Annotated in this window: 60 protein-coding genes and 3 riboswitches (2 of these 63 cut by a window edge); of the genes, 48 read left to right on the top strand and 12 right to left on the bottom strand. The window is 36.8% G+C overall.

Features of this window, described 5'->3' with window-relative positions; translation table 11 throughout:
• The 5 genes from ACOI1C_RS09835 to ACOI1C_RS09815 form a co-directional block, all read left to right on the top strand.
• Positions 1–197, top strand: the end of a protein-coding gene (locus tag ACOI1C_RS09835; RefSeq protein WP_422510359.1) for a pyridoxal phosphate-dependent aminotransferase. Its footprint begins 976 nt before the window's first position; only the last 197 of its 1173 coding nucleotides appear in the window; its start codon lies beyond the left edge, outside the window; it ends in the stop codon at positions 195–197.
• Positions 198–267: 70 nt separating this feature from the next.
• Positions 268–384, top strand: a riboswitch (SAM riboswitch).
• A gap of 84 nt (positions 385–468) precedes the next feature.
• Positions 469–1695, top strand: a complete 1227-nt coding sequence (gene mtnW, locus ACOI1C_RS09830) for a 2,3-diketo-5-methylthiopentyl-1-phosphate enolase (protein WP_422510358.1) — start codon at positions 469–471, stop codon at positions 1693–1695.
• A 5-nt stretch (positions 1696–1700) separates the two neighbouring features.
• Positions 1701–2366 carry a 2-hydroxy-3-keto-5-methylthiopentenyl-1-phosphate phosphatase gene (locus tag ACOI1C_RS09825; protein ID WP_422510357.1) on the top strand — a complete coding sequence of 222 codons (666 nt, stop codon included), beginning with the start codon at positions 1701–1703 and terminating at the stop codon, positions 2364–2366.
• Complete coding sequence (locus ACOI1C_RS09820; RefSeq protein ID WP_422510356.1) at positions 2363–2992, top strand: methylthioribulose 1-phosphate dehydratase; 630 nt, start codon at positions 2363–2365, stop codon at positions 2990–2992. The genes ACOI1C_RS09825 and ACOI1C_RS09820 overlap by 4 nt, the downstream gene beginning before the upstream one ends.
• 61 nt (positions 2993–3053) lie before the next feature.
• Positions 3054–3572 carry a 1,2-dihydroxy-3-keto-5-methylthiopentene dioxygenase gene (locus tag ACOI1C_RS09815; protein ID WP_422510355.1) on the top strand — a complete coding sequence of 173 codons (519 nt, stop codon included), beginning with the start codon at positions 3054–3056 and terminating at the stop codon, positions 3570–3572.
• Positions 3573–3764: 192 nt separating this feature from the next.
• Here the strand turns inward: ACOI1C_RS09815 and ACOI1C_RS09810 are convergent, their stop codons facing one another.
• Positions 3765–4199 carry a YkvA family protein gene (locus tag ACOI1C_RS09810; RefSeq protein WP_422510354.1) on the bottom strand — a complete coding sequence of 145 codons (435 nt, stop codon included), beginning with the start codon at positions 4197–4199 and terminating at the stop codon, positions 3765–3767.
• A 299-nt stretch (positions 4200–4498) separates the two neighbouring features.
• Here ACOI1C_RS09810 and ACOI1C_RS09805 point away from each other — a divergent pair, with 299 nt between their 5' ends.
• The gene (locus ACOI1C_RS09805; RefSeq protein WP_422510353.1) at positions 4499–4759 is read left to right on the top strand and encodes an aspartyl-phosphate phosphatase Spo0E family protein; all 261 of its coding nucleotides are present in this window, start codon (positions 4499–4501) and stop codon (positions 4757–4759) included.
• Positions 4760–4847: 88 nt separating this feature from the next.
• Here ACOI1C_RS09805 and ACOI1C_RS09800 read toward each other — a convergent pair whose 3' ends face one another.
• A complete protein-coding gene (locus ACOI1C_RS09800; RefSeq protein WP_422510352.1) occupies positions 4848–5579 on the bottom strand; it encodes a ZIP family metal transporter in 732 nt (243 codons plus the stop codon).
• A 710-nt stretch (positions 5580–6289) separates the two neighbouring features.
• Between ACOI1C_RS09800 and ACOI1C_RS09795 the strand changes: the two genes are divergently transcribed.
• On the top strand, positions 6290–6946 hold the full coding sequence (locus tag ACOI1C_RS09795) for a GGDEF domain-containing protein (RefSeq protein ID WP_422510351.1): 657 nt from the start codon (positions 6290–6292) through the stop codon (positions 6944–6946).
• A 111-nt stretch (positions 6947–7057) separates the two neighbouring features.
• Here ACOI1C_RS09795 and ACOI1C_RS09790 read toward each other — a convergent pair whose 3' ends face one another.
• Complete coding sequence (locus ACOI1C_RS09790; RefSeq protein WP_422510350.1) at positions 7058–8545, bottom strand: ATP-binding protein; 1488 nt, start codon at positions 8543–8545, stop codon at positions 7058–7060.
• A gap of 253 nt (positions 8546–8798) precedes the next feature.
• Here ACOI1C_RS09790 and ACOI1C_RS09785 point away from each other — a divergent pair, with 253 nt between their 5' ends.
• Complete coding sequence (locus tag ACOI1C_RS09785) at positions 8799–9239, top strand: MarR family winged helix-turn-helix transcriptional regulator (RefSeq protein ID WP_422510349.1); 441 nt, start codon at positions 8799–8801, stop codon at positions 9237–9239.
• A 100-nt stretch (positions 9240–9339) separates the two neighbouring features.
• On the opposite strand, the gene motB is transcribed toward ACOI1C_RS09785, so the two are convergent.
• Both motB and motA read right to left on the bottom strand, forming a co-directional pair.
• Entirely contained in the window at positions 9340–10104 is a 765-nt protein-coding gene (gene motB, locus ACOI1C_RS09780; RefSeq protein WP_422510348.1) for a flagellar motor protein MotB, read from the bottom strand.
• Positions 10097–10891 (bottom strand): flagellar motor stator protein MotA, encoded by a 795-nt coding sequence (gene motA, locus ACOI1C_RS09775; protein WP_422510347.1) that lies wholly within the window; start codon positions 10889–10891, stop codon positions 10097–10099. The genes motB and motA overlap by 8 nt, the downstream gene beginning before the upstream one ends.
• Before the next feature lie 274 nt (positions 10892–11165).
• On the opposite strand from motA, the gene ACOI1C_RS09770 reads away from it, so the two are divergent.
• Entirely contained in the window at positions 11166–12860 is a 1695-nt protein-coding gene (locus ACOI1C_RS09770) for a M3 family oligoendopeptidase (protein WP_422510346.1), read from the top strand.
• Between the two features lie 69 nt (positions 12861–12929).
• On the opposite strand, the gene ACOI1C_RS09765 is transcribed toward ACOI1C_RS09770, so the two are convergent.
• The gene (locus ACOI1C_RS09765) at positions 12930–13775 is read right to left on the bottom strand and encodes a hypothetical protein (protein WP_422510345.1); all 846 of its coding nucleotides are present in this window, start codon (positions 13773–13775) and stop codon (positions 12930–12932) included.
• Between the two features lie 129 nt (positions 13776–13904).
• Here ACOI1C_RS09765 and ACOI1C_RS09760 point away from each other — a divergent pair, with 129 nt between their 5' ends.
• The 6 genes from ACOI1C_RS09760 to ACOI1C_RS09735 all read left to right on the top strand — a co-directional run bounded on the left by ACOI1C_RS09760 (position 13905) and on the right by ACOI1C_RS09735 (position 19289).
• A complete protein-coding gene (locus tag ACOI1C_RS09760) occupies positions 13905–14036 on the top strand; it encodes a hypothetical protein (protein WP_422510344.1) in 132 nt (43 codons plus the stop codon).
• A 127-nt stretch (positions 14037–14163) separates the two neighbouring features.
• Complete coding sequence (locus tag ACOI1C_RS09755) at positions 14164–15249, top strand: GGDEF domain-containing protein (protein ID WP_422510343.1); 1086 nt, start codon at positions 14164–14166, stop codon at positions 15247–15249.
• 100 nt (positions 15250–15349) lie between these two features.
• Positions 15350–16477 carry an HD-GYP domain-containing protein gene (locus tag ACOI1C_RS09750; protein ID WP_422510342.1) on the top strand — a complete coding sequence of 376 codons (1128 nt, stop codon included), beginning with the start codon at positions 15350–15352 and terminating at the stop codon, positions 16475–16477.
• A 93-nt stretch (positions 16478–16570) separates the two neighbouring features.
• Entirely contained in the window at positions 16571–17077 is a 507-nt protein-coding gene (locus ACOI1C_RS09745; protein WP_422510341.1) for a LiaI-LiaF-like domain-containing protein, read from the top strand.
• Between the two features lie 318 nt (positions 17078–17395).
• Entirely contained in the window at positions 17396–17527 is a 132-nt protein-coding gene (locus tag ACOI1C_RS09740; RefSeq protein WP_422510340.1) for a DUF6254 family protein, read from the top strand.
• 139 nt (positions 17528–17666) lie between these two features.
• Positions 17667–19289 carry an ABC-F family ATP-binding cassette domain-containing protein gene (locus tag ACOI1C_RS09735; RefSeq protein WP_422510339.1) on the top strand — a complete coding sequence of 541 codons (1623 nt, stop codon included), beginning with the start codon at positions 17667–17669 and terminating at the stop codon, positions 19287–19289.
• A gap of 813 nt (positions 19290–20102) precedes the next feature.
• Here ACOI1C_RS09735 and phoU read toward each other — a convergent pair.
• A complete protein-coding gene (gene phoU / locus ACOI1C_RS09730) occupies positions 20103–20762 on the bottom strand; it encodes a phosphate signaling complex protein PhoU (protein ID WP_422510338.1) in 660 nt (219 codons plus the stop codon).
• Between the two features lie 457 nt (positions 20763–21219).
• A riboswitch (PreQ1 riboswitch) is annotated at positions 21220–21263 on the top strand.
• A gap of 100 nt (positions 21264–21363) precedes the next feature.
• On the opposite strand from phoU, the gene queC reads away from it, so the two are divergent.
• Genes queC through queF form a run of 4 tightly spaced genes read left to right on the top strand, consistent with a single transcriptional unit; the run spans position 21364 to position 23716 of the window.
• Positions 21364–22026 (top strand): 7-cyano-7-deazaguanine synthase QueC, encoded by a 663-nt coding sequence (gene queC / locus ACOI1C_RS09725; RefSeq protein ID WP_422510337.1) that lies wholly within the window; start codon positions 21364–21366, stop codon positions 22024–22026.
• Between the two features lies 1 nt (position 22027).
• Positions 22028–22468, top strand: coding sequence for a 6-carboxytetrahydropterin synthase QueD (gene queD / locus ACOI1C_RS09720; protein ID WP_422510336.1), 441 nt, complete (start codon positions 22028–22030; stop codon positions 22466–22468).
• The gene (queE, locus tag ACOI1C_RS09715) at positions 22465–23193 is read left to right on the top strand and encodes a 7-carboxy-7-deazaguanine synthase QueE (protein ID WP_422510335.1); all 729 of its coding nucleotides are present in this window, start codon (positions 22465–22467) and stop codon (positions 23191–23193) included. The genes queD and queE overlap by 4 nt, the downstream gene beginning before the upstream one ends.
• Positions 23194–23218: 25 nt before the next feature.
• Positions 23219–23716, top strand: a complete 498-nt coding sequence (gene queF, locus ACOI1C_RS09710; protein ID WP_422510334.1) for a preQ(1) synthase — start codon at positions 23219–23221, stop codon at positions 23714–23716.
• Positions 23717–23782: 66 nt separating this feature from the next.
• On the opposite strand, the gene ACOI1C_RS09705 is transcribed toward queF, so the two are convergent.
• On the bottom strand, positions 23783–23971 hold the full coding sequence (locus ACOI1C_RS09705; protein WP_422510394.1) for a YkvS family protein: 189 nt from the start codon (positions 23969–23971) through the stop codon (positions 23783–23785).
• A gap of 189 nt (positions 23972–24160) precedes the next feature.
• Between ACOI1C_RS09705 and ACOI1C_RS09700 the strand changes: the two genes are divergently transcribed.
• From ACOI1C_RS09700 to ACOI1C_RS09685, 4 genes are all read left to right on the top strand, one after another.
• Positions 24161–25039 (top strand): patatin-like phospholipase family protein, encoded by an 879-nt coding sequence (locus ACOI1C_RS09700; RefSeq protein ID WP_422510333.1) that lies wholly within the window; start codon positions 24161–24163, stop codon positions 25037–25039.
• Between the two features lie 64 nt (positions 25040–25103).
• Complete coding sequence (locus tag ACOI1C_RS09695; RefSeq protein WP_422510332.1) at positions 25104–25298, top strand: abortive phage infection protein; 195 nt, start codon at positions 25104–25106, stop codon at positions 25296–25298.
• A gap of 357 nt (positions 25299–25655) precedes the next feature.
• Complete coding sequence (locus ACOI1C_RS09690) at positions 25656–26903, top strand: S8 family peptidase (RefSeq protein ID WP_422510331.1); 1248 nt, start codon at positions 25656–25658, stop codon at positions 26901–26903.
• A 315-nt stretch (positions 26904–27218) separates the two neighbouring features.
• On the top strand, positions 27219–27818 hold the full coding sequence (locus ACOI1C_RS09685; RefSeq protein ID WP_422510329.1) for a cell wall hydrolase: 600 nt from the start codon (positions 27219–27221) through the stop codon (positions 27816–27818).
• Positions 27819–27867: 49 nt separating this feature from the next.
• Here ACOI1C_RS09685 and mgtE read toward each other — a convergent pair whose 3' ends face one another.
• A complete protein-coding gene (gene mgtE, locus ACOI1C_RS09680) occupies positions 27868–29229 on the bottom strand; it encodes a magnesium transporter (RefSeq protein ID WP_422510393.1) in 1362 nt (453 codons plus the stop codon).
• A gap of 36 nt (positions 29230–29265) precedes the next feature.
• The gene (locus ACOI1C_RS09675; RefSeq protein WP_422510327.1) at positions 29266–29850 is read right to left on the bottom strand and encodes a TetR/AcrR family transcriptional regulator; all 585 of its coding nucleotides are present in this window, start codon (positions 29848–29850) and stop codon (positions 29266–29268) included.
• 156 nt (positions 29851–30006) lie between these two features.
• Between ACOI1C_RS09675 and ACOI1C_RS09670 the strand changes: the two genes are divergently transcribed.
• The 3 genes from ACOI1C_RS09670 (at position 30007) to ACOI1C_RS09660 (ending at position 33247) form a co-directional block, all read left to right on the top strand.
• Positions 30007–30912, top strand: coding sequence for an ABC transporter ATP-binding protein (locus tag ACOI1C_RS09670; RefSeq protein WP_422510392.1), 906 nt, complete (start codon positions 30007–30009; stop codon positions 30910–30912).
• Positions 30893–31699 (top strand): ABC transporter permease subunit, encoded by an 807-nt coding sequence (locus ACOI1C_RS09665; protein ID WP_422510325.1) that lies wholly within the window; start codon positions 30893–30895, stop codon positions 31697–31699. Before ACOI1C_RS09670 ends, ACOI1C_RS09665 begins: the two co-directional genes overlap by 20 nt.
• A 102-nt stretch (positions 31700–31801) precedes the next feature.
• Positions 31802–33247 carry a glycoside hydrolase family 32 protein gene (locus tag ACOI1C_RS09660; RefSeq protein WP_422510323.1) on the top strand — a complete coding sequence of 482 codons (1446 nt, stop codon included), beginning with the start codon at positions 31802–31804 and terminating at the stop codon, positions 33245–33247.
• A 678-nt stretch (positions 33248–33925) separates the two neighbouring features.
• Here ACOI1C_RS09660 and ACOI1C_RS09655 read toward each other — a convergent pair.
• On the bottom strand, positions 33926–36961 hold the full coding sequence (locus ACOI1C_RS09655) for an efflux RND transporter permease subunit (RefSeq protein ID WP_422510321.1): 3036 nt from the start codon (positions 36959–36961) through the stop codon (positions 33926–33928).
• Positions 36962–37044: 83 nt separating this feature from the next.
• A complete protein-coding gene (locus tag ACOI1C_RS09650; RefSeq protein ID WP_422510319.1) occupies positions 37045–37620 on the bottom strand; it encodes a TetR/AcrR family transcriptional regulator in 576 nt (191 codons plus the stop codon).
• 282 nt (positions 37621–37902) lie between these two features.
• Between ACOI1C_RS09650 and ACOI1C_RS09645 the strand changes: the two genes are divergently transcribed.
• The 22 genes from ACOI1C_RS09645 to ACOI1C_RS09540 all read left to right on the top strand — a co-directional run.
• Entirely contained in the window at positions 37903–38259 is a 357-nt protein-coding gene (locus ACOI1C_RS09645) for a hypothetical protein (protein WP_422510317.1), read from the top strand.
• A 59-nt stretch (positions 38260–38318) separates the two neighbouring features.
• Positions 38319–39101 (top strand): hypothetical protein, encoded by a 783-nt coding sequence (locus ACOI1C_RS09640; RefSeq protein ID WP_422510315.1) that lies wholly within the window; start codon positions 38319–38321, stop codon positions 39099–39101.
• 128 nt (positions 39102–39229) lie between these two features.
• On the top strand, positions 39230–39970 hold the full coding sequence (locus ACOI1C_RS09635) for a FixH family protein (protein ID WP_422510313.1): 741 nt from the start codon (positions 39230–39232) through the stop codon (positions 39968–39970).
• 169 nt (positions 39971–40139) lie between these two features.
• Positions 40140–41207 (top strand): EAL domain-containing protein, encoded by a 1068-nt coding sequence (locus ACOI1C_RS09630; protein ID WP_422510311.1) that lies wholly within the window; start codon positions 40140–40142, stop codon positions 41205–41207.
• Between the two features lie 168 nt (positions 41208–41375).
• The gene (locus ACOI1C_RS09625) at positions 41376–41606 is read left to right on the top strand and encodes a hypothetical protein (RefSeq protein WP_422510309.1); all 231 of its coding nucleotides are present in this window, start codon (positions 41376–41378) and stop codon (positions 41604–41606) included.
• Positions 41607–41649: 43 nt separating this feature from the next.
• Entirely contained in the window at positions 41650–42624 is a 975-nt protein-coding gene (locus tag ACOI1C_RS09620) for a YbgA family protein (RefSeq protein ID WP_422510307.1), read from the top strand.
• Between the two features lie 99 nt (positions 42625–42723).
• Positions 42724–43626, top strand: a complete 903-nt coding sequence (locus ACOI1C_RS09615; protein ID WP_422510305.1) for an alpha/beta fold hydrolase — start codon at positions 42724–42726, stop codon at positions 43624–43626.
• A 165-nt stretch (positions 43627–43791) separates the two neighbouring features.
• Positions 43792–44232 carry a hypothetical protein gene (locus ACOI1C_RS09610; RefSeq protein WP_422510303.1) on the top strand — a complete coding sequence of 147 codons (441 nt, stop codon included), beginning with the start codon at positions 43792–43794 and terminating at the stop codon, positions 44230–44232.
• Between the two features lie 114 nt (positions 44233–44346).
• Positions 44347–45225: an NAD(P)-dependent oxidoreductase gene (locus ACOI1C_RS09605; protein WP_422510301.1), complete on the top strand. Its 879-nt coding sequence runs from the start codon at positions 44347–44349 to the stop codon at positions 45223–45225.
• Positions 45222–45785 (top strand): HAD-IA family hydrolase, encoded by a 564-nt coding sequence (locus ACOI1C_RS09600; protein ID WP_422510299.1) that lies wholly within the window; start codon positions 45222–45224, stop codon positions 45783–45785. Before ACOI1C_RS09605 ends, ACOI1C_RS09600 begins: the two co-directional genes overlap by 4 nt.
• A 381-nt stretch (positions 45786–46166) precedes the next feature.
• A riboswitch (cyclic di-GMP riboswitch) is annotated at positions 46167–46249 on the top strand.
• A 58-nt stretch (positions 46250–46307) separates the two neighbouring features.
• Complete coding sequence (locus ACOI1C_RS09595; protein WP_422510297.1) at positions 46308–47555, top strand: diguanylate cyclase domain-containing protein; 1248 nt, start codon at positions 46308–46310, stop codon at positions 47553–47555.
• Between the two features lie 71 nt (positions 47556–47626).
• The gene (locus ACOI1C_RS09590) at positions 47627–48025 is read left to right on the top strand and encodes a nucleoside 2-deoxyribosyltransferase (protein WP_422510295.1); all 399 of its coding nucleotides are present in this window, start codon (positions 47627–47629) and stop codon (positions 48023–48025) included.
• The gene (locus ACOI1C_RS09585) at positions 48022–48441 is read left to right on the top strand and encodes a VOC family protein (protein ID WP_422510293.1); all 420 of its coding nucleotides are present in this window, start codon (positions 48022–48024) and stop codon (positions 48439–48441) included. Before ACOI1C_RS09590 ends, ACOI1C_RS09585 begins: the two co-directional genes overlap by 4 nt.
• A 297-nt stretch (positions 48442–48738) precedes the next feature.
• Positions 48739–49941: an acyl-CoA dehydrogenase family protein gene (locus tag ACOI1C_RS09580; protein WP_422510291.1), complete on the top strand. Its 1203-nt coding sequence runs from the start codon at positions 48739–48741 to the stop codon at positions 49939–49941.
• A 37-nt stretch (positions 49942–49978) separates the two neighbouring features.
• A complete protein-coding gene (locus ACOI1C_RS09575; protein WP_422510289.1) occupies positions 49979–50752 on the top strand; it encodes an SDR family oxidoreductase in 774 nt (257 codons plus the stop codon).
• Positions 50753–50907: 155 nt separating this feature from the next.
• On the top strand, positions 50908–51210 hold the full coding sequence (locus ACOI1C_RS09570; RefSeq protein ID WP_422510287.1) for an SDR family NAD(P)-dependent oxidoreductase: 303 nt from the start codon (positions 50908–50910) through the stop codon (positions 51208–51210).
• A gap of 1 nt (position 51211) precedes the next feature.
• On the top strand, positions 51212–51661 hold the full coding sequence (locus tag ACOI1C_RS09565; protein ID WP_422510285.1) for an SDR family NAD(P)-dependent oxidoreductase: 450 nt from the start codon (positions 51212–51214) through the stop codon (positions 51659–51661).
• An 87-nt stretch (positions 51662–51748) separates the two neighbouring features.
• A complete protein-coding gene (locus tag ACOI1C_RS09560; protein WP_422510283.1) occupies positions 51749–53368 on the top strand; it encodes a long-chain-fatty-acid--CoA ligase in 1620 nt (539 codons plus the stop codon).
• Positions 53369–53463: 95 nt separating this feature from the next.
• Positions 53464–54024, top strand: coding sequence for a TetR/AcrR family transcriptional regulator (locus tag ACOI1C_RS09555; protein ID WP_422510281.1), 561 nt, complete (start codon positions 53464–53466; stop codon positions 54022–54024).
• A 266-nt stretch (positions 54025–54290) separates the two neighbouring features.
• Entirely contained in the window at positions 54291–55175 is an 885-nt protein-coding gene (locus tag ACOI1C_RS09550) for a 3-hydroxyacyl-CoA dehydrogenase family protein (protein ID WP_422510279.1), read from the top strand.
• A 205-nt stretch (positions 55176–55380) separates the two neighbouring features.
• Positions 55381–56451 (top strand): phosphotransferase family protein, encoded by a 1071-nt coding sequence (locus ACOI1C_RS09545; protein WP_422510277.1) that lies wholly within the window; start codon positions 55381–55383, stop codon positions 56449–56451.
• Between the two features lie 49 nt (positions 56452–56500).
• Positions 56501–57671, top strand: the 5' portion of a protein-coding gene (locus tag ACOI1C_RS09540; protein WP_422510391.1) for an acyl-CoA dehydrogenase family protein. 602 nt of this gene lie beyond the right edge of the window; the window shows 1171 of its 1773 coding nt (coding positions 1–1171); it begins with the start codon at positions 56501–56503; its stop codon lies beyond the right edge, outside the window.

Here is a 57671-nt window from a genome sequence, read left to right as displayed (position 1 = left end):
TTGCTTGGCTTCCGGTTCCAAAAGGATTTACATCTGTGAGTTTCTCAGATTACTTACTTGAGGAAGCTCATGTTGTAGTAGCTCCAGGAATTGGATTTGGTCCATACGGAGAAGGCTTTGTCAGGGTTGGACTTTTGTCTGATGAAGATAGGTTGCTTGAGGCAGTGAATCGGATAAAAGCCTTGAACATATTTTAGGATTGACAAAAATCCCTCAAGCTGTCATAATCCAAATTAATTTGATTAAGATTTAATAATTAAATAGTATTTCTTATTAAGAGTAGGCGGAGGGACTAGCCCGATGAAGCCCGGCAACCGATTTATCTATACACAGTCTAGATAAGCACGGTGCTAATTCTTGCAGCTATGCGCTGAGAGATAAGGAGACGGTGAATTTAAACGATACCCTCTTCTTATTGAAGAGGTTTTTTTCATTTAAAATGTTTTTTTATAAATTGAGGTGTTGAAATTGACAAGAATAAAAGCTACTTATCTCATACATGACGCAAAAAACGATTTATCCAAAAAAGCAGAAGGTATTGCCCTTGGTTTGACGATTGGATCGTGGACCGACCTTCCAAAACTCCAGCAGGAACAGTTGAAAAGGCATAAAGGAGAAGTTCTTTCCATACAAGAGCTCGAGGATAGTCAAAAGGCTAACCAATATTTTGGAAAGAAACTAAAACGTGGAATAGTTACAATCTCCTATCCGATAGAAAATTTTTCACTCGATATCCCAGCTATTTTGACAACTGTGTTTGGGAAGCTATCTCTCGATGGAGAAGTTAAATTAGTAGATTTGGATTTTTCTGCTGAAGTAAAGAGTGCTATGCCTGGTCCAAAATTTGGAATCGAGGGTATTCGTTCAAAGCTCGGTGTCTTTAACAGACCATTAGTGATGAGTATTTTTAAAGGTGTACTTGGTAGAGATATTCACTACCTAAAAGATCAACTTAAGGAACAAGTTTTAGGTGGCGTGGATCTAGTGAAGGATGATGAGATCCTTTTTGATAACCCACTCACTCCTTTTGAGAATAGAATTGAAATCGGTAAAAATGTGCTAAACGAAGTTTTTGAGACAACTGGCCATCGAGCCCTTTATGCTGTGAATTTATCGGGGCGTACGTTTGAATTAAGAGAGAAAGCAAGAAGAGCTAGAGAACTTGGTGCTGATTGTTTATTGTTTAATGTATTTGCTTATGGAATGGATGTTTTACAAGCATTGGTTGAGGATCCAGAAATCGATTTACCCATCATGGCTCATCCAGCAGTAAGTGGAGCCATCACACCATCAGAGTTTTATGGTATACAAAATCCGTTGTTGCTAGGAAAGCTATTGAGATATGCGGGTGCTGATTTTTCACTGTTTCCTTCTCCTTACGGAAGTGTAGCGCTAAAGCGAGAAGAAGCACTTGGAATTGCGGCTGAACTGACTATAAACGAATTGTTCAAGAAGACTTTTCCAGTGCCTTCTGCTGGTATTCATCCTGGTTTGGTTCCATTTTTGGTCAAAGATTTTGGAATTGATTCTGTCATTAATGCTGGTGGCGGAGTACATGGTCATCCAGACGGAGCGATAGGCGGGGGGAAAGCTTTCCGAGAAGCAGTCGATGCAGTAGTTGAAGGTCGTTCTTTAGAGGATGCGGCACAAGAGCATGAGTCTTTGAAAAAGGCGCTTCATTTATGGGGGATGTAAGAAGCATGAAGCAACCAATCATCTTTTGTGATTTTGATGGAACGATTACCGAAACCGATAATATTATTTCTTTAATGAAAAAGTTCGCACCGTCTGAATGGCTGGAAGTTAAGGATCAAATTCTTTCTCAAGACATTTCAATTCAAGAAGGGGTTGGGAGATTATTCGGTTTACTTTCATCAAATCTTAAAGAAGATCTTATTGGGTTTTTAAAAGAAACGGTGATGATCAGAGAGGGCTTTTCTAAGTTTGTTCAGTATACAAGGGATGAAGAAATTCCACTTTACATAGTGAGCGGTGGGATAGATTTTTTTGTTTATCCATTATTGGAAGGGCTGATTGAACGGGAATATATTTATTGCAATGGTTCAAATTTTTCTCTTGAGACCATTCAAATTCTTTGGCCAAATGAATGCGATGAAAACTGCTCAAATGGTTGTGGATGCTGTAAGCCATCTATTATGAATAAATTAGCAGGACCCGATGAACATATTATCGTAATTGGCGATTCGATCACAGATTTTCAAGCCGCTAAAATGGCCCATACAGTGTTTGCTCGTGACTTCCTAATTGAAAAAATGGATGAATTGGAAAAACCGTATCATTCGTTTGAGACGTTTTATGATGTCATTGAAACGCTAAAGCAAAAAAAATCAGAGGTGGATGTGTGAGTAATTTTAATGATAGATGGAATGTACTTGCTGATATTAAGGACGAACTAGCATGGCGGGATTGGTTTCCTGCAACCAGTGGGAATTTGTCCATTAAAGTGTCCAACGATCCCCTAACTTTCTTAGTAACGGCAAGTGGCAAGGATAAACGGAAACGAACAGGTGAAGATTTTTTACTAGTAGATGAGTTCGGGTTACCGATTGGAGAGACAAACCTTAAGCCATCTGCTGAGACATTGCTTCATGTTGAGGTATATAAACGAAGCTATGCAGGCTGCTGTCTTCATGTCCATACAGTCGATAATAACGTCATTTCAGATTTGTTCTACTCCAGTGGGGAGATTGTGTTTCAAAAGCAGGAAATCATCAAGGCATTTGGACTATGGGATGAGGATTCGACATTCACGGTACCAATTATCTATAATCATGCGAACATTCCAACATTAGTAGAAGAATTTATACCAAATATAAAAGAAGATGCAGGTGCAGTGCTTATACAAAATCATGGAATTACAGTTTGGGGAAGAACCCCTCAAGAGGCAAAACGATACTTAGAAGCCTGTGAATTCCTATTTACCTATACATTAAAAATATTAACCTTAAAGCAAGTATTAACAGCAACTTAACACATTAAAGCAGCAGATACTTTAATGCATAGATAGTATGAATTTAAGGGAGGAATGAAAGATGGCAACTATTCGTATTCATGGGAGTAACGAGGTAATTGAGGACCAAGGTAATGTAGCTGCATTTTTGGAGAGTAATGAGGTTATTTATGAGCAGTGGGATATTACGAAACTACCTTCTGACTTGAATGAAAACTATCAGCTTTCTGATGAACAAAAGCAAGCTATCTTAGAGGCATTCCATACTGAAATTGAAGATATTTCAAAAAGAAGAGGCTATGAAGCAGCTGATGTTATTGCTTTATCAGAGTTGACGCCAAATCTAGATCAACTATTACAAAACTTTAAGCGTGAGCATCTTCACACAGATGATGAAGTACGTTTTATTGTGAGTGGTCATGGTATTTTTATTATTAAGGGGAAGGATGATGTATTCTTTGATGTCAGACTAAATCCAGGAGACTTAATTTCTGTACCAGAGAATGTTGTTCACTATTTCACGTTACAAGAAGATCGAAAAGTTGTGGCCGTGAGGATCTTTGTAACTACCGAAGGCTGGGTTCCAATTTACAAAGATTAATGAGGCGAATGCATAAAAAAGTAGGGAACTTTTCATAACGAAAAGTTCCTATTAAATTTAGACCTTCCGCTCCAATCACCTTATTTATAAATGGGTTGCTTTTCCTATTAAAAAACAACAATCTTTTAGAAAAGTGTCTTAATTAAAAAACATATATTAGCATAAGCCAGAGTGATATACTTTACGCACTTCTTATAAAGTTGAATTGGGATTTGTTTCTTGGATGGATGTTTCGTTTGATTTCCAAATCTTATATTGATTTAAATCCTTTTCAATTTGCTTAAAAATAAAGGCAATTATTGCGGCATCATCAATCAGTCCAACCCCAATAAAAATGTCCGGAATTACATCGGTTGGAACGACAAAGTAAAGTATCCCCACGACAATCATCGTTAATGTTTTGTAAGGGATTTGACGATACTCTCCTGAGATCCAATCATGATAGGCATCTAATAATAGCAATAATTGATCTCGGAAGGTTTGTATTCGTCCTTTTTCAGAATTAGTTTTCTTACTGGCTTCCTTCCACAGTTCCTTTGCTTTATGCCGATCCTTAATATATTCAAGAGCTTTTCGCTTATATTTGGTTACAGTAGTCTTTGATTGTCCATCCCTATCCTTTTCCACCCTAATCCCTCCTATGATACGAATACATTTCTACATCTAGTTTACCATTAAAGCATAAAATTCATAAGATATGTGTACCACAAAGCGATATACGACAAGAATCTACAAAAAACCAAAAATCCTACTATGAATGAGGAATCTATCGCAATAAAACACTGAATTCGTCACATTCTTTTAAAAAAATGTTCGAGAAATTTGTCTAATTTTGCAATTCTATTTACATATATAGTAGAATTTGTAATAATGCTTATACAGGAATAAAAGTTTCATGCATTAGATGGGTAAAGGGGGGGAATGTGTTGGCGGCTAATACAGGTCTAGATATAAATGTGCTGCTTAGAGAGATAGATAAAAAGAGAGAAATGATGATAACAACAGCATTGGCAACTAGTTTCACAAGTGAGGAAACAATAAAATGTAGCCAAGAACTAGATCTGATGATTAACCAATATCAACGTTTTAATCTGATAGAAAAAAGAACGGGTATATATGGTGCTATTATGAGTGTCCTCGCTTTGTTTGTTTTAAATCCCTATCGAATGATAAATAAAATTAGATAACTTACAATTAAAGCCCATTAGAAAATGTTTACATGTTAAAACATTTTCTAATGGGCTTTCCTGTAGTAGTTAGTTGTAAATCGATGAATTAGAATAGTTGAAGCAAAGCGACCATAAGTAATAAGCCAAAAATGAATGAATAGGTAGCAAATTGCTCATTTCCGTCACCATGACTTTCAGGAATTAATTCTTTGTAAATGATAAATAACATGGCCCCAGCAGCAAATGCCAGTCCATATGGCACAAGAAATGAAACGAAGGACGTTAACATAAAACCGATTATTCCACTAACGATTTCAATGGCTCCTGTTAAAGTGGCAATAATAAATGCTCTGAACTTACTAATCTTCTGTTGTATTAAAAATAAGGCAACTAAAAAGCCCTCTGGAGCATTTTGTAGTCCGATAGCGAAAGCAATCATGTTTCCTGTTTCAGATGCATCAGAGGCGTAGCTAACTCCTACAGAAAGACCTTCTGGAATATTATGTAGAGTAATTGCAGCAATAATTAGCAATGCTTTTTGATCAAATTCAAGACCCTTGCGAGTATGCCCAAGATCAATATGAGGTATATTCTTTTCAAGTAAGGTTAGTACGAAAACTCCGAGTAATAATCCAATTGTAAGTTGAAATAATCCACCGCTTAGTAAGGCTTCAGGTATTAAGCTCATAGTAGAGGCCGCCATCATTATTCCAGCAGTAAAAGCAAGTAAAATGTCTCTCCATCTATGGGTTACTTGCCTCTGTAAAAATAGAATGGGTAAAGCCCCAACTCCAGTAGCGAGCGAAGACAATATACTCCCAATCAGCAATTCTTTCATAATAATCTCACCTTTACAAACATTTTACTTACAATTATAGTCCTGTCTAGCGGTAAAGTACAATCCGGGTCAATAATGATGGATACTTAAGCTAAGTCGAAAAATAGTAGATTAAAGCTTTGCTCCACTATATATTGAATGATATTCGTCATTTTTCTGTAAAAATCTCCAATCTCGTTTACTTTCCTTTGGTCAAATAATAGAATAAACCCATATTATAAGTCGGTGCCTAAGGTGGACCAAATGTTGAAGAACAAGACAGTTTGAACCCATGCTCAATCATATTCTAAAAGAAAACTTCTATTCTATCACTACTAATTGGATACTCTTTTTTCTCATAATTTTTTTCCTAGACTCAAGAGCGGGAAAAAATATAAACTGGAAAATTCACGCAATTTATTTTCCATTTATGCCTTACCATTTATTACGGTTCTTATCGTCATAAAGCAGGCCATCCATCAAACATCACAGCATATAAAAGTGGAAAATGGAAAGTTCTCCATTTCAAATGAATTTAGGCAAGGCATAGCTATTCTTCCAGATAGTATATACCAGTTACAAAGAAGTAATAGTGGTGATATTGTCTTTTTTTATCTAGAGGGGGGTAATAGTGCAGAGGCACTAGGAATTGCAAAAGAAAAAATAAGGTAAACGAGTAAAAGACATTGTGACAAAGGAAATATTTGAATCCATAATCTTACCTTTAGAACTTGCCCTTTTTAGGAAATGTTGTTGAATTTCAAATTCGAACCGATGCGCATGTTTTTGAGCATTATATAAAGACTATTTATGATCCACTTACGAATCGAATTAGTGAAATTAGTGAATACGGAATTGATGTTACATTAAAAGAGCTTACGGTAAAGCGAATGAAAAGCTTAACTGATTATGACCAATTGAACGGCTTATTCAACCGAGAGAAATACTCTCAAATGGTTGAAAGGTTTATAAAAGATGATGAAGAATATAAACAAATTTCACTTTTGTTAATTGACCTTGATGATTTTAAGCATGTTAACGATACACTCGGTCATTCTTTTGGGGACCAGCTCTTAATCCAAGCCTCAAATAGGTTAAAACATTTTTTTCCTGATCAACTTTTATTTTGGCTAGGGGGGGATGAGTTTGCTGTTTTATTTACCTCACCAATCTCTAGGGACCAAATTATTCAAAATGCTCAGCAGATTGAGGATCGATGGTTAAAGCATCTTCCTTTATTCCTTAATGTCAGAGACCTCGTTTTGTATAATGTGTTTCATAAAAAGATGGATATTGCGAATGCCAGCGAGCGTTTGTTGGCCCTATTAAGTGAAATAAAGTCGAGAATCCTCACTCAAGAGTCTATTATAGATTTCTGCAAGCTCTAAAATGAAAAGCCGTCATTAATCAATTTATTAATTGGCGGCTTTTCTTCGATTAAAACTTTTTATATGATTTTCTCATGAATAGAGCCTGATTAATAATCAACTATTCGGGAATTATTCCGCTGGAAAGAGAACCTTTACTTCAGTTCCTACAGTTAACTCGCTGTGAATGGAAATTTCACCTCCATACATAGTTACAATTCGTTTACAGACAACTAGTCCTAGTCCAGTTCCAGTCTCTTTCAATGTGAAAAAGGGATCGAAAATTTTATTTACTAATTCTCGAGGGATTCCTACTCCCGTATCTTTAATTGAAATAGAACAGTAATGATCAACTTTTTTAATAGAAATAGCAATATTGCCACCATTTTTCATGGCCTCTAGAGCGTTCTTTGTAATATTTAAAATGACCTGCTTTACGTGATCCTTAGCACAATAAATCATCATTGATTGCTCGTCCATTTCGAGAGAAAGCTGGATATTATATAAATTTGCTTCTGACTGAATGAGCGGTAACAGCTCATTCATAATATGCTTTATATCATTTAGGGAGTGAATATCTGCGATGGGATTTCCGAGTACTAAAAATTCACTAACAATCTCATTTATTCTTGATATTTCCTGTTGAATCACTTCAAAATAAAAACGATCTTCTTTATCCTTGTATTTCTCACTTAGTAATTGAACCAGTCCTTTTATCCCTGTTAATGGATTACGAATTTCATGGGCAGAACTAGCAGCTAATTGACCAACTATCTCAAGCTTTTGACTTTCATTTTGCAATTTCTCATATTTAGCATTTTTTCGTAAAACCATATATTTATTTAAGAGATAAATTGTATTGGTTATGAAAAGAAAGATAGAAGAATATTTAAATATAGTCCAAAAAAGCCAAGTAATAGAGTGTTCATTCACTCCAACTTGAATATTCCATGGTGCATTTCTAAGAATGGTTTCAACGTATACTTGGTTACTTCCCTTAAATACATTTTCTGTTTCAAATATGATCTGGTTGTAGCCATTAAGCACTTTTATGCCTTCATCAGGAGTTAGAACACGCATTATATTCTGAATGTAATCCACTCTAATATTTACGAGTAATAATCCAATTGTTTTTTCATTCTTGTCTATAATGGGAGTGACCATTGTGACAAGCTCTCCTCCAGTTGTGTGATTCTTAATTAAAGGAGATATTTTTGTTTCCTTTGCAACAATTGCGGATTGAACATAATTATTATCTAAGATATTTACTGGTCCTATCGGAGAGGATCCTATTTGCACGTTTCCTTGTGAATCTGCAAAATAAAAGCCAAAATAAAGTGGGCTCTCTTGATTGCTCTCCTCTAAAATTCTTCGGATTTCATCTGTTTGAAGAAATTCCTTTGTAGCAAGTACTTTCGCAAGCATCTCTAAACTAGCTTTTGTTTTTCCAAGCAATTGATCTAATTGATCTCTGTAAACACTAGCTGTTTGCTTGGCCTCCGCTTGAAGAACAAGTTTTTTTTCCTGTAACTCTGAGTAAACGAAATAAGAACTAATAATAATAGAAGGAAGTAAGACTACTCCTATGTAAAATAAGATTGAAGTCCATGTAGATTTCACTCAAAATGTCTCCCTTGATGAATAGATTGATAGTTTAATTATATACTATGTAATTTTCATATCCTAGTATTCAAAGCGTTAATGGTTCGATAAAATATTTATAAAATGTAAAAATATGTATAGTCATACATTCGTAAGCGTATCGTTTAGAGACATGAACAATCATTTCTTTTTTTATTGACAAAACTGAAGACAGTTTAGTATTATTATCTTTAATTCAAGATAATTCAAATTGATAAGGATTTGGTTTTTTATGGATACTAGAAAAGATATAGATGCATCCCTTAAGTTATTTGTTGTATTGTCTCGTGCCTATCGAAGTGTAGGGGATAGTGCGAATAAGTCTATTCAACGTTTTGGATTAAATCCTACCGAGTTTGCTGTTCTTGAGCTGTTATTTAACAAAGGAGATACTCCACTTCAGCAAATTGGAGGCAAAATTTTAATTGCAAGTGGAAGTATTACTTATGTTGTAGATAAGCTTGAGAAGAAAGGTTTACTTCTTCGTAAGCAGTGTTCAAAAGATAGAAGAGTAACGTATGCGTCTCTTACAGATGAGGGTATTTTGACTATGGAGAAAATTTTTCCCGAACATGAAAGATTTATTAATCAAATTCAATCTTCTTTATCTTTTGAAGAGAAGGAATCATTAATTACCCTTCTAAAAAAATTAGGGTATGGTGCGCGAGGATAGTTCATTAGCTTACAGAATATAGTAAACCTGGAGATATACAATATTTATAGGAATCACATAGAAAAAGAGGCTTCACTTGTTTAGTGAAAGCCTCTTTTTCTTATTGTTGATCTTTTAATTCATTTGGTAAGACAAGTACTTCGACACGACGGTTTTTTCCACGACCTTCTGGCGTGTCATTCGTATCAATTGGCTGAAATTCACCAAAACCTTTGGCACTTAGTTTTCGAACATCCAGTTTTTCATTTTCAAGTACAATTTTCATGAAATTTACTGCCCGCATCACACTTAAGTGCCAATTGGAGTCAAATTGAGGATTACTAATGGGCACATTATCCGTATGACCACTGATAACGATGTTTCTAGGAGGATCAGAAACTAGCAATTCGGAAATCTCCATAGCTAATGTTTGGTCTTTTATACGAACTATTGCTTTTCCAGGATCAAAAAGAACATCATCTAAAACTGTAATGAGTAAGCCTTCATCCGTTAAAACGGTTTTTAATTTGGTATTTAAATTCTTCGCTTCTATTTTTGTATTAATTCTCTTTTGCAACTCTTCTAATTCAATTTTCTCTTGTTGCTCAAAGTCTGGATTTTCATTCTGCTCATTTTTTGCATCTTCAACATTTGCAGATTGAGGTTGTTCCTCTGGAAGAGGGCTAGGGAAATCCATAATCCCTGTTCCCCCACTCATAGCACTACTCATGGATTTGGCAATTTGCTGAAACTTTTGGGCATCAACAGAACTAGCAGCAAATAGAACAATAAAAAGTGCTAGTAATAACGTAAGTAAATCAGCATATGGAATTAACCAGGTCTCATCTATATGTTCTTCATGATGATGCTTTTTTTTTCTACTCATCTTGCTTACCGCCTTGAGAAGCAAAGAATTTTTCGCGTTCATAGTTTGGAAGATAGCTAGCAAGTTTCTGTTCTAGCATTGTTGGAGATTGACCATCTAGTACTGACAAAACTCCTTCAATCATCACGCGTTTTACATGTGCCTCTTCCTTAGATTTTCGTTTAAGCTTGTTTGCAAAAGGATGCCACAATACATAACCCGTAAAAATCCCAAGAAGTGTAGCAACGAAAGCCGCTGCAATAGCTTGTCCAAGCGCATCAATATCTGCCATATTTCCTAATGCAGCGATTAGACCGACAACTGCTCCTAATACACCAAGTGTAGGTGCATACGTACCTGCTTGACTGAAAATAGCGGCTCCTGATAGATGACGTTCTTCCATTGCTTCTACTTCTTCATTCATAACATCACGGATAAATTCAGGAGATTGGCCGTCTATAGCTAAACCAAGACCATTTTTTAAAAAGGGCTCATTCACTTCATTTAATTGTGCTTCAAGTGCTAAGAGACCTTCTTTACGTGCAATATTTGCCCAATTAGTGAAGGTTGGTATTAGTTCACTCACATGGACAGTGTTGCTCGTTTTGAACAATACGCCAAAAAGCTTTGGAATTCTTTTAAGCTCATGGCCAGGAAATCCGATAGCAATAGTTCCAGCTGTCCCTACAATAATAATAAAAAACGCAGCAGGATTTAACAAAACACCAAAATGCACATGCTTGAAGTACATTCCTACTAAAACCGCAGCAAGACCGAGAAATATACCAATAATAGTTGCTTTATCCATCATAATCACCTAACTTATCTTATTTCTAGTTTGAAGGTCAAAAAATTTGTACAGTGTTCGAATTTTATAGATTCATTATACCTATCTTATCGGCACATATTAAACATTTGTTTAAACATTTCTGTGTTATATTTTAAAGAGAAATATTACACAGAAATTGTTTCGATGATCTGGATTAAATTAAATACTGTAGATGGAATTTTCAAAATAGTAGAAGGAATTTTGAGGTTGTTAGAGAATAAGTAATTGGAAAATATATAAGGGAGTGAATGACTTGAGATTTGAAGAGTTTGAGTATAAGAGACCAAACCTTGAAGAGATTGAAAAAAACGTCACAGTGTTATTGAATAAATTTGATGAAGCAAGTAGTCCTGATGAACAAAATGAAATCATGAAGGAGATTAATTCAATCCGTAATGACTTCAGTACGATGTACAATATTTGCTCTGTACGACACACTATTGATACAAACGATAAGTTCTACCAGGCAGAAAATGATTTCTTTGATGAAAACAGTCCGCTTATGCAAAAAATTAGTACAACCTTTTATAAACATCTTGTTGCTTCGAAGTTTAGAGCGGAGTTAGAACAAAAATGGGGAAGTCACTTATTTAACCTTTCAGATCTTGAATTAAAAACATTTTCACCAGAGATTATTGAAGATTTGCAAACTGAAAATAAGCTCTCAAGTGAATATACTAAGCTCGTTGCCTCAGCTAAGCTAACGTTTGAAGGAGAAGAGAAAACATTAGCTCAATTGTACCCATTTACAGTCGCAAAAGAGCGCGAGACCCGTAAATCGGCAAGTGAGTTATATTATGGTTTTTTCGCAGAGAATACAGAAAAGCTTGATGAAATCTATGATAACCTTGTGAAGGTGCGTACTAAAATTGCTCATAAATTGGGATATGAAAATTATGTTGGATTAGGATATGACCGTATGCTTAGATCTGATTACGGAGCTAAAGAAGTAAAGAAATTCAGAGACCAAGTCAAAGAATTTATCGTACCACTGGCAACGAAATTAAAGGAACGTCAACGTCAGCGTATTGGTGTAGATAAGTTATATTATTATGATGAGGGCTTTGATTTTAAGAGTGGTAATCCTGAACCAAAAGGAACTCCAGAGTGGATTGTTGAAAATGGTCAAAAAATGTATAGTGAATTATCAGCCGAAACAAATGAATTTTTTAATTTTATGATTGATAATAACTTAATGGATTTAGTGGCTAAAACAGGTAAGGCTGGTGGAGGCTACTGTACATATATCCCTAACTATAAAGCACCTTATATCTTCTCGAACTTCAATGGTACTTCTGGAGATATTGATGTATTGACCCATGAAGCAGGTCATGCATTCCAAGTGTATTCTAGTCGTCATTTTGAGGTCCCAGAATATAACTGGCCAACATATGAGGCTTGTGAAATCCATTCAATGAGTATGGAATTTTTCACTTGGCCTTGGATGGAGAGTTTCTTTAAAGAAGATACAGATAAATATAAGTTCTCTCATTTAAGCAGTGCCCTTCTCTTCCTACCATACGGAGTTGCAGTGGATGAATTCCAACATTTTGTCTATGAAAATCCAGATGCAACACCAAAAGAGAGAAAAAATGCATGGAGAGACTTAGAACGAAAGTATTTACCACATCGTGACCATGAGGAAAACGAATACTTAAATAATGGTGGATTCTGGCAAAAACAGGGCCATATATTTAACTCACCATTCTACTATATCGACTATACACTAGCTCAGATTTGTGCGTTCCAATTTTGGAAGCGTTCAAGAGAAGATCAGGAAAATGCTTGGAAGGACTATTATACCCTTTGTCAGCAAGGTGGAAGTAAGCCGTTTACTGAGCTTGTGAAAGTAGCGAATTTAGAATCTCCATTTGACCAAGGCACTGTGGAGTCTGTTGTCGCCGAGATCGAAGAATATTTAAATAGTATTCAAGATCAGGAACTATAAGTATAAAGCCGGAACTGTAATTGTTCCGGCTTTAAATTTAATTCAATTGGGAAATGAGGACCTCAGAAGTTAGTTTAGTTCCACGAATTTAATTAATTCATGATGAACCTTCCACTGTCCGATGTGAGAAGATCTGGATAATTGTAAGAGTAAGTGACCTTTTACTTTTCCATCCTTTTTTGTATACATGTCTACTTCAATAGGGACGTGTGTAACAAGTAACTGTTTTGACTTAGATGGTACAGATGGTAGGTGCTTTATTTTAATGGTTTCAATATCTTCAACGAAATGAATCAGGTCACGGTTTCTTATCCAGCCCTCTGTTAGCACTAGTTCAAGTATCGACTTATCCTTTTGGTTCAAGGCTTCAATAAATATCTTGATTTGTTCTTGCAGGCTAGCATCAGCAACGTAATTATCGAGCAGTCCAGCTGATTTTAAAATCATTAGTTTATGTGAGTAGTCCATTACATCCGAACTATGAGTGGTACTGCCAAAGAAATGAATGCAAAAGTGACCTGGAAAATTATTCTGTAAAGCACCAGCACCATGAGGCATACCATGCATGGATCCAGGGATTAAATAATCATTTACTTGCACTAAAATGGATCTTCTTTTCCAACTCCATTTGCCACCATAAATTTCCTTCATAATACGTGTGTCCTTATCAGTCAAAGGCTGAACATCTGTATGATCTCTGCCAGCTCTTCTTTGGACTTGAAAGCTTTGTCCACTTTCGATATCAATCACATTAAATACGGTATATTTAGGAACAAGTAAATTGACTTCTTTCCAATTTAATAAGTCCAACTCAAAACTTATATGCATGCCGGGGCAGTGATTGACCTCTGCTGATGCTTCAATTGCCGATTGAAACAACAGTAAACTAATTAGAAAAACTAAGAATTTCTTCATTTTCTTCACCCTTACTTTTTTCATAGCCCTTCAATAATATCCCCCAAACTTTCTCTCAAATATGTGAGAGAAATTGATTATAATCTGGATATGTTTGGTCAAGCTAGTAAGGAACAAGGAGGCGTTAAAATGACAAAAGACGAAAAGGCATCAAACCAAAGCTATGAATCCGATGGAATAATGGGGAAAGATCGGAATGAGGTTAAACAGGGTGAAGAAAAAGAAAAAGATTTCTTCAATATGACTCCTGAAAGTGAATAAGGATGAGAGCCGAGGAATAATTACGACCTTGGCTTTTTCTATACCATTTTCTTTAACAATAATTTACTTATTTCGACGTATTATTTGGTATACTAGATTTATAGATATATAAAGGAAAGTGAAAGATATGAATAAAAAGCTCTATGAGATTAATGATTATAAAACAGAACAAATTTTTTCGGTACTTAGATGGATTTTTTTGGTTGTTGCAGTGATTTTCTTTTATTACCCTCCCATAGCAACCATATTAGATTACAATACATATTCTTTTTTATATTTGTTGATCATTGGTTTTGCTTACATGACAGTCGTGCAAATTTCTCTTCTTTATATGCCGGATAAGAAGAGAGTATTTGGCTGGCTCATGAAGACTGGAATCCTATTTGACTATTTAGCATTTAACTGGCTTTTACTCCTATCAGGAGGGGTACAAAGCCCACTATATCCCATTGCCTATCTATATGTCATGCATGCGACCATTTATTGGCGAATTCCAGGTGCCTTTATTTCCTTTCTTTCAATATTAGTTAGCTATACCGTTATTTTCTTTCTAGATTATGATACAAATACTCCACTTGACATGATTCATTATCAACTTAATCTAGGATTTCTATTTGTTGTAGGGTTATTTGGCGCTTTAATTGTTAATCAGGAAAGACATCATCAAACACGGAAAATCCAATACAAAAACGTAATGAATAGAGATTACTTAACAGGCCTTTATAATCACCGATATTTTAAAGAACAACTGATTAAGTGCTCTTTGGAACGAAAAGAAGTCATTTTGGCAATGATTGATATTGATTATTTCAAGAAAGTGAATGACACATATGGACATGTTATGGGAGATTATGTGTTAAAGCAAGTATCACTTTTGTTCGATGAGGTAGTTCCTTCATCTAAAGGGACGGCTTTTAGGTATGGGGGAGAAGAATTTGCTATATTATTCTATACGTCTAATTCCCAAATTGTTAAATCTTATATCTCAACGATCATGGAAAAAGTTAATAATCTCAACTTTGAATCAAATCACCAAATTTTCAAAGTCACATTAAGTTTTGGTGTGACGGACCAGCTTGATCATTCGGAAGATATTGGTGAGTTTGTGAAGGCAGCTGATCACTTGCTGTATAAGGCTAAGGAATTAGGACGAAATCAAGCAGTTTTCTCTGATGGTGATATTCTTACTGAAGAAACCAAAATGAAGGAATGACACTGATGTTAGGCAACTTTAAATTAATTTGTAATTGTCGAAGTTTGTCATGTGATTTATAATTACATTAAATAAGTATAAAAGGACATGCGAGGATCTCATGAATACGATGAAGAAGATTGTTTATACTGCTTGGATAAATACAGCAATAGGTGCCATATTATTGGCGCTAAGTACAGTTTACTTCTTCAATGAAGAGTTAACAGAGCTTTTTCATATATTATTTTTATTTATTGGATACTTACCATTTATTTTCATTTATCGGTATTTCTCTACCTTTATGCAAAAAATCTTGTTTTTACTTAATACAACCTTGCTTGTAGGAGTATTTTTTTATTTTGCTCCTTATATTGGTCACGTCATTTTTTATTTCACTCCCATTTATGCTGTTTTGTTTAAAAATAGAATTTATTTTGTTGTTTCTTTTATTTTTTCTATCGCTATTTATTTAGTTGTCATGCTGATCCATCCAAGCCTCTATTTTAACCTGACTGTTGAATTGGTTCAGTTCTCTGTCTTTCTAAGTTACACTATTATCCTTTATTTTGTTTCCTCGATTATGGTGCGACAGGAAAAATTGACCTCCATGTATACAAAGACAATGGAGGCACTCGTGTTAGCTATTGAAGCGAAGGACGAGTATACAAGAGGTCATTCGACGAGGGTATCAGAATACAGTATGATCTTTGGAAAGACATTAAAAGAAAAAGGATTTCCAATTGACCTAGAAATACTTAGGATAAGCTCTTTATTGCATGATATCGGCAAAGTAAACATTTCTAATGAGATTCTCCAGAAAAAAGGGAAGTTAACCGTTGAAGAGTATAATGAAATAAAGAAACACCCCGTGTTTGGGTCTGAAATAGCGAAAAGTCTTGATTTTCCTGATGAAATTATTCACCCTATCCTTTACCACCACGAGCGAAAGGATGGGAGAGGCTATCCAAACGGATTAGTTGGTGAAGAGGTACCTTTGTTAGCGAGGATTATTGCCGTTGCGGATACGTTTGATGCTCTTACAACCAATCGCTCATACCGAGAAGCATTTACAATTGAAGAAGCGAGAAGAATTATTCTAGAGAATAGTGGTACCCAGTTTGACGAAGAAATCATTCCTTATTTCAATGAATGTTTTTCGAAAATTAGTTACCGAGCTGAACAATTGATTGAGCTTGAGAAGCAATTATCGATTGTGATGGATGAAGACTTTAAAACAGCAAAGAAGTAAGAAGTAGGTACAGTAAAATGTGCCTATTTTTTTTGGATTGCCAGTAACATTTCCTATGATTTTCAGTTATGATAATTGTAAGGGGGGATTATAATGAAACTGAAAGATGTGTTAATTGGAACAACATTAATCATTGTAGGAGTCATTTTTTCGCTGCAGTCTTTTGGAATTGTAACGAACTTTTGGGGATACTTTTGGCCGATGTTCCTTATTGTTCCAGGTGTTATTTTTCATCTTGCATTCTTTTTGAGCGGTGCAAAAAAACATCTTGCAGGTTTATTAGTTCCAGGAGGAATATTACTAGTTATTGGTTTATTATTTGCATTTGAAACCATGACTTCTTGGCAATTTTCTGAGGATACATGGCCTATCTACTTGTTTGCAGTGGCACTTGGATTGTTTGAGTTATATGTGTTTGGTGGAAGAGAGTCAGGACTCTTAATTCCAGTGTTCATTTTAGCAGGAATAGGTACCATTTTCTTACTTAACGGACTTTTGAGTTATCCTATTTTCAAGTTTTGGCCATTGATCTTAATTGCAGTAGGATTGTATATTATTTTAGGTAGAAGCCGCTCTAAGTCAGGATTAACAAAACAGTAGAACTTTTAAGGAAAGACTTTTCTAAAAGATTATTGTTTTTAAGAAGTAATTTTGTGAAAGATACCCGTTTATAAGTAGTTTGATTGGAGCGGAAGGTGCGTGACTTCTGTGGGATCAGCGGGACAGGTGAGGTCCCGAAAGGCGCAGCCGAGGATGCTCACCGCCCGCCCAGCGGAAATCAACTACTCCTCAATGGTGAAACAGCAACAATGTTTACGAAAACAGCCTAAGGAAATGATGTAGTATACTTTTCTCATACATAAGTTTCCTTTTTTCCGAAATGATAATAGGGAAGTCTTATAAAAGGAGAAAACAAAAATGACACAGTCAAAAAAACAACAAGAACGTCAATGGACAACAAGAAAAGAATCACAAAACCCACATGGGAAAGTAAAATCATTCGAAGAGCTTGGTGAAGAAGCAACAAAGGACAATCAAACCAACCAATAAAGGAAAGAGTGGTATGAGGTGAAAATCTCATACCTTTTGTCATTATAAAGCCATTTCCTAAGGAGAGGCTCTGTTAAAGTTGGGCATAATTATGCTATACTATCCGAAGTGAAGAGAAATTGAATGGAGGATACATTGCATGATTGCAGTTCAAAACGTAGGTTTACGATATGGAGACCGAAAATTATTTGATGATGTAAATATAAAATTCACCCCTGGGAATTGCTATGGATTGATTGGAGCAAATGGAGCGGGTAAGTCAACATTCTTAAAAATACTGTCCGGAGAAATAGAAGCTCAACAAGGTGACATTATCATTACTCCTGGTGAACGTCTTGCTGTCTTAAAGCAAAACCACTTTGAGTATGAAGAATTTGAAGTCATGGAAACAGTTATCAAAGGTCACGCACGTCTTTACGAAGTGATGAAAGAAAAAGATGCAATCTACATGAAAGCAGATTTCACAGATGAAGACGGAATGAAAGCAGCAGAGCTTGAAGGAGAGTTTGCTGATTTAAACGGATGGGAAGCTGAATCCGAAGCAGCTATTCTTTTAAAAGGACTCGGTATTGGAGAAGATCTTCACAATAAGAAAATGGCCGAATTAACGGGTGGAGAAAAAGTTAAGGTTTTACTAGCTCAAGCCTTATTTGGTAAGCCAGACATTTTATTATTGGATGAGCCAACCAACCATTTAGATATTAAGGCCATTCGTTGGTTAGAGGAATTTTTGATCAACTTTGATAACACTGTTATTGTAGTTTCCCATGACCGTCACTTCTTAAATAAAGTATGTACTCATACTGCTGACTTAGATTTTGCAAAAATAAGGGTATATGTTGGAAACTATGATTTCTGGTATGAATCTAGCCAGCTAGTATCAAGATTATCATCAGACGCGAACAAAAAGAAAGAAGAGAGAATTAAGGAGCTTCAAGCCTTTATTGCTCGTTTTAGTGCAAATGCTTCGAAATCAAAACAAGCAACTTCTAGAAAAAAATTACTCGATAAGATCGAACTAGATGATATTCAACCATCATCTCGTAAGTATCCTTTTGTGAATTTTTCTCAGGAAAGAGAAGTAGGGAACGATTTATTACTCGTAGAGGGATTATCTAAGACAATTGATGGGGTTAAAGTGTTAGATAATGTTAGTTTTATTGTCAATAAGGCAGATAAAATTGCTTTTGTTGGACGAAATGAGTTAGCTAAAACGACGTTATTTAAAATTTTAATGGGTGAAATGGAAGCTGATAGTGGCACATATAAATGGGGTGTTACAACAAGTCAGGCATATTTTCCGAAGGACAACTCTGAATTCTTTGAAGAAAATGACATGAACCTAGTAGATTGGTTGCGCCAATATTCACCTAATGACCAAACAGAAAGTTTCTTAAGAGGTTTCCTTGGAAGAATGCTATTCTCTGGTGAGGAAGTTAATAAAAAGGCGAAAGTTTTATCTGGAGGAGAAAAAGTACGTTGTATGCTTTCTAAGATGATGCTTAAAGGTGCAAATGTTCTGTTGTTAGATGAGCCAACCAACCACCTAGACTTAGAATCTATTACAGCTTTAAATAACGGGTTGACCGTATTCAAAGGAACCATGCTGTTCACTTCTCACGATCACCAATTTGTTCAAACGGTTGCAAACCGAATTATTGAAATTACACCTAAAGGTATTGTCGATAAGGTAAGTACATTTGATGAATATTTGGAAAATAAAGAGCTTCAAAAGCAAGTAGAAGCTTTGTATATTGCTTAATCGCTAATATTTAATGACAAAAAAAGAGCAGACTATATGTTATTTGGACAGTCATTGTGGAGAAGCCCACTAAATAACTGTCCAAATAACATTGGAATTCTCAACTTAAATCAAATAGTATCAGCATAAAAAAACTCGGAGTTTACACTCTGAGTTTTTCTTTTTGACTGTTTTCATACGTTATGATTTTAACAGATGTAGGATATAAAGTTTGCCCGTTGATTTTTCGTTGCAGGCACTTGCTTTTTCGCGGGGAGGGATGCGAGCCTCCTCTCGGCTTTGCCTGTGGGGTCTCGCACTTCCCTCTATGTCCCGCAGGAGTCAAGTGCCTGGAGCACAATGTAACGGACAACTTTACAATATAAAATTTATATATATAAGAGGATGTTCAAAAAGTCCGGCAAAAATAGCTTCGAATTTCTTCGTCAGCTCGTCTTTCCGCTCCTCACGTATACAAAACATACGCTCCGGTGCTCAAGACTTCGCTTCCTTGAACTTCTTTGCTCTTTTTGTCCTCCTTTTTGAACAGGCTCTATAAGCAAAGAAATATTCAAAAACAGCCTTAAATTAACACCGAAAATGATAACCGAAATGCATACGAAAAAAACGAATGACAGGTAACTATTGTCATACTGTTAATTTATATCCTATTTTAATTGAAACTTTACAATGAAAGAGTGCTAAACCATTATATAACAACAAAAAACGAGCACCAAATCATTACGATTGCATACTCGTTTTCGTATGCTATTTCTATTGTTTCTCCACGTTATCTGAACTACTTATCCTAAATGGACTACGCTTTTTTTGTCATTAAAAATTTAAATCAATTCTCTCACCCTTAACTAGATATACGATATTTTCTGCAATGTTTGTCACATGATCTCCTACTCGTTCTAAATATCTACAAATGAATGCGAGCTGAGTCAATTGTGGAATGGATTCAGGTTTCATTGCCATCAAGCTTAATAGTTTTTGGATTGTATCTCCATACATGCTGTCGACGATATCGTCTGTCTTTGCAATCAAATAGGCCATCTCTACACTTTCTTCATGATAGGCACTTAATGAATCCGATAGCATTTTTTGAACAATTTTAGCCATTTGAGGTATAGCTTCAGTTGAGGCATAAAAGGGTTCTTTACCAATGAATATTGTCGATTTCGCTATATTTACAGCAAGATCACCAATTCTTTCAATATCAGAGGAGATTTTTAATGCGACAATGATTCTTCTTAAATCTGAAGCTACTGGCTGTTGTTTAACAATGTTTCTAATGGCAATTTCATTAATTTCTTTTTCTAGTTTATTTATTTCTTTATCTTGATGAATAATGTGGCGGGCTAACTCTAGGTCCTGTGATTGTAAGGCGATAATAGATTGGTCAATCGCATGTTTCGATTGATAGACCATCTCGAGTAGTTTTTCCTTTAAGGCAACTAGCTGCTCATCAAACTGGGTGCGTACGCTCATGTAAAATCCTCCTCCTGCTACTTACATTCATATGAAAATCATTATTTGTATATACCTTCCCCGAGAAAATAACTCTCACGTATCTACAAAACATATCAAAAATTTCAAGAAATTTGTATCAGTTTCGCACGACAATTACTGCCGTGTTTTGTTGTAATTCGTCACATTAGGAGGGAAATAAGAAACTACTATGGAAATGAGGGCTCGTTATATATAAGTAATATTATTTTAAGGTGTTGTAAAACGTTAACGAAAACAAAATTGTATAATGGAATTGGAAAAATATACTTCATCCTTCTGTAACCATGGACATGATTTGACGGGGTTGAATGATTAAGAAGAGTGCAAGGAGATCAAAGGTAATAATGTGCTGAATATTAATCCTTGTCGAAATTTGTTTTTATGGTATAGTTGATTAGGATAAAAACTTAATGATTGTAAAGTGTGCTTTCACACGAAACGAGAGGTTCGAAAACTCCCTCTATAAAAAACTATGGGTGAAAATGTTACCTTTTGGTATCGTTTTATTCAGTTCTGCCCAATAGTTGGAGTAAACTCATGACGCTCGTTTCTTTCTATATATAGAAAGGGGCTTTTTTTGTTGCTTAAAAAAGAAAAGGCAGTTGTTGTATTTAGTGGTGGCCAAGATAGTACAACGAGCCTTTTTTGGGCGCTTAACCATTTTGATGAAGTTGAAACGGTTACATTCAACTACAATCAAAAGCATAAATTAGAAATAGAATGTGCTGCATCAATTGCTCGTGAGTTAAACGTACAACATACCGTGTTAGACATGTCTTTATTGAACCAGTTGGCACCTAATGCTTTGACTCGGGATGATATCGCCATTGAGCAAAAAGAGGGTGGGCTTCCATCTACTTTTGTAGATGGACGAAATCACTTATTTTTATCATTTGCTGCGGTTCTAGCCAAGCAAGTAGGGGCTCGTCATATTATCACTGGAGTTTGCGAAACAGATTTCAGTGGATATCCAGACTGTCGTGATGTCTTTGTGAAATCCCTAAATGTAACCCTCAACTTAGCAATGGACTATCAATTTGTCATTCATACACCTTTAATGTGGATTAATAAGGCTGAGACATGGGGACTTGCTGATGATCTTGGTGTGTTAGATTTTGTAAGGGAAAAAACGTTAACCTGCTATAACGGTATTATATCGGATGGCTGTGGGGAATGCCCTGCCTGTGAATTGCGTCAAAAAGGACTCCGTGATTACTTAGAAACAAAAGGAGAGGAGTGTTAGCATGATACAGCAATTTTATCCTCAAGTGTTTCATCCTTATTCGTATGAATTAAATAAGGATATGCACTTTGCAGCTGCTCATTTTGTCCCTCACGAAGAAGCGGGGAAATGTCGTCAAGTTCATGGTCATACCTATTTTGTCAATGTTACGGTAGCAGGCGACGAACTCAATAAGTCTGGATTTCTAGTGAACTTTCAAGACTTAAAAAGAGTCGTGCATGATCGGTATGATCACACTCTTTTAAATGACCAGACTGCTGACTTTAATGGCCAAAATTCAAATGACTTTCCAACAACTGAAGTCGTGGCTAGGAAGATTTGGGAAAACATTCAGTCATTCTTGGATACTCTATTGAACAAACCAAATTGTGTCCAAGTGCTTGTTAGAGAAACACCAACAAGCTATGTGGTGTATCGTCCGAAATCTTGTGTGCAAAGATGACAAAAACAATACCGGTTTTAGAAATCTTCGGTCCTACCATTCAAGGAGAGGGCGCCGTTATTGGGATGAAAACGATGTTCGTCCGAACGGCTGGTTGTGATTACTCTTGTAGTTGGTGTGACTCGGCCTTCACGTGGGATGGGTCTGCTAAGGATGATATAAAGCACATGACTGCAGATGAAATATGGGAAAAGCTGAGAGATCTTGGGCAAGACAAGTTCTCCCATGTGACGATTTCAGGTGGAAACCCTGTTTTACTAAGTAATATGAGTGGACTAGTATCTTTGCTAAGAGAGAATAAAATTCGTATCGGGGTTGAGACTCAAGGGTCAAAGTGGCAGGATTGGCTGTCGCTAGTACATGATATTACAGTCTCTCCTAAACCACCAAGCTCAGGTATGGAAACAGACTATGATAAGTTAGATGCTATTATTAAAAAATTAGATAAAAGCCTGGAAAGCAATCTCTCATTAAAGGTTGTTGTTTTTACTAATGAAGACTTTGTCTATGCAAAAGCCATTCATAACCGATACCCTGGTGTGCCTTTCTATGTCCAAGTAGGAAATGACGATGTTTATGGAACTGAGGACCAATCATTGGTTCAGTCATTATTAACTAAATATGAATGGCTCATTGATCAAGTTGTGTTGTCTTGTGAAATGAATGATGTACGTGTACTACCTCAGCTTCATACTCTTGTATGGGGAAATAAACGCGGGGTTTAACTTTAATAGAATGGATGGTATGAAAATGAGCGGAAGAAAAGATTCAGAATTAGAAGGTGTGACTTTACTTGGGAATCAAGGTACCAAGTATTTATTCGAATACTCACCAGCAATCCTAGAAAGTTTTGAAAATAAACATGAAAATCGAGACTATTTTGTAAAATTTAATTGTCCAGAATTCTCCAGTTTATGCCCAAAAACTGGACAGCCTGATTTCGCGACGATCTACATTAGTTATATCCCTGATAAGCTAATGGTAGAAAGCAAGTCTTTAAAGCTATACTTATTTAGCTTCAGAAACCATGGTGATTTCCATGAAGATTGTATGAACATCATCATGAATGACTTAATTAAGCTAATGGATCCGCGATATATAGAGGTCTGGGGGAAATTCACTCCAAGAGGCGGGATCTCCATTGATCCTTATACAAACCATGGTCGTCCTGGAACGAAATATGAACAAATGGCTGATTACAGATTGATGAACCATGATTTGTATCCAGAGAAGATTGATAATCGATAGATTTTATTTTGAGATACTATTTCGTCACTAAATAAAAAGTAGGAACAGCAACCTGTTCCTACTTTTTTACGCTTTTACAGCACCTATTATTTTATAATTTTTGTGGTTAACAACCGTTCGTCTTTCTAATTCAAGGTCTAGAAAGTTTTCCATATATGTGAGGTCAACAATTACTGAGTTTTCATTTACTTTTTCTACGATACCCTGTAGACCATCTTTGAATTCAATAATATCTCCTAATACAGCGATTTTCATCATAAAATTCCCCTTCCTAATACCTTACTTACAATTTTGCATGAGTTTTGTCGAAAGGTAAAGCAATTTTTTTCATTTTTGTGTAAATTATTATAATAGTTACTGAGACTATACTTTTAAAAATTATATCAATATATGGTAAAATGGTAATTATAATAAAATATACAGGTGGAAGGGAGACTAAAAAGTATGGTTCAAGCAGGCTTAGTTTTAGAAGGCGGCGGAATGAGAGGAGTTTATACTTCAGGTGTATTAGAATATTTTATGGAGCAGAAGCTCTATTTTCCATACAATATAGGTGTTTCAGCCGGAGCATGTAATGCTGTCTCCTACCTATCTCGGCAAAAAGGAAGAAATCGAACGGTAAACATTGATTATATCAATCATCCAAATTATCTATCCATTCGGAATTACATAAAAAAAAGGCAATTGTTTGGTATGGATTTTATCTTTGATGAAATTCCGAATGTATTAGTTCCCTTTGACTATGAGACCTTCTATAAAGCAACAGAAACATTTGTCGTTGGGACAACAGACTGTGTAACTGGCGAGACCGTTTATTATAATAATCATGAACATGGGAAAGACTTGCTTACTATTCTTAGGGCTTCAAGCTCTCTACCGTTTGTTGCTCCAATCGTTTCCTATGATAATCGAAGCCTGCTAGATGGTGGAATTTCTGAGCCAATTCCCATTAGACAAGCAGAACGAGATGGATTCTCAAAAAATGTTGTCATTTTAACGCAAAATCGTGGCTATCAGAAAAAGAAAAATAACTCAAGTCCTTCATGGATTTCCAGAAGAGCATATAAAACATACCCAGGTTTATTAAATAAATTATCTATACGATCAGGATATTACAACGAAACTCTACAATATATAGGAAATCAGGAAAAGAGTGGTAATGCATTTATTATTCAGCCTACAAAACCTTTAAAAGTGGGAAGAATAGAGCGAAACAGAAATAGGTTAACAGAATTATTTAATGAGGGGTACGATGATGGAAGACGAATGTATCCTGAGTTGTTAGAGTGGTTGGGAAATAAAAACAGGAGCTCTTTCAATTAGCCATTGTTTTTGTTATGCAACAATTGTAATAGCAATGTTGAATTTAGATTCGGAGGATGACATAATGGATCGTAGTGAGATTGAAATGATAGTAGAAAAGCTCAGAAGTCGAGAAATTGAGGAATATCTAGTTTCAAAAGTAGATTTTATGGCATTTCGTGAGGTACTTGTAAAAGAAGAAGATTTTAAGTATTTTCGAGGGATTGCCCAACATCAAGGTGCAGTGATCTATACATATATGGACGAAGCGAGAAGCTGATTAATTAGACTTACTGAGCTATAAATAAATCCATTTCATATTTAAGTGAATCTTTCTAAGCGAAGAATCCCTCCACTCAGTGGTAGGATTTTTTGCATTTAATTTGATTTTCCATATAACAATAATTTGCAATTGCATTTATGAAAGTTAAGAAACTGATATTTGGAAGTTTTTTCTATTGGGAAAGTACCATCAAAAATCATTGCTTTAAAGCGATTTTTCGGATCAATTTTCCCAATACCCAAATAAAAGAATGCGTGTTATGATGATATTGAAAATTCAGATTATTAAAAAAATCAGAGTTTTCTTCTGCTAGTACATAGTAGAAAAAATCGTATTAAGGGAGAGGTTTTGTAGATGAAATGGTTAAAAATTGTTGGAAGTTTGTTAATGACCGCAGTTCTAATCACACCTATGTACTCTACAAGTGTTGGAGCATCTGAAGTCAAGTCAGGAAAGGTTCGTGTTCTAATTAACTCTACAGATGAGAATGAAAAAAAAGCGGCAAAAGCTAATTACGGAAAGCGATGGGAATTTACTAATAATGGCTTTACGACTGATGTAACAGAAAAACAGTTAGAGGCATTAAAAAAGAATAAAAAGCTGTCGGTGGAATTAGTGGAACAAGTATCATTAGATGCTAAACCAGACAACACAGCAAGTAGAACATCAGTACCAAATGATCAAACTCCATGGGGCATTGAAGCAATGTACGAGGATGCAAACATTCTTACAACCTCTGGTGGAAGTGGAATAAAGGTAGCGGTGTTGGATACTGGTGTTCATAAGACTCACGTGGATTTAACAAGTAACATTGAACAATGTAAGGACTTTAGTCAAAGAGCAAGTCTTGTAAACAATACATGTACAGATAAAAATGGACATGGGACACATGTTGCAGGGACTGTCCTTGCTGATGGTGGTACTGATGGTCAAGGTGTTTACGGAGTAGCTCCTGACGCTAAGTTATGGGCTTACAAGGTCCTGAATGACCGTGGATCGGGTTATTCAGATGATATTGCAGCAGCAATCCGTCATGCTGGAGACGAGGCAAGCCGTTTAGGAGTAAAGGTTGTCGTTAATATGTCTCTTGGTTCTAGTACGAAGAATTCCTTAATTACTGACGCAGTGACTTATGCATATGGTAAGGGTGTATTAGTTGTTGCTGCAGCAGGAAACAGCGGTCCAAATGCAAATACAATTGGATATCCAGGTGCACTTCCTAATGCAGTCGCGGTGGCTGCACTAGAGGATGTACAGCAAAATGGAACATATCGAGTAGCTGATTTCTCTTCACGTGGAAATCCAAACACAGATGGAGATTATATCATTGGTGAAAAAGATGTAGAATTATCAGCACCAGGTCGAGCGGTTGAGTCAACTTGGTATACTGGTAACTACAATACTATCAGTGGTACTTCAATGGCAACACCTCACGTAGCTGGTTTAGCAGCGAAAGTTTGGGCAGCGAACCCTGGTTTCTCGGCTGTGCAATTACGTACAGAGTTACAAAACCGTGCAAAGGCAAACGATATCTTAGGTGGAACTGGTGCTGCTGTTGGTGATGACTATGCATCAGGATTTGGTTTCCCAACTGTAAAGTAAGAGGTATCTCATGACTATTCCTCCATTTTTGCCTTTCTGGTTTATCTAGAAAGGCTTTTTTTTATGACTAGTCAAATGAAAACAAATTAGCCTCAAGTGAGAATGACAATGTAAGGGTTGCATTTTTACTTCGTATCCTCTTTTTTCGAAAAAAAGAAGATAACCTGGAATGGTTAATTTTACTAAGGGATGCTGGAGTGCCTAGTATAATAGGGTTTCTTCTATCGCGAAAATCTAGTGGGAAGTTTTAGGGGCTGAAAACCTTCTAGTAAGCTGTTAGCCTAGTAAGTGAGCAAACTACTAGGAGGTTTTCAAATGAAATGGTTTAAAAAACTAGCAATTGCTTCGACTCTAGCTGCAACAATCTTTACTTTTCAAATAGGTGCAGCAGATGCAGATACATCGTCACATCAAGTTAAAAGTGGAGAGACTTTCTGGAAGATTAGCAACCAATACGGAATTCCTACCGCTGCCATTCAGAAGATAAATAATAAAAAAAACTTTAGTCTATTTGCTGGGGAGAATCTGACAATTCCCCATATTCCAACAAGCTATGAAAGAGAATTACTTGCTAGATTAGTATATGCTGAAGCAAAAGGAGAACCGTATGCAGGTAAAGTAGCGGTTGCTACGGTTGTACTAAATCGTGTAGATAGTTCTTTATTTCCTAACTCTATTCAAGGTGTAATTACAGAACGTTCTGCTGGGGGTTACTACGCATTTTCACCAGTTTCAAGCGGAACAATTAATCAAGCAGCAGATGCTGAATCCAAGCGCGCAGTGCAAGAAGCACTTATGTTTAGAGGCCAAGGAAGCGGATCTATTTACTTCTACAATCCTAAAACAGCTCAAAGCACATGGATTAAATCACGTTTGATCACAATCAAGATCGGAAATCATGTATTTGCTAGATAATTTGTAAAGAGGAATGGGGATATCCCCATTCCTCTTATATTGCTCAAATCTACATTAAATATTTAATAAATATTGTCGCAATCCCAAAATAAGTCACCAATGAAAAAATATCATTAATGGTTGTAATAAGAGGTCCAGATGCAACTGCTGGATCTATTTTTAAGCGATATAGAATCAGTGGAATGATGGTTCCGGAAAGTGTTCCAATAACTAACGTCAAAAATAGAGAACTTCCAACTACAATTCCTAAAATGAAATCCCCTTGCCATACATAAGCAATGATGGCAATTAAGACACTGCATGTTACCCCAATAATTAACCCTACACCTAATTCACGTAGTATAAGTTTTATGACCATTTGTTTGTCTAAATCTCTTGATACAAGGCCTCTAACGACAACTGCTAATGATTGTGTACCCGTATTACCAGTCATACCTGCAATCATTGGCATGAAAAAGGCTAATGCCACAACTTTTTGAAGCGTTTCTTCAAAGCTACTGATTATTCCCCCGGAGATAATACCTATAAATAAAAGTAAAATCAGCCATGGAAGTCTTCGATAGGCTGCAACTAAGGATTTTGTTTCAAAATCAATGGATTTTCCAGTTGCTGAGAGTTTTTCAAAATCTTCATTGGCTTCTTGGATTAAAACATCAATGATGTCATCAATCGTTATTATTCCTTTTAACACATGATCTATATCCACAACGGGTATGGCTAAAAAATCATACCTCTCAATAATTTTAGCTACTTCTTCCTGGTCCATATCAACAGGGACCGAAATAACTCTTTCATACATTATATCTGTGATTTTGTCTTCAAGTTCAGCCAGAATAATATCTCGATAAGAGACAACACCAGCAAGTTTTTTCTCTTGGTCAATTACATATAAATAATTTATGGTCTCGGAGTACTCGGCAAAGTCTTTTAACTTCTCAACAGTGTCTCTGACGGTGTAATGATCTGGAATCCAAACGAAGCGATTGGTCATGAGCCTTCCTGCTGTTTCATGTTCATAGCTTAATAACTGCTGTACGGCTTCTGACTCTTCTTTCTTCATTCCTGATAAATAACCTTCAATAGTGCTTTGAGATAGGGGTTCAAACAAGGATGCGAGATCATCATTATCCATTTCATCCATGATCTGGCCTGATTTTTCAATTCCTAGAGTATTAAAAACCTCTAGTTGTTGTGCGTCTTCCTCTAACTCTTCAACCAAGTCAGCAAGCTGATTGGTTTGAAGGGAGAGAAGAAACTTGTGCCGATGCTTTGCAGGAAGTAATGTATATAATTTGGCTAAATCATAGGGTTGGAGTTCGTCTAGAATTGCCTCTAACTCAGCTCGTTTGTTTTCTTTAAGAGCTTTTATGACGATTAATGTAATCTGATTTTCCGATAAGTGATTAGTAATCAATTCATCCCTCCTTTTGGGATTTCTACTTGTTGGTTACTTCCCTATTAAACCATAGAAAAACATATGTAGAAGTTCTTTTGCAAAAGTATTTCCATTAGTAACTATTTTCGAATAGGTAGAAGCTTCATTACTAAGCATCTGTAAATAAAATAAAATGACTTCCAAAGATAGTTCTGAGTTTATTTTACCTGTGTCCTGCCCTTCTTTAATGAACTGAACAAAGAGGGGGATTGCCTTCGTTTGCGAAAAATGCTGAAGAAAGCTTCGAAGCTCGTCATCCTTTACGAGTGCCGTCTCAATAATATCAGGATATATTTCCTCTGCACTCTTTATTTTATCTAAAATATACTGTTCAATTCTCTCTTGGAAAGGTATCGATGTATTTAGTAACAATCCCTGATATTCTTCAAACTTTCGATTTGTATAATCAATCAGTGTTTCTCGAAATAACTGCTCTTTATTTTCAAAGTGATTGTAAATCGTAACTTGTGATACGTTTGCAAGCTTCGCAATATCTGTGATTTTAACATCCTTTAAACCATATTCAGAAAACAAAGTAAAAGCAGCCTGTTTAATACTTTTCCTTTTTCGATCCTTCAACTTTGGTAAACCTGTCAATGATTTTCACCTCTTACATAACATAACAAAAAAGTTGAAATATATACAACTATATAATTCATATAATACTTGAAAATGTATAAATAGGAGTTATAATTAAAATGAAATATTCTCGTTTAAATATTTCACTTTTTGATATAAGGGGGAATGGTAAAAGTGATCTCACTAGAACAGCTAACGAAGGTATTCACTAATGGAAAAGGAATCTTTGATGTGAGCTTTGAAGTTGCAAAAGGAGAGGTTTTTGGCTACCTAGGGCCTAATGGTGCCGGTAAATCAACGACCATTAGACAGCTTCTTGGGTTCATGAAGCCCTCTAGCGGGTCTGCAAGAATAAATGGATTGCATGTTTGGAAGGATTCATCTCAATGTTTAATGGAAGTAGGGTATTTACCTGGAGAAATTTCCTTTCTAGAAGGTATGACTGGACTTGATTTTATTAAACTAATCGAAGGAATGAGAGGAACAAAGGATGTATCGTATCGAAATGAATTAATCGAGCAATTTCAATTTGAAGTGGGTACGCCTATTCGTAAAATGTCTAAAGGAATGAAGCAAAAGGTAGCTATCGTCACAGCATTTATGCACAATCCACAGGTTCTCATTTTAGACGAACCAACATCCGGCTTAGATCCATTAATGCAAAAGGTGTTTATTGATTTAATCCTGGCTGAAAGGGAAAAGGGGAAGACCATTCTCATGAGCTCACACAGCTTTCAGGAAATTGAACGTACGTGTGACCGCGTTGGAGTCATTAAAGATGGTAGAATTGTAGCGGTAGAAGATATCAAGACTGTTCAGCAAAAACAACGGAAAATTTTTGAGATTACAGTGAATTCAAGGGAAGACGTAGGAAAACTTCATGATCAGCAGTTAGACATTCTTGAGGAAAAGGATTTAACCTTGCATATTGCCATAACGGGAGATCATCAGAGTTTTGTCCAAGCATTATCAAAATGTCATATATTGAACCTTTCTGTTCGAACACAAGAACTAGAAGAGATGTTTATGCATTATTATGCTCAAAAGGAGGGAAATGGAGATGAAGCTCTCACTATTTAATGCTATGTATAAAACAAATGGGAAACTAATTTTTGGCTTTGCTTTTGGGAGTTTCTTTTACCTGTGGCTAATTATTTGGCTGTATCCTACAATTGCTGATTTACCTGCGATGGATGATATATTAAAGTCAATGCCACCTGAGATGCTGAGCGCTTTTGGACTTACAAAAGGATTTGGCAGCATCGAAGCTTTTATCGCTGGAGAATTTTACGGGCTCTTATTCATTGTGATTCTAGTAATATATAGCGTGATGACATCTACGAGTTTAGTAGCAAGATTGGTTGATAATGGATCTATGGCTTACTTACTTTCAACAGGTGCATCTAGGCTAAAGGTCATTGTAACTCAAATGCTAGTTTTAGTATCCGGACTGCTGCTAATATCCTTTTTAACCTTTGTCTCTGGAATCACAGGTACCGCTTATGTTATTGATGGATATACGCTGGATGTGTCACAGTTCTTTCAACTAAATTTGGTAGGCTTTCTATTGTTCTATGTAATCTGTAGTTATTGCTTCCTTGTTTCAAGCTTAGTAAACGATGAAAAGAAGGCGCTAGGAATCTCTGCGGGTATTAGTTTAGTATTTTATATTTTAGATTTAGCTGGAAAAATTAGTGAAAATGTGGAGTGGTTTCGAAACTTCACGGTATTTTCTTTATTTGAGCCACAAGAACTTGCAACTGGATCTATTGATATTTTGATTCCAGCCCTAACTCTTATAGTTTTAGGTACCCTCATATTTACTATTGCTGCACTATTATTTACAAAACGAGATCTACCTTTATGAGTTGCCGTTTAGGTAACTCTCTTTTTTACATACTTAGAAAAGTACATTAAACTCTGAATGTTGAACAATCTAAATGAGACACTGTTGAAAAGGACGATGATGATGACGAGGGAAGATAAGCACAAGATAGCAGTAGATCAGGCGAATGATTATGTTTTTACACCTCTGGAAACCGTTAAAAGTGATGCTTACCGTTTAGGTTATCATATTATGACGCCCCGAGGCTGGATGAATGATCCAAATGGGCTCATTCAGTATAATGGCGAATATCACGTATTCTACCAACACTATCCGTATGATTCAAAGTGGGGTCCCATGCATTGGGGGCATGTTGTTAGTGATGATTTAGTTCATTGGAAGCATATGCCGATCTCCCTTGCACCTAGTGAGGATTACGACATCGGAGGCTGCTTTTCAGGAAGTGCAGTAAATAATAACGGTATATTGACCTTGATCTATACGGGACATGTGGATGAAAAAGATCCAAAAGAAGTTCAATGTTTGGCCTATAGTGAAGATGGAGTGACTTTTAGTAAAGAAGAACGTAATCCTGTCATTGGGTATCCACCGGAAGACGGGAGTCAAGATTTTCGTGATCCTAAAGTGTGGAAGCATGAGGAACAATGGTATATGGTCCTGGGCACAGGAAAGGACGAAGTAGGGAAAGCATTGCTTTATCGATCCAATGACTTGAGAGAGTGGGAATACATAGGGGTTATGGCTGAGAGTGATGGGACTCTCGGATATATGTGGGAGTGTCCTGATCTATTTAAACTAGGAAACAAGCATGTATTAGTTTTATCTCCAATGAAGGATGGATGGCAGAATCGTTATATTGTTGGTGAACTGGATTATGAAACAGGTAAATTCAAGCAGGAAGCTGATTACCAGCTTGATTACGGATTTCATTTTTATGCTCCACAAACATTAGAGGATGAATGTGGCCGTCGACTATTAATCGGATGGATGGATATGTGGGAGACAAAGATGCCTTCGCAAAAAAATGGGTGGGCTGGTGCCATGACCATTCCTCGGGAATTAACTTTATCTGATGAGAACCTACTAATTATAAAGCCGGTGAGTGAATTAGAAAAACTAAGAGCGAAGGAATTTAGTGTGGAGCTAGGTAAGGTAAATTCAAATGTATTTGAAGGTATTTCTGGAAGAAGGCTAGAAATAAAGGGAGAATTTGAGCTTGTTGAAGGAGATACAACTTTTTCTATCGGTCTATGTGAGAGCGAGGACGGGCAAGAGGAGACAGTGATTACATATGATGGTGGGAAGGAACAATTAACTGTTGATTTGCAGAAGTCAGGAGAAGGGCTATCAGGAATAGCTTCAGTACCGGTTGCGTTAAATGAGGGGAAGCTTTCCTTGCATATATTTTTAGACCATTCCTCATTAGAGGTGTTTGTAAATGATGGGCAGAGTGTTTTGACGAATAGAATCTATCCTAAAGAAACAAGTGATGGGGTTTATTTTAAAGTGGAAAGTGGAAAAGTGAACGTAATTGCTTTAGAAGTATGGGAATTGAAGAGTATTTGGTGAAATCCAATAGTTACTGATTTTTAATTCGAAAATCAAGGAACCCTTGTAAATGAGGCCACTGAAAAAGTAGTTACTATCGAAAAATGAGCTATTTTAGGGAGTATATGTTGATTGGAACGGATGTGCTAGGGCACCTGCTGGATATGTGGGACAGGTGAGACTCACGGCATGGCGTTTACGCCGAGGAGGCTCACCGCCCACCCCGGGGAATGGTGCATCCTCTCGTTACAATCAACAGGTATTTTAGCATATTTTTTAAAAAAAGGACTTTTTCAGCAGTCTCTTGTAAACAGGGGTTCTTCTTTATTGAAGCTCTAATAAATGTTTGATTTTAGCAAAAAAAACACATACTTTTTAACTGTAAATAACTAGTAAGACTAGGAAAGGGTGAAAAACTCCTGTTACTTTCCAAATATCCCTGTAACAAACTCCGCTTTTAATCCAAAACCTTTCAATTATAAGCGGAAAATATAATATATCATCCGTTTTTTCATTTTATAAGCCGAATTCAAAAAAATATAAGCCGAGATTGACTATTTATCGGGATTTATCCATTTATTTACATTGACAGTACTTCTTATTTAAATTAATAGAACGTGAGAATTTCAATTCTATCTCTGTCACTAAATTTTTTCTAAATAAAAAACAGGATGAACAAATCATCCTGTTTTTAACCAGTTACGCTTGCGTTTCTTTTCTTTCCTTCCGTGACTGCTTAAAGAAAAACAGTTCATACACGACCGGTACAATGATCAATGTCAAAAGGGTTGATGTTGTTAAACCGCCTATAACGGTAATTGCAAGCCCCTTTGAAATTAACGTTCCAGCTGATGTTGTGAAGGCTAACGGAATTAACGCAGCAATCGTTGCGAATGCTGTCATTAGGATAGGACGTAGTCGCGTTTTACCAGCCTCCATTAAAGACTCACGAATAGCCAATCCTTTCTCTTCACGATTTTGATTAATGCGGTCTACAAGCACGATCGCATTTGTAGTAACGATACCTATAAGCATTAAGAAACCAATCATTACACTTACAGACATAGGTTCTTTTGCAATGACTAATCCAAAAAACGAACCAATTGGTACGAAGATGAGTGAAGAAAGAATAATAAATGGAATTCTCGCTTTACCGAATGTGATTAACATCGTTAAATATACAAGACCGATGGCGATTAGCATCGCTAAACCAAGCTGTTGGAAAGTCTCAACGGTATCATCACTTCCACCGCCACCCTCAAATTCCACACTGCTAGGTAAATCCAATTCAGTTTTAACACCTTCCACTACATCTGATGTCACTGCCTGAATATTTGTATCATCAATCTGGGCTTCAATACGGGCAAATACTTTTCCATCTAACTTTTGGATGGAAGTATACGTGTCAATTTCCTCTACATTGGCAATATCACCTAAAGGGATAGGACCCTGCTTTGTAAATACGACTAGATCTTCAATCTCATCAGGCGAAGTGATTGATTCGTCATAGGATAGTTGAACAGATCGGTCTACATCGTCAAGAGCTAGGTTTCCAATGGACACAGGCTTAGTTTGGTCAGAAATAAGACCAAGTATTTGGAAGCCTGAAACCCCATACTGTGTAGATTTCTCAGGATCAATACTTACTATGAGTTGCTTTTGCTTTTCTGAAAAGTTATTGGATACATATTTCAGCTTATCATTTGTTTTCATGTAGTCTTCAATCGTTTTTGCCGCTTCTTGAAGGTCATCTAGATTGGTAGAGTATAAATCTACGACCACATTATTGTTTGTTGGCGGACCACCAGATGCTAGCTCTTGAATTCCGAGCTTTGCTCCAGGTGCTACTTCATCGGTAATTTCCTTCATGTCAATCTCTAATTCTTCTATTGCTGAACGAACATCAGCATCTTCAGATAAGTTTATGAAGTAATTTGCTTGATTCTGACGCTTTAAACCGGTGTTGAAATCACGTGAACCAATACCAGCAGTAACTTCTAAGATATCTTCGTTTTCATCAAACATTTCTTCTAATTTTAAGGATACGTCATTTGTTTTCTCCAAAGATGTAGAAGAAGGAAGTTGTACACTAGCTACTAGTGTTTTCTGTTCTTCGTTTGGTATGAACGTAAAGCCAAGACCAGGAACTAAGGCCATTGAGCTTCCTAATAAAACAATGGATAAAACGATGATGAGTAGCTTGTGATTTAGGGACCAAGCAATGGCCTTTCCATAAAAACGTTGTAAACCATCTTCCTTTTCCTCTTTTGGTACCTTTTTAAATGAGTACTTTGAAAGAATAGGAACAATGGTTATCGCCACAAGTAAAGAGGCTAGTAAAGAAAAAATAACTGTTAGCGCAAAAGGTAAGAAGAATTCCCCAGTAATACCACCAACAAATCCTAAAGGAAGGAAAACCACAATGGTTGTTAGTGTTGAAGAGGTAATGGCTTTTAGAATTTCCTTTGTGGAAGATTCAACCAATTCGTTTGAGATTCCACTTTGTTCTTTTCTAACCCTTCTGAAGATGTTTTCGATGACGACGATGCTATCATCTACAACACGCCCAACTGCTACGGCCATTCCCCCTAGAGTCATGACGTTTAATGAGATATTCATTTGGTTTAGGAAGATTGCCGAAACCAATAATGAAAGTGGAATCGAAATGATGGCGATAAAGGTCGCTCTAAAATTTCGAAGGAAAATTAGGACAGCAATGGATGCGAACAGTGCACCTAATAAACCTTCCTTCACTAGTGTCTCAACTGACTTCTCAATGCCTTCTGCAGAGTCAAAGCCAATCGCGTAATCTACTCGATCAGAGTAGCTATCTAGCACTTCAAGAACCTTATCGGCAACTTCAACTGTGTTGGCATCTTGTTTTTTTGTCACGGCCATCGATAGTGATTCTTTTAAATTGTAGCGTGTAAACTCAGGCTGGTCTGTGACCGTTTCAATTTTAGCAATCTCTGATAATTTTACAGGTTGTGCTTCACTATTGAAACTAGAAGTAAGCTCAATGTTCTTTAGTTCTTCTAGCTTTTCGATTTTTTCTTCTACCCTTATTGGTATTTGGAGCTCACCAGAGGTGATTGTACCAGCTGGGAAAGAGAATAATTTTTGGTTAATTTGATTTTTTATTTGCTCTAATGATAACCCGTAAGGTTCAGCAAGCTCTTTATCAACTGTAATTTGAACAAGCTCTTCCTTGAGTCCACCTACAGAAACAGAGTTAATACCTTGTATCTTATTAAGCTCTGGGATAATTTCGCTTTCTATTATTTCCTCTACATCTGTATCTCCCTTTGCAAATAATGAGATATTGAAGATAGGGAAAGCACCGAACGAAAATCGATTTACTTCTGGCTCTACATTTTCAGGTAGTGATGTTTCCTTAATGGCAGCGTTAATCTGCTGCTCGACTTGGTCCATATCCGTATTAAACGGAAATTCAAGACTCACGATACTAATATTTTCAAAAGAGGAGCTTTGGATCTTCGTAACTCCTTCAATTCCCTTAAGTTTTTGCTCTAGTTTTGATGTCACTTGATCATTGACATCTTCAGGAGAAGCGCCAGGATAGAAGGCCTCAATTGATATTTGCGGAAACTCGATATTAGGGAGCAAATCTAATTTAAGCTTGGAAAAGGAATATAAGCCTCCTAAAATGAGTAAGAAAGAAAAAATAAAGACCGCGACAGCATTTTTTAAGCTAAACCTTGTTAAAAAGTTCATAAAAACCTCCATTTATTTGTGATAGTGAATAATAGTTTATAGTACTGACTGTTCAGTCAATTATAAATACAAAGGGCTATGGCCTATTGATTACGTTGACCACTACAACCATTTAGGAATAAGTTGACCGAAAACAATACTGCTTTTAACAAGGAAGAATAATCAAAGTCCGGATTAAAGAATATATCTCGTTGATAACTATCGAGTATCCCGGAAAAACATTTTGCATGCTCTTTTGGACCTTCAATACCTTCTTGCTCTAGTAAATCCGAAACATACTGATTGTAGTTCCTAAAGAAGGTGTGCAACGTTTCGATCATAGCTGGATCATTGTTATATGCCTGTAGGAACATACTAGATCGTTCTCTATTTTTATAAAATATGTTCAAATGCTCTTCTGCAATACATATTAATTTATCTTTGAGAGTGGAAAATCGATCGACCTTCTCAGAAAGGATGACTATATACATTTCAAACTGTTTGGCATGCATAGCTGAATATAATTTCTCTTTTGATTCAAAGTATAAATAAATGGTCCCTTTAGAAACATTTGCTCGTTCAGCAATTTCAATCATTTTCGTATCGAAGAAGCCCTTGGATCCAAACACCTCCCTTGCAGCATTCAATATTTTTTCTCGTTGTCCTTCTCCTCTTACCAAAGGTTAAAAACCTCCTCGTGAGTACCCGTCGGTCATAATATAAAACAACATTAAATTTGTGTCAATGTTAAATGTGCTTTCTATATGCTATATGCATGTTATGTGTAAATGAACTAAAATTCATACAAGAATGAATCGACCAATTGCTACTACCTTTTTATGTGAGTTAACTAATTTAAGCACACAAGAATAGAAGAAGAAGGGAAAATGAAAATGAAAGGAGGGCTATGCGTATATTCTTTTATCTTGTGAAAACACTAAGTGGAAAAAGGAGTGCTTAAATTGACTAGTTTATTCATGAAGGTCATACTATGTCCACTTATTGTCGCAATGGCCTCGTATATATTGCCTAATGTAAACTTTACTAGTATGTTTCAACCAATTTTAATTGGGCTTGTTTTAGCAGGTGTTGGGACTGCTATGGAATATTTGATTTTAAAGAGAGGTACATTGTGGATTAGTACTTTCCTTGATTTTGTGGCTTCAATTCTTATAATAGTTGGACTTGCTGCATTTTTGGACGGAGCTGAGGTTACCATATTAGGTGCAATAATTGTGAGTCTTTTCTTAGCATTTACAGAGTATTTCACACATTTATTTTTAATCCGTTCAGATAAGACCGAAAAATCACCTGCATAGTATCATTTTAGAACATCAATATCTTTCAATGTGAATATCCTTTCATGGGAGGGATTATATTGAAGGGTTTTTTTATGACAAAATCAGGTCAACACGTCACTTTTGTAAACAAAGGAGAAGAAATCTATCCTTTTATAGAAATCTTTATGAATGGACGATATTTGGGAGCATTTTGCTTAAAAAAGGAATTATCAATGCAGCTTCCTGAAGATGAACATTTAAAGCATGCTTATGTAATAGGCTATGGAGAAGACCACAACGGAAGAAACTTTTCAGTTAGAGAGGAATTTAGCTGGAGAGAAACTGGACTCATCCAGCCTGGTGAAAAGAGTTCAACGGATTATCAAGTAGGGGATATACTAGTTGCTTGTGATAATGTGGATGGCTTACCTTATGGATACATGGGGCATGCGGCACTTGTAGTCGATGAAAAGAATATCATAGAAGCTGTTATGTCAGACCCGATCATTAGGAAGGTGCCTATATCTCAATTTGTCGAGCACCATCCCATTTATGCACAATTTAGACCAAAGGATAAGGTGCTAGGTGAGAAGGCAACAGCATATGCAGAAAAATACTTAGCAGAATTTCAAAGGAATGAAAAAAATGGTATTTCGAAGCCTATCTTCTATTTTACTATAAGTACTCCTTTACATGATGAATGGACCTATATATATTGTTCAAAGCTAGTCTGGCTTAGCTATCACTTCGGTGCTAACCACACATTTCCAGAGGATCACCTTTGGTTTGCCCCTGAGGATTTATACACAATTCTAAGTAGCGATCCAAATTTTAAGGTAATTTATAGTCATCCAGATTACAAGTTTTTCATTGATTTATGATTCAACACATTTGTATTAGATTTTTTTGTCACGAAAATGTCAATGGAGTGTCGTTTGCTTTGTTATTAAATAGACTATAATTGATAACATGTTTATGACGCTATTACTTGATGAGGTGACAATAATTGATGAAAAATATACGTCGGGTGAGTTTTGGTCTCATCTTTGTTTTGTTAGTGGGATGCAACGATGTAAATGGAGACAGTATTGATACAGTGATGCCTGCAATACTTGAGGTTCTAATTCAAACATCGTCTGAGAATCCAGTTGTTGGTGAAGAAGTCTTGATTGAAGCCATTGTTACCCAAGCAGGTGAAGCTGTAGATGATGCAAATGATGTAAGTTTTGAAGTGTGGGAAGCAAATAGTGATGACCATGAAATGATTGTAGGGGAACACGGCACTAAAGGGGTTTATTTCACAAGTAAGGTATTTGAAACAGGTGGGGAATATAATGTTGTCGCACATGTAACAGCACGAGATCAGCATACAATGCCTAAAATAGAGCTTATAGTTGGGGCTGCAACAGAAGATACGGCACAAGAGCATTCCAACCAGGAACACGATCATGAAAAACGTAAGCTCAGCATTGATGTAAAGCTACCAGAAGTAGTAGTTGCAAACGAGTTATTGCCAATTGAAGTGATTGTACTTCATGAGGAGAAACCTCTATTAGATGCCCAGGTAAAATTTGAAATTTGGGGTGAAAACGAGAGTCGTCATGTTTTCATTGATGCTAAAGAGAAATCAGATGGGAATTATGCAGCATCTTTTGAGGTTAAGCAAAGCGGGAAACACCATATTGTAGTACACATACAGAACGATACACTACATGAGCATATTGAGCGGGAAGTTGTAATAGGGCAGTAGAGTAAAATGGTGATGATCTATCTCCATTTTTTTTTATTATTTTGTCGAAAATAGTATAAAAATACTAGGAATAAAGGTATTATTAGGGTAACTAAATTTTTTTTTTATGGTAAATTCAGCTTACATTTATATTGAAGAAGCGATTCAAGTAGGAGGGAACTACAAAAGTATGACTTGTTCACAATGCTCGGAATTAAAATCAATTAGCAATGAAGGATTTATCACCATTTTTTCGAAGTATCCAGAAATTATTAGAGTTGTCTTAGAGGAGTTAAATCCTCAAAAACTTATTAACAACCAATCTACTTCCTTTACATTTGAATACTTCTCTCTTGTTCAATTAGAGCTTGAAATGGATGCCATTCAAATGATAGTAGATTCGAAATTTGAACTAGATGTCGACTTAAATGTGTCGCACCAAAATAAAGAGAACAGCTCTGAGAGTTTTCCACAAATGCTTCAATTCTCTGAAATGTACAATCGGATCAAGCATCCAGACTTTATTCATGTCATTAAAAACTCATACTTTACAAACCATATTCAACCCATATTATCATTAAAAAGTGACGAAATTGTAGGGTATGAATTTTTACTTAGACCTTCTCATCCAGAGCATACCTTTTCGCCTTATCAACTCTTTTCATTTGCTCAAAATGCAGGTTTACAAGCGATGCTAGATGCAAATGCTAGAAAGCAAGCCATTAAGTATAGTTCGGAGCATTTACCAACAGGCATGCTTCGTTTTATCAATTTTTTACCGTCTTCAATTTATGATCCAAGACATTGCTTAAAGAGTACGTTTGAAAATATTGAAAAATATCACGTTGATCCTAGTGACCTCGTGTTTGAAGTAGTCGAGACTGAGAGAATTGTAGATATTCCTCACTTGCAATCGATTTTTAAAGCCTATAAGAATGAAGGTATTAAAGTAGCATTAGATGATATTGGTGCTGGTTATGCTACTATTGACGTGTTAAAACAATTACAACCTAATTATGCCAAAATTGATCGCGATTTAATTTCTGATTGTGATAGTTCCTTAGAGAAACAGGATCAATTAAAGAGAATATTAGAAGTTTCAAAAGAGTACAATATCCAAACACTGGCTGAGGGTGTGGAGCGTAAAGAAGAATTAGAATTCTGTCGGTCAATAGGATTCGACTTAGCCCAAGGCTATTATATCGCGAAGCCAAATGCGCTGCCTATAAATGATGAAGTTGAAGCTACCCTAAAATAGGTGGCTTCTTTTTTTCGTGAAATGTAGTCAAAGTAAAAGGTATTCCACTCCAATTTACATACTTTTTTATATATTGGTAAAAAATGAGGTAGACATTTTACTATCCTCCTCTTTACTAATCAAGTAAGAGGCATCATCTCAAAAAAAGAAGTATTGGAGTGTTCAAAGTTGACGAACTCACAGGAATCAAGAGAAAATAAACCTCAACATCAGTTTCATCCTGAGGGGAAACAGGAGAGCATTATTAACGACTCAACAGCATCAGCAGGAGATGAAATGGGTATTGCGATTGATATGGATCCCAAGAATCCTTATCAGTTTCGAAACTCCTATGATCACACCCCAAGTGAGGATCCCGAGTTAAAAAAGTTCCAAGATACATTTAAACATAATTCTTAATATAAATCTTCACTAGAACTGGTTGGTTAAATGAGGGATTGGAATGTATAGAGAAAATAAGCCTAAAATAGTAGTGAGCAAGTGTTTGGAGTTTGAAGAATGTCGATACAATGGCGATGTGATTCATGATCCTGTGGTTAAAAGACTTCAATCATTTGTTGAATTTATCCCAGTCTGTCCGGAGGTTAGCCTAGGGCTAGGTATCCCTCGGGAGACGATTAGAATTGTCGAAAATGATGGCCAAAAAAAGTTAGTTCAGCCTTCCACTGGGAGAGATTTTACTGATAGAATGACCGAATTTACATCTGCATTTTTATCAACTATAGAAGGAGTAGATGGATTTATTTTAAAAAGTAAATCACCTACTTGTGGGATGAAGGATGTTAAGGTATATAGTGGATTACAACAAGCACCTGTGATCGGTAAGACTAGCGGCATTTTCGGTGGCGCAATCGTGGAACAATATCCTTTTCTAGCAATAGAGGAAGAAGCCAGACTCAGTAATTTTTCCATTCGAGAACATTTCTTCACAAAACTTTTTACATATGCCTTTTTTAGAAGCTTAAAGGAGCAACAACATACCATACAATCCCTCATTACGTTCCACTCTCAAAATAAATATTTGTTTATGGCCTATAATCAAACGACGCAAAAAGAGCTGGGACGAATAGTAGCTAGTTATAAACAACAATCGATAGAGGAAATTTATTCTTTATATGAGAGTCAGTTACAGCGCCTATTTGCGAGAAAGCCTAGGGATCAAGCTCATATAAACGTATGTGAGCATATTATGGGCTATTTTAAAAAAGATCTTACACAAAAGGAAAAGGCGTACTTCACCTCGATTCTAGAAAAATACCGTGATGAAAAGATTCCATTGAGCAGTGTGACAAGTATATTAAAGTCATGGGTAATTCGCTTTGACAACGAATATTTGTTTACCCAAACGTATTTTGAGCCTTATCCTGATGAGCTAATAGAGATTAGTGACTCGGGTAAGGGGAGGTCCTATAACTAGAAGAAGTGTTGTAGAATAATACCTTACAGAGTCTGTTCAAAAAGGAGGACAAAAAGAGCAAAGAAGTTCGAGGAAGCGAAGTCTTGAGCACCGGAGCGTATGTTTTGTATACGTGAGGAGCGGAGAGACGAGCTGACGAAGAAATTTGAAGCTATTTTTGCCGGACTTTTTGAACACCCTCTTACAGCAAGAAAGGAGAGAGGGTTTGTGCATAGACATAGCAAGAGATTTGATGATTTAACCTTATCGTATATTGATGAGGGTAGCGGAGAAGTCTTAGTGCTACTTCATGGGTTTTGTGGAAGTCCTGCCTATTGGGAAAAGATCATTCCGGCATTGAGTGAGGGTTACCGTGTGATTGCTCCCGCTTTAAGAGGACACGGGAAATCAAGTGCGGTCTGTGACTCCTATACAATTGAAGACATGTCTTCAGACGTTAAACGTTTATTGGAAGAATTACAAATAGATAAAGTAATTATGTTTGGACATTCACTTGGTGGGTATGTGACATTATCCTTTGCAGAACAATACCCAGAACACCTTTCTGGCTTTTCACTTGTTCATTCGACTGCCCATGCAGACAGTGACGAAGCAAAAAATGGCCGAACAAAGACAATTGAACTTATTGGACAGAACGGGATCGAGCCGCTTATTAAAAACCTTGTCCCAAAATTGTTTGCTCCAAAAAATCTACAATCGATGACAGACGAAGTAGAATTAGTGTCTGAAATTGGTTTGAACACGAGTGTATCAGGTGCAAAAGGTGCGCTATGGGCAATGAGAGAACGATTAGATAGGCATGCTGTTTTAAGCCAGTCAAAGGTACCAATTTTATTAATAGCAGGTGAGTTTGATCAAATCATTCCAAAGGAAAAAGTGTTTTCAGTAGAATCATCTATGATCAAGCAAATCGTTTTAGAAGATGCAGGACATATGGGGATGGTCGAGAAACCAAAAGAACTTGCAACCATCATGCAAGATTTTATAAAAAACTTGCAATAGAATCTCAGTCCAAATAGGGTTCTATTTTTGTAAAAATAATGATACTACATAAAATAAGTAGTAAGTCTTAGTTTATTTCCTCAGAATATTGAAAAGTAATCTCCCTGTTGATATACTAATTATAATATGATTAAATTTTCAGAAAAATATGAACAGGGGGAAGAAATGAAAAAGAACTTTTTGTACTTTATATCTGTATGTGGACTTATATTGACTTTGGTGGGTTGTGGTGGAGAAAATGAAACCACAGAAGGTGAGGTTAGCTCACAAAGTACGATCGACGGTGTAATTGATTTGTATGTGAAAGCAATTCATACTGAGGATACTGATTTGTTATTAACAACCATTCATCCCTTTTCAGCGCAACATATTGAACTAAGAGGATATTATGATAATGATTTTGCCCAATTTGATTATGATGTAAAGAAAGTAAGTACAAATGTGGTAGAAGAAAGTGAAACTAGTGCTATAGTAGAGCTTGTTTTTTCTAAGACCTTAGTCGAGGAAAAGGGAGAAGGCAAAAACGAATTAGCTGAAGGTGAATTCACTCAAAAGCTAACTTTAAAAACACAAGCTGAAGAGTGGGTTATTGATAAAGTTGAATAAGAACACAAAAAAGCATTGATTAAGAGTCAATGCTTTTTTGATGTTTTATAAGCTGTTGCAAAATGGTACTATACTGGTAGAAGCTAATAAGAAAATAAAGGCTGGGAAGTTAGCATGAATGATCAAAAGAAGATAGGTTTCATCGGGACGGGCGTAATGGGAAAAAGCATGGCTACTCATTTAATAAAGGGTGGCTATGAAGTACATATTTTTACAAGAACAAAAGGAAAAGCAATAGACCTTCTAGATATTGGGGCTATATGGTGTGAACAACCTTCTGATTTAGCACGAAGCTGTGATGTCCTTATTACAATGGTTGGATATCCTGCTGACGTTGAGGAGATTTATTTTGGTGAACATGGACTATTAAACAATGCTAGGCTGGGTGCGTGCTTGATCGATATGACAACATCATCACCTAGTCTTGCGGGTAGAATTTATGACATGGCAAAGGGTAAAGGGCTTTATGCGCTGGATGCACCAGTATCGGGTGGAGATATTGGTGCCAAAGATGCCACTCTTACAATTATGGTAGGTGGGGATTTAGACGCATTTGAACAAGTGAGACCCATTCTTTCATTACTTGGAAAAAATATTAACTTACAAGGATCAGCAGGAGCAGGGCAGCATACGAAAATGTGTAATCAAATTGCGATTGCTAGTAACATGGTAGGTGTGTGTGAAGCGCTTGCCTATGCCAAAAAATCTGGATTAGATCCGTTTACTGTTTTAGCATCTATTTCTGCTGGTGCTGCTGGAAGTTGGTCTTTATCTAATTTGGCTCCCCGTATTATTCAAGAAAACTTTGAACCTGGCTTTTATATTAAGCACTTTATAAAAGATATGAAAATTGCATTGGAAGAAGCCGAGAAAATGGACCTCTTTGTACCAGGTTTATCATTAGCCAAAAAGTTGTATGAGCAGCTTTCAGACCTAGGCGAAGACAATAGTGGAACGCAAGCTCTTTATAAGCTTTGGAGAGAGACAGAGTGAAATTATTATGGGATTTCGACGGTACAATATTTGACACCTACCCAGCGTACACAAAGATTTTTCAAGAGGTTCTCGGTGAAGACGTTTCATCTAAAGAGATATTTAGCATGCTTAAACTATCATTTACATACGCGATTCAGCATTTTCAACTTTCCCAAGAGCAGGAACAAGAAATTAGAGATAAAAGTGATGAAATTAGACCAGTTACCCTACTACCCTTTCCATTTGTTGAGGGTGTCTTAAAAGCTAGTGATACAAACGTTATTATGACTCATAAGAAACGTAAGGAAGTAGAGGAAATACTAACTATTCATGGGTTTGATCATCATTTTGCTGAAATAGTAGCTGGAGACGATGGGTACCCTAGAAAGCCAGATGCCACATCCTATCGTTATTTACATGATAAATACAATCTCGATCTGGCTATCGGAGATCGAGAGCTAGACATTATTCCTGCAAAGGAAATAGGAATGAAAACATGTTTGTTTCAAAATAAGTCGGCTAAAGCAGATTTCTATTTGGATGATTATAAAGCTTTTTTTAGTGTAGTTGTTTTTTAAAAATGTACTCCTCATATATTTCCATTAGCATCTAAAAAACTAATGGAAACTTGTAAGGGGTGAACTAATTGGATAAACGTACAAAAAAGAATGATCCACAGCAAAAAAAAGATTTGACTCTAGTACTGTTAATTCTGAATTCTCTCATGAATTAGTTGTGCCAACACAAATATGATTCACAAAGACAAAGCAAAGAAAGAAAAAAAGGCGAAAAACAACGGTGAATACAAAGGATAAGTAAAAGATATATAGACAAGTGTCAAATTCAATTTGGCACTTGCATATATTAGCTATAAGGAATATAATATTTACAAAAAGTAGGTCTATTGTCATTAATTAGAATTTGAGAAATACTAGATTAGTAGGTCTAAAAAATCATATACAATGAAAAGGCAAAGCTATGGAAACATAGTGACGCAAAGCTATAGGGACTAAGGTTATTACTAAGTTAGCCAGCTACCGTTTCAAGAGACATCTTGGAAAACGGGATGTTTTTTTATTGTGAATTTCGAGGGGATATAAGTGAATAGTCCGTCAACTGTAAAAGGGTCAAATGAGGTTCTGTTACAAGCACAAAATATAGTGTTCGAGTTGATAATAAACAATGCTCCTAACAATATTATCTTTAGTAAAATTTCCGAGAGCTTGGACAAGCTATGTCCTGGTGTTCAAACAGTTGTTCATGAAGAAGACGAGCATTTAGGAATCATAGAAACCGAGTTAGGAAGTTGGTCCATACCGATACAATCTGCATCCGGTAAAATGATTGGTTACATCACTTTCTATCATGTACGAAAAGGATTCCCCGATCCATACGAATTTGAGTTCATAAAGGCTTTCGCTAATATAGCAAGTATGGCTGTTGAAAAAAGAAGATTGGAACAAAAATATTTAAAAAGTGAAGAGCTCAGTAGATTAGTTGCCAACAATATATCTGATCTTGTAAATGTCATTGATTTAAACGGGGAAATTGTCTATGCATCACCCTCTCATTTAACGATCCTAGGATTAGTAACAGAAGAGATAGTAGGGAAAGATGCTAGTAATTACTTACATCCAGAAGACCAAATCGGCATTTCGCAATATATGAGTGAAATTATTTTACATAAGACAGCAATGGTTACAGAATGCCGAATTAGAAAGTCAGATGGAGAATACATTGTTGTAGAATCAAGGGGTGTCCCTGTCTCAACTCAAGAAGGTACTATCGAGAAAATTGTCATTGTTTCTCGTGATATCACGTCAAGAAAGCATGCGGAAGAAACGATTCGTTTTATGGCCTATCATGACTCCTTAACAAGTCTTCCTAACCGAAGAAAATTCAAAGAGAAGTTAGAGAAAATGCTAGTATCTGCGAAGAAAAGAAATGATTCATTCTGCCTTTTATTTATTGATTTGGATAACTTTAAAACGATAAATGATACGTACGGTCATGAAGCAGGTGATCACGTTCTCATAAAAGTGGCAAACCGACTTAGGAAAGGGTTAACAGAGAATCAATTTATTTCTAGATGGGGTGGAGATGAATTCGCTATTTTAGTTAACTCCTGTGATCACTCAAAAGCATATAGATTAGCAGAGGAATTACTAAATGTCATGGATAAGCCTTTTGTGTTAGAATGTTGTGAGGTAAGGATTACTCCTTCGATTGGGGTTAGTACGTATCCAAGAGATGGGGAAGATTTGAAGTCTCTTATCGATAAAGCTGATAAAGCAATGTACCGAGTGAAGGATTCAGGGAAAAATAATGTAACCACTTATTCAATTTAGACCACTTCTAATTCTAATGACGTGGTTATTTTTTTATGAAATAGTCGAGGGTAGTTTCAAGGAGGTATGAAATGCGCTTTTATATAGCTTCAGGATTTGAGAATAAAGAACTTGTGAGAAAGGTGTCTACTACTCTTGTCAAGAAAGGATTCACTCATACATATGATTGGACAAGGAATGATCGAGCAGACTCATTTCAGAAGCTTCACTCCATTGGAGAAGCAGAAAAAGAAGGTGTTAAAACTGCTGATATTTTAGTTGCCCTTTTACCAGGTGGGAAAGGTACACATATTGAGATTGGTATGGCCATCGGATATTACAAATCCGTTTATATTTACTGCGCAGATCCTATTGAAGAACCATCCCTATCATGTACGTTTTACCATATTGATGGTGTTAGATTAATTCATGGACCGATTTCTGAATTAATAGAGGTCATATTCCGTGATTTTCAGGAAGTGATTAGATGACTAGAAGTGGAATGCTTCACCACATAGAACTATATGTATCCGATTTAAAGAATAGCTTAGCCTTTTGGGACTGGTTTCTAAGAGAATTAGGATATGAAGTATATCAGAAGTGGGAGGCTGGACAAAGCTACAAAATTGAAGAAACTTACCTCGTCTTTGTTCAAACAAAGGAGAAATACTTACACATACCTTATCATCGTAGTGGGGTAGGTTTAAATCATCTTGCCTTTCATGCAGAATCCCGTGAGCAAGTTGATCGGATTGCACAAGCTGTCAAGGAACAAGGACTCAACATGCTATATGATGACAGATATCCATACGCAGGTGGAGAAAATTATTATGCCTTGTTTTTCGAGGATCCAGATCGCATTAAGGTTGAACTCGTTGCACCGGCAGAAGACTTAGAGTTATCGTGACGAAAGGGAATGAACCATGAACTAATCATTCGAAAAGCAGAGGAAAAAGACATAAAGGACATAGCAAAAGTCCATGTAGACAGCTGGCATTCAACGTATAAAGGAAATCATTGCCAAAACAAGATAAGATTTAAATCTACTAAAAAATCATACGAAAACCCTACCGTCATATAAATATAAACGGTAGGTTTTTTTGTAGTAGCTTTTTAGAAGTATTTACTTGAATTTTCTGATAAATATTGTATAGTGAAGATATACATACCAACTGGTTAGTAGGTAGAGGGTGGGTGAATCATCTTGAATTTTTCGTATTCGGATAAAGTTAAGCAGCTTCAAGGAAAGCTGACAACCTTTATGGAAAAGAACGTATATCCAAATGAATTGATTTATGAGGAGCAGTTGAATCTTCAACCTACAAGATGGGCGAATGTTCCGCCAATCATGGAAAGTATGAAGGATAAAGCGAAGCAAGAAGGTCTTTGGAATTTATTTTTACCAGATAGTGAATTAGGAGCAGGACTAAGTAACGTAGAGTATGCACCTCTTTGTGAAATGATGGGTCGATCTCTAATTGGACCTGAAGTGTTTAACTGCAATGCCCCTGATACAGGAAATATGGAAGTGCTGGTTCGATATGGGTCACAGGAACAAAAGGAAAAATGGCTGCGCCCTTTATTAGAGGGGAATATACGCTCATGCTTTACGATGACTGAGCCGGATGTGGCTTCCTCGGATGCAACCAATATTCAGGTAAGCATTATTAGAGATGGCGATGAGTATGTGATTAATGGTCGAAAATGGTGGTCGTCTGGGGCTGGGGATCCACGTTGCAAGATAGCCATTGTGATGGGTAAGTCTGATTTCATGGCGCCAAAGTATGAACAGCAATCTATGATTCTGGTACCACTTGACACAAAAGGAGTCAAGATTGAAAGACTTCTATCGGTATTTGGGTACGATCATGCTCCACATGGTCATGCTGAGATAACTTTTGAGAACGTCAGAGTACCCGCGTCAAATATGATATGGGGTGAGGGAAAAGGCTTCGCGATTGCACAAGGAAGATTAGGTCCTGGTAGAATTCATCACTGTATGAGATTAATTGGAGCAGCTGAGAGAGCACTTGAGGATTTATGTAAGCGCGTTCAACAGAGAGTCGCATTTGGTAAAGTTTTAGCAGAACAGGGTGTTGTTCAGGAATGGATTGCCAATTCAAGAATAGAAATAGAACAAGCACGGCTCCTAACGTTAAAGGCAGCCTATATGATGGATACTGTAGGAAATAAAGCAGCAAAAGCAGAGATTGCGATGATAAAAGTTGTTGCACCAAATATGGCTTTACAAGTTATAGATCGGGCGATTCAAGCTCTTGGTGGGGCAGGCGTTAGTGAAGATTTCACTTTAGCGGCACAATGGGCTAATGCTAGAACACTAAGGTTAGCCGATGGACCTGACGAAGTACACCGAGCACAAATTGCCAAGCTAGAGCTTCGTAAATAGTAGAATACTAGTTTTCAAGTAGGAGGAGGTTAAAGCAATGCATGTCAAAGACCTTTTTGATTTATCTGGTAAAACAGCGATTGTAACTGGCGGAGGAAGAGGGCTAGGGGAACAAATTGCAGTTGGTTTTGCAGAAGCGGGTGCTAATGTCGTCGTATGTTCTAGAAAAGTGGAGGCATGTGAGGAGGTCAGCCAGAGGCTTAGAAAACTAGGCGTAAAATCTATCGCCTTAAAGTGTGATATTACCAATCAAGAGGATGTATTGCATGTTGTTGAAGAGACATTAACTGAATTTGGACGCATCGATATTCTTGTCAATAACAGTGGTGCGACTTGGGGAGCACCTGCTGCCACAATGCCTCTAGCAGCTTGGGAAAAGGTTTTGCAAGTAAATGTTACGGGAACATTTATCATGTCACAGGAAGTAGGGAAGGTCATGATTGAACAGAGGTCCGGGAAAATCATTAATATTGCCTCTGTTGCAGGTCTTGGTGGGACAGATCCGCGTTATATGGACACAATCGGTTATAACACAAGTAAAGGAGCGGTCATTACTTTTACAAAGGATTTGGCTGTTAAATGGGGTCAGTTTAACATCAATGTAAATGCTATTGCACCTGGATTCTTTCCAACGAAAATGTCAAAAACCTTAATTGAACATGGAAAAGATCATATCCTTGCCACAACTCCATTAAACCGATTTGGAAACGATGATGATTTAAAAGGAGCTGCACTGTTTCTAGCTTCTGAGGCGTCTAACTTTGTGACTGGGAATGTGTTAGTAGTGGATGGTGGAACACACGCAATGTAGGGGAGGCAGGACTAAAATGAAGCTGAAATTTTTCAGTGTGACGTGATTACCACCTAAAGTGACGGGAATCACTCACAGTATGATTTTATTTAGAACTCATATCATTAGTAGGTTCCATGAATGAAAGAGGATTCCAATCGATCGGAGGTGTGAAAATGAGATTATCTGGAAAAATTGCCGTAATTACTGGTGGAGCAGCTGGAATTGGGCGAGCAACAGCACACCGCTTTGCAAAAGAAGGGGCAATAGTCGTTATTTCTGATATAGACGAAGATGGCGGTGCCAGAACGTTAAAGGAGCTTCAAGAAATCAATCCAACCGCGCTTTTTATCAAGACAGATGTCTCGAAAGAAGAGAATATACAACATGTAATCGAAACCACGATGACGAAATTTGACCGAATAGATTTATTATTTAATAACGCTGGAGTTGGGAATTCAAAAAAAGAAGCTTGCTGAAATGACAGTTGAGGAATGGGAACATGTAATTGACATTAATCTTAAGGGTGTATTTCTTGGAATGAAATATGCAATACCCGAAATGATGAAAAACGGTGGTGGCTCTATTATTAATACATCCAGTTTACTTGGTCTAAAGGGAAAAAAGTACCTATCTCCTTATAATGCATCGAAGGGAGGTGTAATTCTTTTAACCCAAAACGCTGCTGTTGAGTATGGATCGAAGGGGATTCGTGTAAATGCGGTTGCACCTGGAATGATTGATACTTCAATTGTGGAGGGGTGGCGACAAAATGAAAGAGTTTGGGACGTTATGACAAAGGCGAATGCCCTTGGAAGAGTCGGCAAACCAGAGGAAGTAGCAAATGCTTTGTTGTTCTTAGCATCTGATGAGGCTTCCTACATAACAGGTAGCACTATTCTAGTAGATGGTGGGGTATTTACTTACTAATGAAGTAACCATCTTATAAATAAAGGTAAGCACACACCATGATCCTGCATCCTTCTTTACAAAAAACAATTTTGGGGGAATGTAAAAATGAATAATAAACCAGGGTTTGACTGTTATCCGGAACATATTGCTACAGATATTGAAATCCCAAACAAGTCCTTACCCCAGATTCTTCAAGACACCACAAAAGGATATCCAACCAATATTGCCCTTTCGTTTTATCATAAAGAAATCACCTACACGGAGCTTTCAATGGCAGTTGGTGCTTTCGCTTCTGCCCTTCAACAAAAAGGTATTAATAAAGGAGACAGGGTCGCTATTATGCTACCTAACTGTCCACAGTATGTCATATCCTTCTATGGAGCCTTAACCGTTGGTGGGGTTGTAACTCAAGTCAATCCCATGCTTGTCGAAAGAGAGCTTCAACACATTCTAAAGGATTCAGGAGCAGAAACGATTGTCATTTTCGATGCACTTTATCCGCGTTTTAAAGCAATTCAATCTGAAACTACTATTAAAAATGTTATTGTCGTTAGTTTACAGCCTACTGAGCATTCTTTTGAACCAGATCAAGTTTTTGATCATTTCTTACGTTCTGGGAATGGAAAAGTAAGCTATGTAGAAATAAACTCTATGGAGGATGTGGCGGTTCTTCAATATACCGGTGGAACAACAGGACGTTCTAAAGGAGCCATGCTTACTCATCGAAACCTAGTAGCGAACATTGCTCAATGTGTTGAATTTTTTAAGGATGATTTTACTTTTGGTCAAGAATGTTTTTTAACGGTTATACCTATGTTCCATGTATTTGGGATGACTGCATGTATGAATTTCGCCATATATACAGGGGCAAATAGCATTATGCTACCTCGTTTTGAATTAGAAGAGGTTTTAAATACAATTAAAGAAAAGAAGCCGACAATTTTTCCAGGTGTACCTACCATGTATGTGGCCATTACAAATCATCCAGAAGCTGAAAAATATGGAATTGATAGTATTCGTATGTGTAATAGTGGAAGTGCCCCAATGCCAGTTGAGCTACTTCGTGAATTTGAACGAAAGACAGGTGCAAGGATATTAGAAGGCTTTGGGTTGTCTGAAGCTTCACCTGTAACACATTGTAACCCTCTATTTGCTGAAAGGAAGCCAGGCACAGTTGGAATTGGATATCCTTCCACCGAGTACAAGGTAGTTGATTTAGCAGATGGAATTCATGAAGTACCCCCAGGTGAGCTTGGAGAACTCATTATTCGTGGACCTCAGATTATGAAGGGGTATTGGAATATGCCAGAAGAAACAGCGAATACTCTTCGTAACGGCTGGCTCTTTACAGGTGATATTGCTCGGATGGACGACGAAGGGTATGTTTCAATCGTAGACCGCAAAAAGGATATGATTATTGCCGGTGGATTTAATATTTATCCACGTGATATAGAAGAAATATTATATGAACATCCTTCGGTTCAAGAAGCAGTTGCTGTAGGAGTACCTGATGAGTATCGCGGGGAAACGGTAAAGGTAGTACTTGTATTAAAGGCAGGAAAAGAAGCGACAGAACAGGAAATCATGCTGTATTGCAAAGAGAATATGTCAGCATACAAGGTTCCTACAATAGTCGAGTTCCGCACAGAGCTACCAAAGACAAATGTCGGGAAGATATTAAGACGTGTGATCAAGGAAGAGAATAATACGAAGCAGACGAACTAAGAGTTTGAATGTGTATAATGCTAGCTTTCAAGGAGTGTTGGACAATGTGATATACTTTTCGTTAGAAATGATTGTCAGATTGTGAGGAAGATAAGGTGAAGGACAGAATTACAGAACAAAGTATACGACTTTTTGAGAAGAAAGGCTTTTCAGAAACGTCGATCCAAGATATCGTGGATAGTCTTGGTGTAACAAAGGGAACATTTTATTACTACTTTTCTAGCAAAGAACAACTGCTTATGGATATTCACATGAGTTATATAGAAGATATGATTTTAAGACAAGAGAGAATTTTATATGATTCCCAAAAAAGTTGTAAAGAGAAGCTATATGAAATGGTCTTCATGTTAATTTCCAACATTGAATCACAGGGTCCAAGTGCTCGAGTCTTCTTTCGTGAAATGAGAAACTTAAGCGCGGATCATCTTTCAGAGGTAATTCCTAAGCGGGATCTATTCAGACAAAACCTTCAGAAGCTTTTAGATGAAGGAAAGGATAAAAAGGAATTTAAAGTAGAACTTCGTTCAGATATCGTTGCCTTTGGCATTTTAGGTGTAACAAATTGGAGTTATCAGTGGTTTAATCCGAATGGATTGACACCAGACGAAGAGGTAACCCGAATATTTGTTGATATGATTCTACAAGGTATTGAATGATAGGGGGAGAGAGTTAAGACTTCCCCTTTTTAATTGGAAAAGTAGACATCATTGGATTTTTTTTGTGTCCGTGAACCTCTTGATTTGATGAGTAGCGGTAACCAAAGGTCAAATTGGTGGGAGTGACAGCCCAAAAAAGTGGATAGCGGTAACCTAAAGCTGTACATGGACCATGATTCTCCCCAAAAAAAGTGTATATGTATTTCTGTGACTCCAAATTTTTTTGAAATTTAAATACCAACCGGTTAGTATAAAGGAGGAAAATCATGAGTGAACTTCAAATCAATCGGATAGTAGTTGTTGGTGCTGGACAAATGGGACATCAGATTGGAATGTTAGCTGCTCTTGGAGGCTATGAAACAATTATTCAAGATTCTAACGAAGCAGCCATTCAAAAAGCCAAGATTTCATTAAATGGTATCATGACAAAGTGGGTAGAAAAGGGAAGATTAACAGAAGAACAGATGCATGCAGCCTTCGAACGTTTGCAATTTACGACACAGTTAGAAGAAGCAGCTAGAAATGCTGATTTTGTCATAGAGGCTGTTGTTGAAAAGTTGGAAGTTAAAAGAGAAGTTTTCCAACTCCTTGACAAGCTCACACCTCCTCACACGATTCTAGCTTCAAACAGCTCGACAATCGTTAGCTCCTTACTAGCCGAAGTTACATCTCGTCCTGATAAGGTTTGTAATATGCACTTCTTTTTTCCTCCACTAGTCATGGATTGTGTGGAAGTGGTCATGAGTGAACAAACGTCGGAGGAAACAGCAAAAATCACTATGGAGGTTTGTAAACAACTAAACCGTACTGGGGTCCTGCTTAAAAAAGAAGTCTCAGGGTTTATTGCGAATCGAATCTTAGGTGCTCTTCAAAGGGAGGCGGTTTCTCTCTATGAATCTGGTATTGCTGACTTCAAGGACATCGATATCATTTGTCGGAAAGCCCTCAACCATCCTATTGGTCCTTTTGAATTAATGGACTTGTCTGGTATAGATATTGGGTATTATGTGATGCAGCAACGATTTGCTGAAACGGGGGATCCGGCTGATCAGCCACCCCAATGCATTCAAGAAAAGGTTGAACAAGGTCATCTAGGAAGAAAAACGGGAAAAGGCTTCTATGATTATGAACCAATACAAGTGAAAAGGTAGTGGCAGCTGATTATATTCTAAAAGAGGATGTTCAAAAAGTCCGGCAAAAATAGCTTCGAATTTCTTCGTCAGCTCGTCTTTCCGCTCCTCACGTATACAAAACATACGCGCAGGTAGCTCAAGACTTCGCTTCCTTGAACTTCTTTGCTCTTTTTGTCCTCCTTTTTGAACAGGCTCTAAAAAGAATACTAGTGGAGGTGTGGAAATGAATGAAACAAAAGGCTTTCAAGATACCATTCCTGTTCGTTCCGGAGAAATGCTAGAAGTAGAGAGATTAACTGCATTCTTAGAACAGCAGTTTGATGTTGGAAAAGAGCCTCTAGAAATCAACCAATTTGGTTCAGGTCACTCAAACTTAACGTATGAATTAAAAATAGGTGAGTGGAAGTCGGTTTTGCGTCGGCCACCGCATGGTCCAGTTGCACCGAAAGCGCATGATATGGAACGGGAATTTAGCATTTTACGAGATTTACATCCCGTGTTTCCACTTGCACCAAAACCATATGTGTTCTCAGAGGACACCTCTATCGTCGGCAGTCCGTTTTATCTAATGGAAAGAAAAAGAGGCTTTGTGTATGATACTTCTTTTCCGAGTGACATAAGTGTGACATCGCAACTTTGTCGTACTTTATCAGAGACAATGGTCGATACACTCGTAAATCTTCACTCTATCGACTATAAAAAAACTAGACTAGTAGAGTTTACCCAGCCAGAAGGCTTTATGGTGAGACAGGTAAATGGCTGGATTGGACGTTATTCTAGATCTCAAACGGATGAGGTTAAAGGTTTAGAAGAGCTGACGAAATGGTTAGTATCAAACATACCCACCTCACAGGAACCAACTATTATTCACTATGATTATAAATTAAACAATTCGATGTTTTCATTTAAAGATCCAACCCAAATGGTTGGCTTATTTGATTGGGAAATGGCCACGGTTGGAGATCCACTCGCTGATGTTGGTGCTGCCATGAGCTACTGGATCGAAAAAGACGATCCACAAATACTTAAGTATGGATTAGGAAAACCCCCTGTCACAATCAATGAAGGATTTTTTACAAGAAAAGAATTTGTAGAACTTTACGCGAAAAAGAGTGGAAGAGATTTAGCGAACATTCACTTTTATATAACCTTTGCTTATTTTAAGCTTGCTGTTATCTGCCAACAAATCTACTATCGCTTTAAGCAAGGGCAAACTAATGATCCAAGATTTGCGAACTTTCATCTTTTTGTAGAAAGCTTAATAGAAATTGCATTAGACAATAGAAAAATTTAGAAATAAGGTACATATGTGCATGATTTCTTAGAAAAGGAGTTGATTCACACTGGAAACCACAAAGAGTAATCAATATGGTGGAAGCTTTCTTTTTTCACCTATCGAGGTAGAAGAATTATTCACACCTGAAGATTTTACAGATGAGCACAGAATGATTGCAAGGTCCGCTAAGCAATTTATTGAAAAAGAAGTGGATAAATATAATGAGGAAATTGAAAACCAAGATTTTGATGTAGTCGTAAATCTTCTTCATAAAGCAGGAGAACTTGGCTTACTCGCTCACAGTATTCCAGAAGCATACGGTGGGCTAGGATTAGACAAAATAAGCAAAGGACTTGTTGGTGAAATAATTGGTCGCTCAAGTGGATACGGGGTCGCTCATTCCAATCATACATGTATTGCTACACTCCCAATTACCTATTTTGGAACACATGAGCAAAAAGAAAAGTTTTTACCAAAGCTTGCAACTGGTGAATACATAGGAGCCTACTGTTTGACAGAACCTGGATCTGGTTCAGATGCTTTAGCTGCCAAAACGACGGCTGTTTTAAATGAATCAGGTACTCATTACGTTCTGAATGGCACAAAGTTATATATAACGAATGCTGTGTTTTCGGACACATTTATTGTCTATGCAAAAGTAGATGGTACAAAGTTCACTGCTTTTATTGTAGAAAGGGATACTATAGGTTTGTCGCTTGGACCTGAAGAAATAAAAATGGGAATTAAGGGGTCATCTACTCGTTCTGTCATCTTCGAGGATTGTTTAGTACCTGCAGAAAATCTTCTGGGTGAAGTTGGAAAAGGGCATGTGATTGCTCTTAATGTATTAAATCTTGGACGTTTTAATTTGGGTTCAGCTTGTATGGGAGCTTCGAAGTATGGTTTATACAAGGCGATTAATTTCGTTTTGGAAAGACAGCAATTTGGAAGTCGTATTGCTGACTTTGGCGCAACAAAAGAGAAGGTAGCTAAAATGGCTGCCCGAATCTATGCGGCAGAATCATTGCAGTATCGAACCGCGCAGCTAGTAGAAAATGCACTAGGTGATTTATATGAATCTACTGACTCCCCATTAATTGGGAAGAGAATGATGGAGTATGCAATGGAGTGTGCTGTTTGTAAGGTCTTCGGATCTGAAACTCTTGATATGGTGTCGGATGAGTCACTACAGCTTCATGGAGGAGCGGGTTATATCCAAGAATACAAGATTGAACAAA

This window comes from Bacillus sp. DJP31 (genome assembly GCF_049310945.1).
In the GTDB taxonomy this organism is placed as follows: domain Bacteria; phylum Bacillota; class Bacilli; order Bacillales; family SA4; genus Bacillus_BS.
This window is presented reverse-complemented; position numbering and strand designations above follow the sequence as displayed.

Excerpts from the sequence above, each read along its gene's own strand:
- ACOI1C_RS09685 (WP_422510329.1), top strand. The coding sequence starts at position 27,219 with ATGAAATGGTTTAAAAAACTAGCAATTGCTTCGACTCTAGCTGCAACA.
- ACOI1C_RS09590 (WP_422510295.1), top strand. The coding sequence starts at position 47,627 with ATGCGCTTTTATATAGCTTCAGGATTTGAGAATAAAGAACTTGTGAGA.
- ACOI1C_RS09560 (WP_422510283.1), top strand. The coding sequence starts at position 51,749 with ATGAATAATAAACCAGGGTTTGACTGTTATCCGGAACATATTGCTACA.
- queE (WP_422510335.1), top strand. The coding sequence starts at position 22,465 with ATGACAAAAACAATACCGGTTTTAGAAATCTTCGGTCCTACCATTCAA.
- ACOI1C_RS09785 (WP_422510349.1), top strand. The coding sequence starts at position 8,799 with ATGGATACTAGAAAAGATATAGATGCATCCCTTAAGTTATTTGTTGTA.
- ACOI1C_RS09660 (WP_422510323.1), top strand. The coding sequence starts at position 31,802 with ATGACGAGGGAAGATAAGCACAAGATAGCAGTAGATCAGGCGAATGAT.
- ACOI1C_RS09695 (WP_422510332.1), top strand. The coding sequence starts at position 25,104 with ATGGATCGTAGTGAGATTGAAATGATAGTAGAAAAGCTCAGAAGTCGA.
- motA (WP_422510347.1), bottom strand. The coding sequence starts at position 10,891 with ATGGATAAAGCAACTATTATTGGTATATTTCTCGGTCTTGCTGCGGTT.
- queD (WP_422510336.1), top strand. The coding sequence starts at position 22,028 with ATGATACAGCAATTTTATCCTCAAGTGTTTCATCCTTATTCGTATGAA.
- ACOI1C_RS09745 (WP_422510341.1), top strand. The coding sequence starts at position 16,571 with ATGAAACTGAAAGATGTGTTAATTGGAACAACATTAATCATTGTAGGA.
- ACOI1C_RS09665 (WP_422510325.1), top strand. The coding sequence starts at position 30,893 with ATGAAGCTCTCACTATTTAATGCTATGTATAAAACAAATGGGAAACTA.
- ACOI1C_RS09705 (WP_422510394.1), bottom strand. The coding sequence starts at position 23,971 with ATGAAAATCGCTGTATTAGGAGATATTATTGAATTCAAAGATGGTCTA.
- ACOI1C_RS09545 (WP_422510277.1), top strand. The coding sequence starts at position 55,381 with ATGAATGAAACAAAAGGCTTTCAAGATACCATTCCTGTTCGTTCCGGA.
- ACOI1C_RS09765 (WP_422510345.1), bottom strand. The coding sequence starts at position 13,775 with ATGAAGAAATTCTTAGTTTTTCTAATTAGTTTACTGTTGTTTCAATCG.
- ACOI1C_RS09760 (WP_422510344.1), top strand. The coding sequence starts at position 13,905 with ATGACAAAAGACGAAAAGGCATCAAACCAAAGCTATGAATCCGATGGA.
- ACOI1C_RS09815 (WP_422510355.1), top strand. The coding sequence starts at position 3,054 with ATGGCAACTATTCGTATTCATGGGAGTAACGAGGTAATTGAGGACCAA.
- queF (WP_422510334.1), top strand. The coding sequence starts at position 23,219 with ATGAGCGGAAGAAAAGATTCAGAATTAGAAGGTGTGACTTTACTTGGG.
- ACOI1C_RS09735 (WP_422510339.1), top strand. The coding sequence starts at position 17,667 with ATGATTGCAGTTCAAAACGTAGGTTTACGATATGGAGACCGAAAATTA.
- ACOI1C_RS09740 (WP_422510340.1), top strand. The coding sequence starts at position 17,396 with ATGACACAGTCAAAAAAACAACAAGAACGTCAATGGACAACAAGAAAA.
- ACOI1C_RS09690 (WP_422510331.1), top strand. The coding sequence starts at position 25,656 with ATGAAATGGTTAAAAATTGTTGGAAGTTTGTTAATGACCGCAGTTCTA.
- ACOI1C_RS09635 (WP_422510313.1), top strand. The coding sequence starts at position 39,230 with ATGAAAAATATACGTCGGGTGAGTTTTGGTCTCATCTTTGTTTTGTTA.
- ACOI1C_RS09755 (WP_422510343.1), top strand. The coding sequence starts at position 14,164 with ATGAATAAAAAGCTCTATGAGATTAATGATTATAAAACAGAACAAATT.
- ACOI1C_RS09655 (WP_422510321.1), bottom strand. The coding sequence starts at position 36,961 with ATGAACTTTTTAACAAGGTTTAGCTTAAAAAATGCTGTCGCGGTCTTT.
- ACOI1C_RS09825 (WP_422510357.1), top strand. The coding sequence starts at position 1,701 with ATGAAGCAACCAATCATCTTTTGTGATTTTGATGGAACGATTACCGAA.
- ACOI1C_RS09610 (WP_422510303.1), top strand. The coding sequence starts at position 43,792 with ATGAAAAAGAACTTTTTGTACTTTATATCTGTATGTGGACTTATATTG.
- ACOI1C_RS09630 (WP_422510311.1), top strand. The coding sequence starts at position 40,140 with ATGACTTGTTCACAATGCTCGGAATTAAAATCAATTAGCAATGAAGGA.
- ACOI1C_RS09575 (WP_422510289.1), top strand. The coding sequence starts at position 49,979 with ATGCATGTCAAAGACCTTTTTGATTTATCTGGTAAAACAGCGATTGTA.
- ACOI1C_RS09615 (WP_422510305.1), top strand. The coding sequence starts at position 42,724 with ATGTTTTGTATACGTGAGGAGCGGAGAGACGAGCTGACGAAGAAATTT.
- ACOI1C_RS09620 (WP_422510307.1), top strand. The coding sequence starts at position 41,650 with ATGTATAGAGAAAATAAGCCTAAAATAGTAGTGAGCAAGTGTTTGGAG.
- phoU (WP_422510338.1), bottom strand. The coding sequence starts at position 20,762 with ATGAGCGTACGCACCCAGTTTGATGAGCAGCTAGTTGCCTTAAAGGAA.
- ACOI1C_RS09570 (WP_422510287.1), top strand. The coding sequence starts at position 50,908 with ATGAGATTATCTGGAAAAATTGCCGTAATTACTGGTGGAGCAGCTGGA.
- ACOI1C_RS09605 (WP_422510301.1), top strand. The coding sequence starts at position 44,347 with ATGAATGATCAAAAGAAGATAGGTTTCATCGGGACGGGCGTAATGGGA.
- ACOI1C_RS09585 (WP_422510293.1), top strand. The coding sequence starts at position 48,022 with ATGACTAGAAGTGGAATGCTTCACCACATAGAACTATATGTATCCGAT.
- ACOI1C_RS09700 (WP_422510333.1), top strand. The coding sequence starts at position 24,161 with ATGGTTCAAGCAGGCTTAGTTTTAGAAGGCGGCGGAATGAGAGGAGTT.
- motB (WP_422510348.1), bottom strand. The coding sequence starts at position 10,104 with ATGAGTAGAAAAAAAAAGCATCATCATGAAGAACATATAGATGAGACC.
- ACOI1C_RS09565 (WP_422510285.1), top strand. The coding sequence starts at position 51,212 with ATGACAGTTGAGGAATGGGAACATGTAATTGACATTAATCTTAAGGGT.
- ACOI1C_RS09550 (WP_422510279.1), top strand. The coding sequence starts at position 54,291 with ATGAGTGAACTTCAAATCAATCGGATAGTAGTTGTTGGTGCTGGACAA.
- ACOI1C_RS09800 (WP_422510352.1), bottom strand. The coding sequence starts at position 5,579 with ATGAAAGAATTGCTGATTGGGAGTATATTGTCTTCGCTCGCTACTGGA.
- ACOI1C_RS09750 (WP_422510342.1), top strand. The coding sequence starts at position 15,350 with ATGAATACGATGAAGAAGATTGTTTATACTGCTTGGATAAATACAGCA.